General features: G+C 56.2%; 55 protein-coding genes and 2 tRNA genes (1 of these 57 running past the window's edge). 39 read left to right on the forward strand and 18 right to left on the reverse strand.

Annotated elements, in window-relative coordinates:
* Window positions 1-8 precede the first annotated feature (8 nt).
* Both PGR29_RS21840 and PGR29_RS21845 read left to right on the forward strand, forming a co-directional pair.
* Window positions 9-84, forward strand: a tRNA-Gly gene (locus PGR29_RS21840).
* Between the two features lie 71 nt (window positions 85-155).
* Window positions 156-231 (forward strand) — tRNA-Gly (locus PGR29_RS21845).
* Window positions 232-501: 270 nt separating this feature from the next.
* Here the strand turns inward: PGR29_RS21845 and queG are convergent.
* A complete protein-coding gene (gene queG / locus PGR29_RS21850) occupies window positions 502-1,641 on the reverse strand; it encodes a tRNA epoxyqueuosine(34) reductase QueG (protein ID WP_087858283.1) in 1,140 nt (379 codons plus the stop codon).
* A 13-nt stretch (window positions 1,642-1,654) separates the two neighbouring features.
* Here queG and nnr point away from each other — a divergent pair, with 13 nt between their 5' ends.
* The 14 genes from nnr to rlmB all read left to right on the forward strand — a co-directional run bounded on the left by nnr (window position 1,655) and on the right by rlmB (window position 17,619).
* Window positions 1,655-3,166 (forward strand): bifunctional ADP-dependent NAD(P)H-hydrate dehydratase/NAD(P)H-hydrate epimerase, encoded by a 1,512-nt coding sequence (gene nnr / locus PGR29_RS21855; RefSeq protein ID WP_316425299.1) that lies wholly within the window; start codon window positions 1,655-1,657, stop codon window positions 3,164-3,166.
* Entirely contained in the window at window positions 3,159-3,620 is a 462-nt protein-coding gene (gene tsaE / locus PGR29_RS21860) for a tRNA (adenosine(37)-N6)-threonylcarbamoyltransferase complex ATPase subunit type 1 TsaE (RefSeq protein ID WP_316425300.1), read from the forward strand. The genes nnr and tsaE overlap by 8 nt, the downstream gene beginning before the upstream one ends.
* 16 nt (window positions 3,621-3,636) lie before the next feature.
* Window positions 3,637-4,989 carry an N-acetylmuramoyl-L-alanine amidase AmiB gene (amiB, locus tag PGR29_RS21865; RefSeq protein ID WP_113374744.1) on the forward strand — a complete coding sequence of 451 codons (1,353 nt, stop codon included), beginning with the start codon at window positions 3,637-3,639 and terminating at the stop codon, window positions 4,987-4,989.
* Between the two features lie 10 nt (window positions 4,990-4,999).
* Window positions 5,000-6,862, forward strand: coding sequence for a DNA mismatch repair endonuclease MutL (gene mutL, locus PGR29_RS21870; protein WP_316425301.1), 1,863 nt, complete (start codon window positions 5,000-5,002; stop codon window positions 6,860-6,862).
* Window positions 6,855-7,805, forward strand: coding sequence for a tRNA (adenosine(37)-N6)-dimethylallyltransferase MiaA (miaA, locus tag PGR29_RS21875; protein WP_087858288.1), 951 nt, complete (start codon window positions 6,855-6,857; stop codon window positions 7,803-7,805). Before mutL ends, miaA begins: the two co-directional genes overlap by 8 nt.
* Window positions 7,806-7,897: 92 nt before the next feature.
* On the forward strand, window positions 7,898-8,206 hold the full coding sequence (hfq, locus tag PGR29_RS21880; RefSeq protein ID WP_045396870.1) for an RNA chaperone Hfq: 309 nt from the start codon (window positions 7,898-7,900) through the stop codon (window positions 8,204-8,206).
* A 75-nt stretch (window positions 8,207-8,281) separates the two neighbouring features.
* A complete protein-coding gene (gene hflX / locus PGR29_RS21885) occupies window positions 8,282-9,562 on the forward strand; it encodes a ribosome rescue GTPase HflX (RefSeq protein WP_032713510.1) in 1,281 nt (426 codons plus the stop codon).
* 58 nt (window positions 9,563-9,620) lie between these two features.
* Window positions 9,621-10,883 carry an FtsH protease activity modulator HflK gene (gene hflK, locus PGR29_RS21890; RefSeq protein WP_015368631.1) on the forward strand — a complete coding sequence of 421 codons (1,263 nt, stop codon included), beginning with the start codon at window positions 9,621-9,623 and terminating at the stop codon, window positions 10,881-10,883.
* A 2-nt stretch (window positions 10,884-10,885) separates the two neighbouring features.
* Window positions 10,886-11,890, forward strand: coding sequence for a protease modulator HflC (hflC, locus tag PGR29_RS21895; RefSeq protein WP_015368630.1), 1,005 nt, complete (start codon window positions 10,886-10,888; stop codon window positions 11,888-11,890).
* 198 nt (window positions 11,891-12,088) lie between these two features.
* Window positions 12,089-12,286 (forward strand): DUF2065 domain-containing protein, encoded by a 198-nt coding sequence (locus tag PGR29_RS21900; RefSeq protein WP_015368629.1) that lies wholly within the window; start codon window positions 12,089-12,091, stop codon window positions 12,284-12,286.
* Window positions 12,287-12,389: 103 nt separating this feature from the next.
* The gene (locus PGR29_RS21905) at window positions 12,390-13,688 is read left to right on the forward strand and encodes an adenylosuccinate synthase (RefSeq protein ID WP_087858289.1); all 1,299 of its coding nucleotides are present in this window, start codon (window positions 12,390-12,392) and stop codon (window positions 13,686-13,688) included.
* A 150-nt stretch (window positions 13,689-13,838) separates the two neighbouring features.
* Window positions 13,839-14,273: a nitric oxide-sensing transcriptional repressor NsrR gene (gene nsrR, locus PGR29_RS21910; RefSeq protein WP_045379682.1), complete on the forward strand. Its 435-nt coding sequence runs from the start codon at window positions 13,839-13,841 to the stop codon at window positions 14,271-14,273.
* A gap of 91 nt (window positions 14,274-14,364) precedes the next feature.
* Window positions 14,365-16,806, forward strand: a complete 2,442-nt coding sequence (gene rnr / locus PGR29_RS21915; protein ID WP_316425302.1) for a ribonuclease R — start codon at window positions 14,365-14,367, stop codon at window positions 16,804-16,806.
* Window positions 16,807-16,887: 81 nt separating this feature from the next.
* Window positions 16,888-17,619, forward strand: coding sequence for a 23S rRNA (guanosine(2251)-2'-O)-methyltransferase RlmB (gene rlmB, locus PGR29_RS21920; RefSeq protein WP_015704174.1), 732 nt, complete (start codon window positions 16,888-16,890; stop codon window positions 17,617-17,619).
* Window positions 17,620-17,639: 20 nt separating this feature from the next.
* On the opposite strand, the gene PGR29_RS21925 is transcribed toward rlmB, so the two are convergent.
* Window positions 17,640-18,935: an MFS transporter gene (locus PGR29_RS21925; RefSeq protein WP_045396880.1), complete on the reverse strand. Its 1,296-nt coding sequence runs from the start codon at window positions 18,933-18,935 to the stop codon at window positions 17,640-17,642.
* A 179-nt stretch (window positions 18,936-19,114) separates the two neighbouring features.
* Here PGR29_RS21925 and PGR29_RS21930 point away from each other — a divergent pair, with 179 nt between their 5' ends.
* Window positions 19,115-20,752 (forward strand): isovaleryl-CoA dehydrogenase, encoded by a 1,638-nt coding sequence (locus PGR29_RS21930; protein WP_316425303.1) that lies wholly within the window; start codon window positions 19,115-19,117, stop codon window positions 20,750-20,752.
* Here the strand turns inward: PGR29_RS21930 and yjfN are convergent.
* Both yjfN and bsmA read right to left on the reverse strand, forming a co-directional pair.
* Window positions 20,743-21,018 (reverse strand): DUF1471 family protease activator YjfN, encoded by a 276-nt coding sequence (gene yjfN, locus PGR29_RS21935; RefSeq protein ID WP_020079815.1) that lies wholly within the window; start codon window positions 21,016-21,018, stop codon window positions 20,743-20,745. The genes PGR29_RS21930 and yjfN overlap by 10 nt on opposite strands.
* Before the next feature lie 139 nt (window positions 21,019-21,157).
* Complete coding sequence (bsmA, locus tag PGR29_RS21940) at window positions 21,158-21,466, reverse strand: biofilm peroxide resistance protein BsmA (protein WP_045379672.1); 309 nt, start codon at window positions 21,464-21,466, stop codon at window positions 21,158-21,160.
* A 208-nt stretch (window positions 21,467-21,674) separates the two neighbouring features.
* Here bsmA and yjfP point away from each other — a divergent pair, with 208 nt between their 5' ends.
* Entirely contained in the window at window positions 21,675-22,391 is a 717-nt protein-coding gene (gene yjfP / locus PGR29_RS21945; RefSeq protein WP_316425304.1) for an esterase, read from the forward strand.
* Here the strand turns inward: yjfP and ulaR are convergent.
* Both ulaR and ulaG read right to left on the reverse strand, forming a co-directional pair.
* Entirely contained in the window at window positions 22,388-23,143 is a 756-nt protein-coding gene (ulaR, locus tag PGR29_RS21950) for an HTH-type transcriptional regulator UlaR (protein ID WP_087858296.1), read from the reverse strand. The two genes, yjfP and ulaR, sit on opposite strands and share 4 nt — an antisense overlap.
* A 103-nt stretch (window positions 23,144-23,246) precedes the next feature.
* On the reverse strand, window positions 23,247-24,311 hold the full coding sequence (gene ulaG, locus PGR29_RS21955) for an L-ascorbate 6-phosphate lactonase (RefSeq protein WP_113374750.1): 1,065 nt from the start codon (window positions 24,309-24,311) through the stop codon (window positions 23,247-23,249).
* Window positions 24,312-24,675: 364 nt separating this feature from the next.
* On the opposite strand from ulaG, the gene ulaA reads away from it, so the two are divergent.
* From ulaA to PGR29_RS21985, 6 genes are read left to right on the forward strand one after another with little or no spacing between them, the layout of a single operon-like run.
* A complete protein-coding gene (ulaA, locus tag PGR29_RS21960) occupies window positions 24,676-26,076 on the forward strand; it encodes a PTS ascorbate transporter subunit IIC (RefSeq protein WP_045379663.1) in 1,401 nt (466 codons plus the stop codon).
* A 12-nt stretch (window positions 26,077-26,088) separates the two neighbouring features.
* Entirely contained in the window at window positions 26,089-26,394 is a 306-nt protein-coding gene (gene ulaB / locus PGR29_RS21965; RefSeq protein ID WP_001577590.1) for a PTS ascorbate transporter subunit IIB, read from the forward strand.
* A gap of 9 nt (window positions 26,395-26,403) precedes the next feature.
* Complete coding sequence (gene ulaC, locus PGR29_RS21970) at window positions 26,404-26,871, forward strand: PTS ascorbate transporter subunit IIA (RefSeq protein WP_015368614.1); 468 nt, start codon at window positions 26,404-26,406, stop codon at window positions 26,869-26,871.
* A 15-nt stretch (window positions 26,872-26,886) separates the two neighbouring features.
* On the forward strand, window positions 26,887-27,540 hold the full coding sequence (gene ulaD, locus PGR29_RS21975; protein ID WP_316425305.1) for a 3-keto-L-gulonate-6-phosphate decarboxylase UlaD: 654 nt from the start codon (window positions 26,887-26,889) through the stop codon (window positions 27,538-27,540).
* 9 nt (window positions 27,541-27,549) lie between these two features.
* The gene (locus tag PGR29_RS21980) at window positions 27,550-28,404 is read left to right on the forward strand and encodes an L-ribulose-5-phosphate 3-epimerase (protein WP_113374751.1); all 855 of its coding nucleotides are present in this window, start codon (window positions 27,550-27,552) and stop codon (window positions 28,402-28,404) included.
* Window positions 28,404-29,090, forward strand: coding sequence for an L-ribulose-5-phosphate 4-epimerase (locus PGR29_RS21985; protein ID WP_087858300.1), 687 nt, complete (start codon window positions 28,404-28,406; stop codon window positions 29,088-29,090). Before PGR29_RS21980 ends, PGR29_RS21985 begins: the two co-directional genes overlap by 1 nt.
* Window positions 29,091-29,151: 61 nt before the next feature.
* Here PGR29_RS21985 and PGR29_RS21990 read toward each other — a convergent pair whose 3' ends face one another.
* Together PGR29_RS21990 and PGR29_RS21995 are read right to left on the reverse strand one after the other, a co-directional pair.
* A complete protein-coding gene (locus PGR29_RS21990) occupies window positions 29,152-30,345 on the reverse strand; it encodes an MFS transporter (protein WP_213794671.1) in 1,194 nt (397 codons plus the stop codon).
* A gap of 147 nt (window positions 30,346-30,492) precedes the next feature.
* Complete coding sequence (locus tag PGR29_RS21995; RefSeq protein WP_020079809.1) at window positions 30,493-30,768, reverse strand: DUF1471 domain-containing protein; 276 nt, start codon at window positions 30,766-30,768, stop codon at window positions 30,493-30,495.
* 339 nt (window positions 30,769-31,107) lie between these two features.
* Here PGR29_RS21995 and rpsF point away from each other — a divergent pair, with 339 nt between their 5' ends.
* The 5 genes from rpsF (at window position 31,108) to PGR29_RS22020 (ending at window position 33,627) form a co-directional block, all read left to right on the forward strand.
* Complete coding sequence (gene rpsF, locus PGR29_RS22000; protein WP_004098001.1) at window positions 31,108-31,503, forward strand: 30S ribosomal protein S6; 396 nt, start codon at window positions 31,108-31,110, stop codon at window positions 31,501-31,503.
* A gap of 5 nt (window positions 31,504-31,508) precedes the next feature.
* Window positions 31,509-31,823, forward strand: coding sequence for a primosomal replication protein N (gene priB / locus PGR29_RS22005; protein WP_015704181.1), 315 nt, complete (start codon window positions 31,509-31,511; stop codon window positions 31,821-31,823).
* A 4-nt stretch (window positions 31,824-31,827) separates the two neighbouring features.
* Complete coding sequence (gene rpsR / locus PGR29_RS22010; protein WP_000135199.1) at window positions 31,828-32,055, forward strand: 30S ribosomal protein S18; 228 nt, start codon at window positions 31,828-31,830, stop codon at window positions 32,053-32,055.
* 41 nt (window positions 32,056-32,096) lie between these two features.
* Window positions 32,097-32,546, forward strand: coding sequence for a 50S ribosomal protein L9 (rplI, locus tag PGR29_RS22015; protein WP_015368607.1), 450 nt, complete (start codon window positions 32,097-32,099; stop codon window positions 32,544-32,546).
* A gap of 145 nt (window positions 32,547-32,691) precedes the next feature.
* Window positions 32,692-33,627, forward strand: coding sequence for a DMT family transporter (locus PGR29_RS22020; protein WP_316425306.1), 936 nt, complete (start codon window positions 32,692-32,694; stop codon window positions 33,625-33,627).
* A 32-nt stretch (window positions 33,628-33,659) separates the two neighbouring features.
* Here PGR29_RS22020 and PGR29_RS22025 read toward each other — a convergent pair whose 3' ends face one another.
* Window positions 33,660-34,331 (reverse strand): LysM-like peptidoglycan-binding domain-containing protein, encoded by a 672-nt coding sequence (locus tag PGR29_RS22025; protein ID WP_316425307.1) that lies wholly within the window; start codon window positions 34,329-34,331, stop codon window positions 33,660-33,662.
* A 209-nt stretch (window positions 34,332-34,540) separates the two neighbouring features.
* On the opposite strand from PGR29_RS22025, the gene fklB reads away from it, so the two are divergent.
* A complete protein-coding gene (gene fklB, locus PGR29_RS22030) occupies window positions 34,541-35,161 on the forward strand; it encodes an FKBP-type peptidyl-prolyl cis-trans isomerase (protein ID WP_002886687.1) in 621 nt (206 codons plus the stop codon).
* Window positions 35,162-35,468: 307 nt separating this feature from the next.
* On the forward strand, window positions 35,469-36,872 hold the full coding sequence (gene cycA / locus PGR29_RS22035; protein ID WP_015368603.1) for a D-serine/D-alanine/glycine transporter: 1,404 nt from the start codon (window positions 35,469-35,471) through the stop codon (window positions 36,870-36,872).
* Between the two features lie 64 nt (window positions 36,873-36,936).
* Here cycA and ytfE read toward each other — a convergent pair whose 3' ends face one another.
* The 4 genes from ytfE to PGR29_RS22055 all read right to left on the reverse strand — a co-directional run bounded on the left by ytfE (window position 36,937) and on the right by PGR29_RS22055 (window position 40,489).
* On the reverse strand, window positions 36,937-37,602 hold the full coding sequence (gene ytfE / locus PGR29_RS22040; RefSeq protein ID WP_213317443.1) for an iron-sulfur cluster repair protein YtfE: 666 nt from the start codon (window positions 37,600-37,602) through the stop codon (window positions 36,937-36,939).
* A gap of 82 nt (window positions 37,603-37,684) precedes the next feature.
* A complete protein-coding gene (locus PGR29_RS22045) occupies window positions 37,685-38,659 on the reverse strand; it encodes a DMT family transporter (RefSeq protein ID WP_162750236.1) in 975 nt (324 codons plus the stop codon).
* Between the two features lie 76 nt (window positions 38,660-38,735).
* Window positions 38,736-39,560, reverse strand: a complete 825-nt coding sequence (locus tag PGR29_RS22050; protein WP_020079805.1) for an AraC family transcriptional regulator — start codon at window positions 39,558-39,560, stop codon at window positions 38,736-38,738.
* An 80-nt stretch (window positions 39,561-39,640) separates the two neighbouring features.
* The gene (locus PGR29_RS22055; protein ID WP_045386747.1) at window positions 39,641-40,489 is read right to left on the reverse strand and encodes an SDR family oxidoreductase; all 849 of its coding nucleotides are present in this window, start codon (window positions 40,487-40,489) and stop codon (window positions 39,641-39,643) included.
* An 89-nt stretch (window positions 40,490-40,578) separates the two neighbouring features.
* On the opposite strand from PGR29_RS22055, the gene PGR29_RS22060 reads away from it, so the two are divergent.
* Window positions 40,579-40,950: a winged helix-turn-helix transcriptional regulator gene (locus tag PGR29_RS22060; protein ID WP_087858307.1), complete on the forward strand. Its 372-nt coding sequence runs from the start codon at window positions 40,579-40,581 to the stop codon at window positions 40,948-40,950.
* A gap of 194 nt (window positions 40,951-41,144) precedes the next feature.
* Here PGR29_RS22060 and PGR29_RS22065 read toward each other — a convergent pair whose 3' ends face one another.
* Window positions 41,145-43,088, reverse strand: coding sequence for a bifunctional 2',3'-cyclic-nucleotide 2'-phosphodiesterase/3'-nucleotidase (locus tag PGR29_RS22065; RefSeq protein ID WP_316425308.1), 1,944 nt, complete (start codon window positions 43,086-43,088; stop codon window positions 41,145-41,147).
* A gap of 191 nt (window positions 43,089-43,279) precedes the next feature.
* Between PGR29_RS22065 and cysQ the strand changes: the two genes are divergently transcribed.
* The gene (cysQ, locus tag PGR29_RS22070) at window positions 43,280-44,023 is read left to right on the forward strand and encodes a 3'(2'),5'-bisphosphate nucleotidase CysQ (protein ID WP_213317447.1); all 744 of its coding nucleotides are present in this window, start codon (window positions 43,280-43,282) and stop codon (window positions 44,021-44,023) included.
* On the opposite strand, the gene PGR29_RS22075 is transcribed toward cysQ, so the two are convergent.
* Window positions 44,013-44,570 (reverse strand): YtfJ family protein, encoded by a 558-nt coding sequence (locus PGR29_RS22075; RefSeq protein ID WP_213317449.1) that lies wholly within the window; start codon window positions 44,568-44,570, stop codon window positions 44,013-44,015. The two genes, cysQ and PGR29_RS22075, sit on opposite strands and share 11 nt — an antisense overlap.
* 319 nt (window positions 44,571-44,889) lie before the next feature.
* Between PGR29_RS22075 and PGR29_RS22080 the strand changes: the two genes are divergently transcribed.
* Window positions 44,890-45,096, forward strand: a complete 207-nt coding sequence (locus PGR29_RS22080; protein WP_015368594.1) for a DUF1107 domain-containing protein — start codon at window positions 44,890-44,892, stop codon at window positions 45,094-45,096.
* Window positions 45,097-45,159: 63 nt separating this feature from the next.
* Here the strand turns inward: PGR29_RS22080 and PGR29_RS22085 are convergent, their stop codons facing one another.
* Both PGR29_RS22085 and msrA read right to left on the reverse strand, forming a co-directional pair.
* Complete coding sequence (locus tag PGR29_RS22085; RefSeq protein WP_015368593.1) at window positions 45,160-46,512, reverse strand: hemolysin family protein; 1,353 nt, start codon at window positions 46,510-46,512, stop codon at window positions 45,160-45,162.
* A gap of 180 nt (window positions 46,513-46,692) precedes the next feature.
* Window positions 46,693-47,331, reverse strand: a complete 639-nt coding sequence (msrA, locus tag PGR29_RS22090; protein ID WP_316425309.1) for a peptide-methionine (S)-S-oxide reductase MsrA — start codon at window positions 47,329-47,331, stop codon at window positions 46,693-46,695.
* Window positions 47,332-47,533: 202 nt separating this feature from the next.
* Between msrA and tamA the strand changes: the two genes are divergently transcribed.
* The 3 genes from tamA to PGR29_RS22105 are packed head-to-tail and all read left to right on the forward strand — an operon-like array spanning window position 47,534 to window position 53,384.
* The gene (tamA, locus tag PGR29_RS22095; protein WP_087858312.1) at window positions 47,534-49,267 is read left to right on the forward strand and encodes an autotransporter assembly complex protein TamA; all 1,734 of its coding nucleotides are present in this window, start codon (window positions 47,534-47,536) and stop codon (window positions 49,265-49,267) included.
* Window positions 49,264-53,040 (forward strand): autotransporter assembly complex protein TamB, encoded by a 3,777-nt coding sequence (gene tamB, locus PGR29_RS22100; RefSeq protein ID WP_113374759.1) that lies wholly within the window; start codon window positions 49,264-49,266, stop codon window positions 53,038-53,040. The genes tamA and tamB overlap by 4 nt, the downstream gene beginning before the upstream one ends.
* 2 nt (window positions 53,041-53,042) lie before the next feature.
* Window positions 53,043-53,384 carry a gamma-glutamylcyclotransferase family protein gene (locus tag PGR29_RS22105; protein ID WP_015704194.1) on the forward strand — a complete coding sequence of 114 codons (342 nt, stop codon included), beginning with the start codon at window positions 53,043-53,045 and terminating at the stop codon, window positions 53,382-53,384.
* A gap of 115 nt (window positions 53,385-53,499) precedes the next feature.
* Here the strand turns inward: PGR29_RS22105 and ppa are convergent, their stop codons facing one another.
* Window positions 53,500-54,030, reverse strand: coding sequence for an inorganic diphosphatase (gene ppa, locus PGR29_RS22110; protein WP_015368588.1), 531 nt, complete (start codon window positions 54,028-54,030; stop codon window positions 53,500-53,502).
* Between the two features lie 404 nt (window positions 54,031-54,434).
* Here ppa and ytfQ point away from each other — a divergent pair, with 404 nt between their 5' ends.
* Entirely contained in the window at window positions 54,435-55,391 is a 957-nt protein-coding gene (ytfQ, locus tag PGR29_RS22115) for a galactofuranose ABC transporter, galactofuranose-binding protein YtfQ (protein WP_020079801.1), read from the forward strand.
* Window positions 55,392-55,494: 103 nt separating this feature from the next.
* Window positions 55,495-56,261, forward strand: the 5' portion of a protein-coding gene (gene ytfR, locus PGR29_RS22120) for a galactofuranose ABC transporter, ATP-binding protein YtfR (RefSeq protein WP_308957778.1). The gene runs 736 nt beyond the window's last position; only the first 767 of its 1,503 coding nucleotides appear in the window; the start codon lies at window positions 55,495-55,497; the stop codon falls past the right edge of the window.

Here is a 56,261-nt window from a genome sequence, read left to right on the forward strand (position 1 = left end):
GCAGTAACGCGGGAATAGCTCAGTTGGTAGAGCACGACCTTGCCAAGGTCGGGGTCGCGAGTTCGAGTCTCGTTTCCCGCTCCAAAATTTGAAAGACACACCATACCAAAGCATAGTTTTCAGGCTACCAGCAGGTAAATTGAAAACCGATGTAAGCGGGAATAGCTCAGTTGGTAGAGCACGACCTTGCCAAGGTCGGGGTCGCGAGTTCGAGTCTCGTTTCCCGCTCCAAATTTCTTCCTTTATCCAATTTATCCACAGTGCGAAATCGCGCCGGGGATGATTTTCATTACCTATCCAAAAATACTGTAAACAGAGTTATCCACAGGCTGTCGTTTGGCTGACTGCGCGACAAATGCTTCACTTTGTAAATAGTATTATTGTATCTGATTGAAATTTAACATTTAAATTTCATTTCAAACTGTTAATTCGATCACTTGACGTACGTCTGCCCGTTGAAACGCAATGTTTTTTTGTTTTTATTCACAGCCTGTGAATGAATCAGGCGTCGCGCGGCAATCCTTTCTCGACCACCCGGACCAGGCGTAGTTTCTGCGGCAACTGCACTTCGACAACGTTGGCATTTCGCTTTTCTATCTGCTGCGCAACCGCCCATTCGATGTGTTCATCGAGAAGTGGGTGCTCACCTCGGCGACTTTCCAGCGCTGCCAGATTGGCTTCATTCCAGGGAGCATTACCGAGCGCGACGGCGATATTGCGTAGCCAGCGTAAGTGGCCGATACGGCGTATCGCCGACCCCTCGGTGACTTTCAGGAACCAGGCTTCGCTCCAGGCGAACAGCTCAATCAGCTGCGGCGCATGTAGCGCTTTACGCGGGCTGAAGTCCTCTTCATCGGTAAGCTGCGAAAAACGGTTCCACGGACAAATCAACTGGCAATCATCGCAGCCGTAAATACGGTTGCCGATAAGCGGACGAAATTCTTCCGGGATAGCGCCTTCCAGCTCGATGGTCAGATAGGAGATGCAGCGCCGTGCGTCAACGGTATAGGGCTCGACGATGGCGCCGGTGGGGCAGATAGTCATACAGGCGACACAACGCCCGCACTCTTCGGCAACCGGCTGGTCTATCGGCAGTGGCAGATCGATAAGCAACTCGCCGAGGAAGAAAAACGATCCGGCGTCGCGGCTTAAGATAAGTGAGTGCTTACCTGTCCAGCCAAGGCCCGCTTTTTCAGCGATGGGCCGCTCCAGGATAGGCGCGGAATCGACAAACGGTCTAAAATTGAGCGAAGCACACTGTTCCTGAATCATCTCGCCGAGTTTTTTCAGGCGGTTACGTAGCAGCTTATGATAATCACGCCCCAGGGCATAACGGCTGACGTAACCCAGCGTGGGATCTTTCAGAGTGCTGGCGAAAGCAGCATTGGCGGGCAGATAGTTCATGCGCACGCTAATCACGCGTAGCGTACCGGGCAGCAGTTCATGCGGCCGGGCGCGCATCATGCCGTGGCGAGCCATCCATTCCATTTCGCCATGGTATTGTTTATCCAGCCATGCCTGTAGTTTAGGTTCGCTGGCGCTGAGATCGGTATCGGTAATACCGACCTGCTGGAAGCCAAGCTCGGTGCCCCATTGTTTGATTTGCTGCGCTAACTGATTGAGATCGAGGGGCTGTGACATGATGGACCATACAATGACGAAAAACCCTGACAGTATACCACACATCGTGTGGCCAGCGGAGACGCTGCGCCAGGCGGAAAGAGAGGCGGCGGATAGTCTCGGGCTGACGCTTTTTGAATTGATGCGGCGTGCCGGCGAGGCGGCGTTTCAACTGGCCCGAAGCCTTTATCCCGCTAGCCAGCACTGGTTGATTCTTTGCGGCCACGGCAATAACGGCGGCGACGGCTATGTCGTCGCGCGACTGGCGCAGGCGCAGGGCATCGCGGTAACGCTACTGGCGTTGGAAAGCGATAAGCCGCTGCCGGAAGAGGCGCAGGCCGCGCGGGAAGAGTGGCTCAATGCCGGCGGCGTCATCCACGCCGCCGATAGCGCCTGGCCGGATGATATCTCATTGATTATTGACGGGCTGCTCGGCACCGGCCTGCATAGCGCGCCGCGCGCTAACGTCGCCGGGCTGATTGAACTGGCGAATGCCTATCCCGCGCCGGTTATTGCGCTTGATATCCCCACCGGGCTGAACGCGCAAACCGGCGCGACGCCTGGCGCGGTAATCCACGCCGCCCATACCCTGACGTTTATCGCGCTAAAACCCGGACTACTGACCGGCAACGCCCGCGACGTCGTCGGGCGCTTACATCATCATGCGCTCGGGCTGGAGCGCTGGCTTGCCGGGCAAAACACCGCTATTCGCCGTTTTTCCGCAGCGCAACTGGCAGGCTGGTTGCCGCCGCGTCGCCCGACGTCGCATAAAGGCTCGCATGGTCGGCTGGTGATTATCGGCGGCGATCGCGGCACCGCTGGCGCCATTCGTATGGCAGGTGAGGCCGCGCTGCGTGCCGGCGCGGGTTTAGTACGCGTGCTGACCAGGGCGGAAAATATCGCGGGCATTGTGACTGCCAGACCGGAATTGATGGTCCATGAGCTGAACGGTGACTCTCTTGCTGAGAGCCTGGAGTGGGCGGATGTCGTGGCGATTGGCCCCGGTCTTGGGCAAAGCGAATGGGGTAAAGCGGCGCTGCGGCAGGTAGAGAATTTTCGCAAACCGATGGTCTGGGATGCCGACGCGTTGAACCTGCTGGCAATCAATCCCGATAAACGTCACAATCGCGTGTTAACCCCGCATCCTGGCGAAGCCGCCCGTTTATTGAATATCAGCGTGGCAGAAGTTGAAAGCGATCGCTTACATTCTGTACAACGTCTGGTAAAACGGTATGGCGGCGTGGTGGTGCTAAAAGGCGCAGGAACCGTCGTGGCGAATAACGCGGGGGAAATCGGTATCATTGATGCCGGTAATCCCGGAATGGCCAGCGGCGGGATGGGCGATGTGCTCACCGGCATTATCGCCGCGCTGTTGGGACAGGGGCTGACCCCGTATGATGCCGCTTGCGCAGGCTGCGTGGCGCACGGCGAAGCCGCAGACCGACTGGCCGCCAGAGATGGCGCCCGTGGGATGCTGGCGACCGATCTTTTTTGCACGCTCAGGCGTGTTGTTAACCCGGATGTGATTGACCTAGACCATGATTAACCGTGTGATTCCTTTACCCGACGAGCAGGCGACATTAGACCTTGGCAACCGCGTAGCGCAGGCCTGTACCGGCGCGACGGTTATCTATCTGTATGGCGATTTAGGCGCGGGTAAAACCACCTTCAGCCGCGGTTTTCTACAGGCCCTTGGCCACCGCGGCAATGTCAAAAGCCCAACGTATACGCTGGTGGAGCCTTACACCCTCGAAGATCTGATGGTGTATCACTTCGACCTGTACCGCCTGGCGGATCCTGAGGAGCTCGAATTTATGGGGATCCGCGATTACTTCGCTAACGATGCCATCTGCCTGGTGGAATGGCCGCAGCAAGGCGCGGGTGTACTGCCTGACCCGGATGTCGAAATTCACCTGGATTACCAGGCGCAAGGGCGTGAGGCGCGCGTAACGGCGGTCTCTTCATTGGGTGAGTCTTTATTGGCGCGTTTAGCCATTTAGCCTAAAGGATGACGGGATGAAGTATCGTATAACCAGTTGGCTGGCCGCCGCTCTGATGCTGTTCGGCACTCAGGCGTCCGCGGCAAGTTTATCCGATATCCAGGTCTCAAACGGCGATCGGCAGGCCCGCATCACGCTAAGTTTTGTCGGCGATCCCGAATATTCCTTCACCCCGCAAGGTAAGCGCGTGGTGGCGTTGGATATCAAACAAACCGGCGTGCTTCAGGGGCTGCCGCTGCAGTTTAGCGGTAATAATCTGGTCAAAAGCATTCGCTCTGGCTCGCCTCAGGATACGCAATCTCTGCGTCTGTTGGTCGATCTGACGGAAGATGGTAAAACGCGGGCGGCGAAGCAGCAAAACGGCGCCAACTATACCGTCGTCTTTACCATTAACGCCGATGTGCCGCCGCCCCCTCCGCCGCCGCCAGTGGTAGCGAAACGGGTCGAAGCGCCGGTAGTGGCCCCGCGTCCGAGCGAGCCGCCGCGCAATCCGTTTAAAAACTCTGGTAGCGACAGAACCACGGTGGTCACCAGCAGTCAGCCGGCGATGACTAACAACCAGACCATCAGCCGACCGGCGGCGCGTACCGTCTCATCTGACGAAAAAATAATTATCGCTATTGATGCCGGTCACGGCGGCCAGGATCCTGGTGCTATTGGGCCGGGCGGCACCAAAGAGAAAAACGTCACGATTGCTATCGCCCATAAGCTACGGGCGTTGCTCAACAACGATCCGCAGTTTAAACCGGTGCTGACCCGCAACGGCGACTACTTCATCTCGGTCATGGGGCGTTCGGACGTGGCGCGCAAACAAAACGCCAATTTTCTGGTCTCTATCCATGCCGATGCGGCCCCGAATCGCGATGCGACTGGCGCATCGGTGTGGGTACTTTCTAACCGCCGCGCTAACAGCGAAATGGCCGGCTGGCTTGAACAGCATGAGAAACAATCCGAACTTCTGGGCGGCGCGGGCGATGTGCTGGCGAATAGCCAGTCGGATCCTTATCTGAGCCAGGCGGTGCTGGATTTACAGTTCGGCCATTCCCAGCGCGTCGGTTATGATGTGGCGACCGATGTACTCAGCCAGCTCCAGCGGGTTGGTAATCTGCATAAACGCCGCCCGGAGCATGCCAGCCTTGGCGTTCTGCGCTCGCCGGATATTCCGTCGATCCTCGTAGAAACTGGCTTTATCAGTAATAACGGCGAAGAGCGCCTGCTGGGTAGCGATGATTACCAACAGCAGATTGCAGAGGCGATTTATAAAGGGCTGCGTAACTATTATATGCAGCACCCGCTGCAATCAGCGCCGCGCGGCACGGCTGCGCAAACCGCCAGCGCCAGTTCGCCTGGCGGGTCGTTGATTAACTAAGGAGAAGGTCATGCCGATTCAGGTTCTACCGCCGCAGCTCGCCAACCAGATTGCCGCTGGCGAGGTGGTGGAACGTCCGGCGTCGGTCGTTAAAGAGCTGGTCGAAAACAGCCTTGATGCCGGCGCGACCCGTATCGACATTGATATCGAACGCGGCGGCGCGAAGCTTATCCGTATTCGCGATAACGGCTGTGGGATCAAAAAAGATGAGCTGGCGCTGGCGCTGGCCCGTCACGCCACCAGTAAAATCGCCTCGCTGGATGACCTTGAGGCGATCATCAGTCTTGGCTTTCGCGGCGAAGCGTTGGCCAGTATCAGCTCTGTCGCCCGCCTGACGTTGACTTCGCGTACTGCGGAGCAGCAAGAGGCATGGCAGGCCTATGCTGAAGGGCGCGACCAGGCGGTGACGGTGAAACCGGCGGCGCATCCGATAGGCACCACGCTGGAAGTGCTGGATCTGTTTTACAATACTCCCGCGCGACGCAAGTTCATGCGCACCGAAAAAACCGAGTTTAATCATATTGATGAAATCGTCCGCCGCATCGCGCTGGCGCGTTTCGATGTGACGATTAATCTCAGCCATAACGGCAAAATGATGCGCCAGTATCGCGCAGTGGCGGAAGGCGGCCCGCGTGAACGTCGCCTCGGCTCGATTTGCGGCGCGGCGTTTCTGGAACATGCGTTGGCCATTGAGTGGCAGCATGGCGATTTGACACTGCGCGGCTGGGTCGCCGATCCATTGCATACCAATCCGGCACTAGCGGAAATCCAGTATTGTTACGTCAACGGGCGTATGATGCGCGACCGGCTTATCAACCATGCCATTCGCCAGGCCTGCGAAGACAAGCTGGGCGCTGACCAGCAGCCGGCGTTTGTACTGTATCTGGAGATTGACCCGCATCAGGTTGATGTCAACGTGCATCCGGCGAAGCATGAAGTACGTTTCCATCAATCACGGCTGGTGCATGATTTTATCTACCAGGGCGTACTGAGCGTGCTGCAGCAGCAGCTTGATGCGCCGCTGGTGGCAGAGGACGAAGCGCCAGCGCCGCGGCAGGTGCCGGAAAACCGCGTAGCGGCGGGCGCGAACCATTTCGCTCGCCCATCGCCGGTCCGGGAACCGGCGGCGGGTTATGATACTCGCGCGCCGCGCGAACCTGCCGCCGCTGGCGGCTATAGCGCAGGCGGCGCCAGTTGGCCGCACGCCCAGCCGGGTTATCAAAAACAGCAAGGGGCGCTTTATCGTCAACTGCTGCAAACCCCGGCGGCGGAAAAGGCACCCGTTGCGCCGGCGCCTGCGGAAAGCCTGGCGGCCCATGGCCAAAGCTTTGGCCGGGTGCTGACTATTATCGGTGGCGATTGCGCGCTGCTCGAGCGGGGCGGCACATTGGCGTTGCTGGCGCTGCCGGTGGCGGAGCGCTGGCTGCGTCAGGCGCAGCTAACGCCGGGCGCGGAAGCGGTTTGCGCGCAGCCTCTGCTTATCCCGCTGCGTCTTAAAGTGAGTGAAGCAGAACGTAAGGCGCTGGAAAAGGCGCAGCCGGCGCTGGCGCAATTGGGTATCGATTTACAAGCAGATGCTCAGCACGTGACGGTCCGCGCGGTGCCTTTACCCTTAAGACAACAAAATTTACAAATCTTGATTCCTGAACTGATAGGCTACCTGGCGCAGCTAACGGCATTCGACGTCGGCGACATTGCCCAGTGGTCGGCGCGTAATCTGACGAGCGAGCACGCGCAGTGGAGTATGGCGCAGGCGATTTCGGTGCTGGCGGACGTTGAGCGTTTATGTCCGCAGCTGATTAAAGCGCCGCCGGGTGGCCTGTTACAACCTGTTGATTTACATTCGGCGATGACAGCCCTGAAAGATGAGTGATGTAACTGAGGCGAGCCTGCCTAAGGCAATTTTTTTAATGGGGCCGACGGCCTCCGGTAAAACCGCATTAGCTATCGCCTTGCGTAAAGTTTTGCCCGTAGAGTTGATTAGCGTCGATTCCGCCCTCATCTATCGAGGAATGGATATCGGTACGGCCAAACCCGATGCCGCGGAGCTTAGCGCTGCGCCGCATCGGTTGCTGGATATCCTTGATCCGGCAGAGTCTTACTCGGCGGCGGATTTTCGTCGCGATGCGTTGGCGGAAATGGCGGATATCGTCGCCGCCGGGCGCATCCCGCTGTTGGTCGGCGGAACGATGTTGTATTTCAAAGCGTTGTTGGAAGGGTTATCGCCGCTGCCTTCGGCGGATCCCGCAGTCAGGGCCAGAATTGAGCAACAAGCAGCAGAGCAGGGGTGGCACGCATTGCACCGGCAGTTACAGGAGATCGATCCCGTGGCCGCCGCGCGTATTCATCCAAATGATCCGCAAAGACTTTCCCGAGCACTGGAAGTTTTTTTCATTTCGGGTAAAACTTTAACGGAACTGACGCAAACGTCAGGAGAGGCTCTGCCGTATCAGGTGCATCAGTTCGCCATCGCCCCGGCGAGCCGTGAACTGCTACATCAACGCATTGAGCAGCGTTTTCATCAGATGTTGGCTTCAGGTTTTGAAGCAGAAGTGCGGGCGCTATTTGCCCGTGGAGATTTGCATACGGATATGCCTTCCATTCGTTGTGTTGGATACCGCCAGATGTGGTCATACCTTGAAGGCGAGGTCTCGTATGATGAAATGGTTTATCGAGGTGTTTGCGCGACGAGACAGTTAGCGAAACGTCAGGTCACCTGGCTGCGCGGTTGGGAAGATGTTCACTGGTTAGACAGTGAGCAACCTGAACAAGCGCTCAACAAAGTATTACAGGTTGTTGGTGCTAGCCAGAACTGAACGTGTACAATTGAACGGTATCGTGCGTAATTTTTTTTAAGAATCGTAAGGTTCTGAGTACAAAACAAGCATACATATAAGGAAAAGAGAGAATGGCTAAGGGGCAATCTTTACAAGATCCGTTCCTGAACGCTTTGCGTCGGGAACGTGTTCCGGTTTCTATTTATTTGGTGAATGGTATTAAGCTGCAAGGGCAAATTGAGTCTTTCGATCAGTTCGTGATCCTGTTGAAGAACACGGTCAGCCAGATGGTCTATAAGCACGCAATTTCTACTGTTGTCCCGTCCCGTCCGGTGTCTCACCACAGCAATAATGCTGGCGGCGGTGCAAGCAACTATCACCACGGTGGTAGCGCGCAAGGTTCTTCTGCGCCGCAGCAAGACAGCGACGACGCCGAATAAGGCTAATGCTGTTTTTCCACGTCGGGGAGCCAGGTTTTCTGCGTTCCCCGCTGGTATTTTATAAGGGGTTTACGCTTGTTTGACCGTTATGATGCCGGTGAGCAGGCGGTACTGGTACACATCTATTTTTCGCAAGACAAAGATATGGAGGATCTCCAGGAGTTTGAATCCCTGGTCTCTTCCGCCGGTGTCGAAGCAATGCAGGTGATTACCGGTAGCCGTAAAGCACCGCACCCGAAGTATTTTGTTGGTGAAGGTAAGGCTGTTGAAATTGCGGAAGCCGTAAAAGCGACCGGCGCCTCGGTCGTGCTGTTCGATCATGCCTTGAGTCCGGCCCAGGAACGTAACCTGGAGCAGCTATGCGAATGCCGGGTTATCGATCGCACCGGTCTGATTTTAGATATTTTTGCCCAGCGAGCGCGTACCCACGAAGGGAAACTGCAGGTTGAGCTGGCGCAGTTGCGCCATCTGGCCACGCGTCTGGTACGCGGCTGGACCCACCTTGAAAGGCAGAAAGGCGGGATTGGTTTGCGCGGACCGGGTGAAACCCAGCTCGAAACCGACCGTCGATTGCTGCGTAACCGTATTATGCAGATCCTGTCGCGACTGGAAAAAGTAGAAAAACAGCGCGAGCAAGGTCGGCGGTCACGCGCCAAGGCCGATATCCCTACCGTCTCGCTGGTGGGATATACCAACGCCGGAAAATCAACGCTGTTCAACCAGATAACCGAAGCGGAAGTCTATGCCGCGGACCAACTGTTCGCCACTCTGGACCCGACGCTGCGCCGTATTAACGTCACAGACGTCGGCGAAACGGTACTGGCAGACACCGTAGGTTTTATTCGTCATCTGCCGCACGATTTGGTGGCGGCGTTTAAAGCGACTCTGCAGGAGACGCGTCAGGCGACGCTGCTGCTGCACGTTATCGACGCGGCGGATGTCCGCGTGCAGGAAAATATTGATGCAGTAAATACGGTCCTTGCTGAAATCGAGGCCGATGAAATTCCGTCATTGCTGGTGATGAACAAAATCGATGTGCTTGACGATTTTGAACCGCGCATCGATCGGGATGAAGAGAATAAACCGATTCGGGTCTGGCTCTCCGCCCAGACCGGGATTGGCGTACCACTGCTTTTTCAGGCGTTAACAGAACGTCTTTCCGGCGAAGTGGCGCAGCATACGCTGCGTTTACCGCCGCAGGAAGGTCGTCTGAGAAGCCGGTTCTATCAGCTTCAGGCGATAGAAAAAGAGTGGATGGAGGATGACGGCAGCGTAAGCCTGCAAGTGCGCATGCCCATCGTGGACTGGCGTCGCCTCTGCAAACAAGAGCCTGCGTTGGTCGACTACGTGGTTTGACCTGGCCTGAAGATATTAACCCCTGTGGGGATATCAAAAACAAATATGGAGCATATACATGGCGTGGAATCAGCCCGGTAATAACGGACAGGACCGCGACCCGTGGGGAAGCAGCAAGAATGGCGGCAACTCTGAGGGAAATGGCAACAAAGGCGGTCGCGATCAGGGGCCGCCCGATCTGGATGATATCTTCCGCAAGTTAAGCAAAAAACTTGGCGGTCTCGGCGGCGGTAAAGGCGGCCAGGGTGGCGGTAATGTGACGCAGGGGCCGCGTGGCCCGATGGGCGGGCGCATTGTCGGCATCGTTGCTGCAGCGGCGGTGATTATCTGGGCAGCCAGCGGTTTCTATACCATCAAGGAAGCGGAACGTGGTGTGGTGACACGCTTTGGCAAGTTCAGCCATCTGGTTGAGCCAGGTCTGAACTGGAAGCCAACCTTTGTCGATAATGTGCAAGCGGTGAACGTCGAGTCGGTTCGCGAACTGGCAGCGTCCGGCGTCATGCTGACTTCCGATGAGAACGTCGTGCGCGTTGAGATGAACGTACAGTACCGGGTGACCGATCCGGAGCGCTACCTGTTTAGCGTGACCAGCGCCGACGATAGTCTGCGTCAGGCCACCGACAGCGCCCTGCGTGGCGTCATTGGTAAGTACACCATGGACCGTATCCTGACCGAAGGTCGTACCGTTATCCGTAGCGATACCCAGCGCGAGCTGGAAGAGACCATTCGTCCGTACAACATGGGTATCACCCTGCTGGACGTCAACTTCCAGACGGCGCGTCCGCCGGAAGAGGTGAAGGCCGCGTTTGATGATGCCATTGCCGCGCGTGAGAACGAGCAGCAGTACATCCGCGAAGCGGAAGCTTATACCAACGAAGTTCAGCCGCGTGCTAACGGTCAGGCGCAGCGTATCCTCGAAGAGGCGCGTGCGTATAAAACCCAGACCGTACTGGAAGCGCAGGGTGAAGTCGCTCGCTTTGCGAAGATCCTGCCGGAATATAAAGCCGCGCCGGAAATTACCCGCGAGCGTCTGTATATCGAAACCATGGAAAAAGTGCTGAGCCATACCCGCAAAGTGCTGGTTAATGACAGCAAGGGCGGCAACTTGATGGTTCTGCCGTTGGATCAGATGCTGAAAGGCGCCACTGGTGCGCCGGCAAAGAGCGATAGCAGTGGCGCAAGCGATCTGCTGCGCCTGCCGCCTGCGTCCAGCTCAAGCAGCGCCAGCACTTCATCAACCTCGAGTTCAACCGGGGGTACCATTATGGACCAACGCCGCGCCAACGCGCAGCGTAACGACTACCAGCGTCAGGGGGAATAACGATGCGTAAATCTGTTATCGCGATCATTGTCGTCGTGCTGGTAGTGCTCTACATGTCTGTCTTCGTGGTGAAAGAAGGCGAGCGTGGCATTACGCTGCGCTTCGGCAAAGTTCTGCGCGACGATGAGAACAAGCCGCTGGTGTATGCGCCGGGTCTGCACTTCAAGATCCCGTTTATTGAATCCGTGAAAATGCTGGATGCGCGTATCCAGACCATGGACAACCAGGCTGACCGCTTTGTTACCAAAGAGAAGAAAGATCTGATCGTCGACTCCTATATCAAGTGGCGCATCAGTGACTTCAGTCGTTACTATCTGGCGACCGGCGGCGGCGACGTCTCCCAGGCCGAAGTTCTGCTGAAACGTAAGTTCTCTGACCGTTTGCGCTCTGAGATTGGTCGTCTGGACGTGAAAGACATCGTGACTGATTCCCGCGGTCGTTTGACCCTGGAAGTGCGTGATGCGCTGAACTCAGGTTCTGCAGGTACAGAAGATGAAGTTTCGACGCCGGCAGCCGATGACGCTATCGCTAAAGCGGCAGAGCGTGTAGAAGCTGAAACTAACGGTAAGGTTCAGGTGATCAACCCGAACAGTATGGCGGCGCTGGGTATTGAAGTCGTTGACGTACGTATCAAGCAGATCAACCTGCCTGCTGAAGTGTCTGAAGCGATCTACAACCGTATGCGCGCTGAGCGTGAAGCGGTTGCTCGTCGCCATCGTTCACAAGGTCAGGAAGAGGCGGAAAAACTGCGCGCGACCGCGGACTATGAAGTGACCAAGACTTTGGCGGAAGCAGAGCGTCAAGGGCGTATCCTGCGCGGTGAAGGCGATGCCGAGTCGGCAAAACTGTTTGCCGATGCATTCAGTCAGGATCCGGGCTTCTATGCCTTTATCCGTAGCCTGCGTGCTTACGAGAAGAGCTTCCAGAGCAACCAGGACGTGATGGTTCTCAGCCCGGATAGCGATTTCTTCCGTTACATGAAGTCACCGGATTCCGTGCGTAAATAAGCCGGGTTGGTGTGAAATCAGAAGGCGCCTTGCAAGAGGCGCCTTTTTTCATGCCATTGATTGTGATTTTTCTCTCAGCTAGTGGTTTCATATTGCCTATGAAATGCCGGAGAATGTGAAGAAAGAAAAAGGGTTTGCGGTAATACTCACCGGCGCCAAACTGGCGGCGGTTTTGTTTTTCTATAAGGGTCATCAATAATGAATGCAACAATTTGGCTGGCACTGGCGCTGGTTTTAGTTCTCGAAGGTCTTGGCCCACTGCTTTATCCCCGCGCCTGGCGCAAGATGGTAGCGACCATGAGCCAACTGCCGGATAATTTATTGCGTCGCTTTGGCGGCGGTCTTGTGGTAGCTGGCATCGTCATCTACTACATGTTGAGGAAATCGATTGGCTGATCAAAAAATAATCGGATTACCCTCATTTTGAGTGCAAAAAGTGCTGTAACTCTGAAAAAGCGATGGTAGAATCCATTTTTAAGCAAACGGTGATTTTGAAAAAATGGGTAACAACGTCGTCGTACTGGGCACCCAATGGGGTGACGAAGGTAAAGGGAAGATCGTCGATCTCCTGACAGAACGGGCTAAATATGTTGTGCGCTACCAGGGTGGCCATAACGCAGGCCATACTCTCGTAATCAACGGTGAAAAAACCGTCCTCCATCTTATTCCATCAGGTATTCTCCGCGAGAATGTAACCAGCATCATCGGTAACGGTGTTGTGCTGTCTCCGGCTGCGCTGATGAAAGAGATGAAAGGTCTGGAAGACCGTGGTATCCCTGTTCGTGAGCGTCTGCTGCTGTCCGAAGCCTGTCCGCTTATTCTCGATTATCACGTTGCGCTGGACGTAGCGCGTGAAAAAGCACGCGGTGCGAAAGCTATCGGTACGACCGGTCGCGGTATCGGCCCGGCTTACGAAGATAAAGTCGCTCGTCGCGGCCTGCGCGTTGGCGACCTGTTTGATAAAGCCACCTTCGCTGACAAACTGAAAGAAGTGATGGAATATCACAACTTCCAGTTGGTGAACTTCTATAAAGCAGAAGCGGTTGACTACCAGAAAGTGCTGGACGATGTGATGGCGATTGCCGACATCCTCACCGGCATGGTCGTTGATGTTTCCGATCTGCTGGATCAGGCGCGTCAGCGCGGCGACTTCGTGATGTTCGAAGGCGCGCAGGGCACGCTGCTGGATATCGACCACGGTACCTATCCGTATGTAACTTCCTCCAACACCACTGCTGGTGGCGTGGCGACCGGTTCCGGCCTGGGCCCGCGTTATGTGGATTACGTTCTGGGTATCATCAAAGCTTACTCTACTCGTGTAGGCGCGGGTCCGTTCCCGACCGAGCTGTTTGATGAAACCGGCGAGTTCCTGTGCAAGCAGGGTAACGAATTCGGCGCCACTACCGGCCGTCGTCGTCGTACCGGCTGGCTGGACGCTGTTGCGGTACGCCGCGCGGTGCAGATTAACTCCCTGTCCGGCTTCTGCCTGACCAAACTGGACGTCCTGGACGGCCTGAAAGAAGTGAAAATCTGCGTCGGCTACCGTATGCCGGACGGCCGTGAAGTGACCACCACTCCGCTGGCTGCCGACAACTGGGAAGGTATTGAGCCTATCTACGAAACCATGCCGGGCTGGTCCGAAACCACCTTCGGCGTGAAAGAGCGCAGCGGTCTGCCGCAGGCAGCGCTGAACTACATCGCTCGTATTGAAGAGCTGACCGGCGTGCCGGTTGATATCATCTCTACCGGTCCTGACCGTACTGAGACTATGATTCTGCGTGACCCGTTCGACGCGTAATCATCATCCAGGGGCGCCGTTCGGGCGCCCTTGTTTTTGCAGTTCGCCCGCCCCATTTCAAATAAATTAGCGGCCTGAGCGCTGGCTGGTTTATCATCAATAGAGTTAATACCCGCGGATTCACCGCTTTCCCCTTACCCTGAGGTTGATGTGCAGTTAACGAGTTTCACCGATTATGGATTACGCGCGCTGATTTATATGGCGTCGTTGCCGGATGACCGAATGACCAGTATTTCCGAGGTGACGGATGTCTATGGCGTTTCCCGTAATCATATGGTCAAAATAATCAATCAGTTAAGCCGTGTTGGCTACGTGACGGCCGTGCGGGGAAAGAATGGGGGGATTCGCCTTGGCAAGCCGGCTAAAATGATTCGCGTGGGTGATGTTGTACGCGATCTGGAGCCGCTATCGCTGGTGAATTGCAGCAGCGAATTTTGCCACATTACTCCCGCTTGCCGCCTGAAACAGGCACTTGCCGAAGCCGCGCAAAGTTTCCTGAAGGAACTGGATAACTACACGCTGGCCGATTTGGTTGAAAAGAATCAACCGCTATATAAATTATTACTGGTGGAAGAAAAGCGCTGAATGATTTGCGCCGCAGCGTAAAGAGAACCCACAAAGCGGCGGCGTAAAACGCAGTCAGACTTTCATCGGAGATGACAACGGAGGAACCGATATGTCACAAGACCCATTCCAGGAACGCGAAGCTGAGAAGTACGCGAATCCAATCCCGAGCCGGGAATTTATCCTCGAACATTTAACCAAACGTGAAAAACCGGCCAGCCGTGATGAGCTGGCGATTGAGTTAAATATTGAGGGCGAAGAACAAACTGAAGCGCTGCGTCGCCGCCTGCGTGCGATGGAACGTGACGGCCAGTTGGTCTTCACTCGTCGTCAGTGCTATGCGCTGCCGGAGCGTCTCGATTTAGTCAAAGGCGTCGTTATTGGCCACCGCGACGGCTACGGCTTTTTACGCGTCGAAGGGCGCAAAGACGACCTGTATCTTTCATCTGAGCAGATGAAAATGTGTATTCATGGCGACCAGGTACTGGCCCAGCCGCTGGGCGCGGACCGCAAGGGCCGTCGAGAAGCGCGCATCGTTCGCGTTCTGGTGCCGAAAACCAGCCAGATCGTCGGCCGTTACTTCACCGATGCCGGTGTAGGCTTCGTGGTGCCGGACGACAGCCGTCTTAGCTTCGATATCCTGATCCCGCCTGAAGAGATTATGGGCGCGCGTATGGGCTACGTGGTGGTGGTCGAGCTGACCCAGCGTCCAACCCGTCGTACCAAGGCGGTCGGCAAAATAGTTGAAGTGCTGGGCGACAATATGGGCACTGGCATGGCCGTTGATATGGCGCTGCGTACCCATGAGATCCCTTACATCTGGCCGCCGGCGGTGGAAAAACAGGTCTCCGGCCTCAAAGAGCAGGTGCCGGAAGAGGCGAAAGCGGGGCGCGTTGATTTGCGCTCTCTGCCGCTGGTTACTATTGACGGCGAAGATGCCCGCGACTTTGATGACGCGGTGTACTGCGAGAAAAAACGCGGCGGCGGCTGGCGTCTATGGGTGGCTATCGCCGACGTGAGCTACTATGTGCGCCCTGGTACGCCGCTGGACGGCGAAGCGCGCAGCCGCGGGACGTCAGTCTACTTCCCTTCGCAGGTCGTACCGATGCTGCCGGAAGTGCTGTCCAACGGCCTGTGCTCGCTGAATCCGCAGGTCGATCGCCTGTGTATGGTCTGCGAAATGACGATCTCGTCAAAAGGTCGCCTGACCGGCTTTAAATTCTATGAAGCGGTGATGAGCTCTCACGCCCGTCTGACCTACACCAAGGTTTGGCATATGCTGCAGGGCGATCAAGAGCTGCGCGAACACTACGCGCCGCTGGTGAAGCATATTGAAGAGCTGCATAACCTCTATAAGGTGCTGGATGGCGCCCGTGAAGAGCGCGGCGGTATCTCATTTGAAAGTGAAGAAGCTAAATTCATCTTCAACGCCGAGCGTCGTATCGAGCGTATCGAACAGACTCAGCGTAACGATGCGCACAAGCTGATCGAAGAGTGCATGATTCTGGCGAACATCTCCGCGGCGCGTTTCGTTGAGAAAGCGCAGGAGCCAGCGCTGTTCCGTATTCACGATAAGCCAAGCACCGAAGCGATTACCGCCTTCCGCACCGTGCTGGCGGAGCTGGGGCTGGAGCTGCCGGGCGGCAACAAACCGGAGCCGCGCGATTACGCCGAGCTGCTGACTTCCATCGCCGATCGCCCGGATGCGGAAATGCTGCAGACGATGCTGCTGCGTTCCATGAAGCAGGCGGTCTACGATCCGGAAAACCGCGGCCACTTCGGCCTGGCGCTGCAGTCATACGCCCACTTCACCTCGCCGATCCGTCGTTATCCTGACCTGTCGCTGCATCGCGCTATTAAGTATTTACTGGCGAAAGAGCAGGGACATAAAGGCAATAGCACCGAGACCGGCGGTTGGCACTACAGCATGGAAGAGATGCTGCAGCTGGGCGAGCACTGCTCGATGACCGAGCGCCGCGCCGATGAAGCGACGCGCGAAGTGTCAGACTGGCTGAAGTGCGACTTCATGCAGGATCAGGTGGGCAACACCTTCTCCGGCGTGATCGCAAGCGTCACCGGCTTTGGCTTCTTCGTCCGCCTGAACGATCTGTTTATCGATGGTCTGGTACATGTCTCCTCGCTGGATAATGACTACTATCGCTTCGACCAGGTCGGGCAGCGGCTGATCGGCGAGTCCGGCGGCCAGACATACCGCCTGGGCGACCGCGTGGAAGTGCGCGTCGAAGCGGTCAATATGGATGAGCGTAAGATTGATTTCAGCCTGATTTCCAGCGAACGCGGTCCGCGTAATGTTGGCAAAACCGCACGCGAAAAAGCGAAGAAGGGCGCGCCGGGTAAAAACGGCGGCGGCCGTCGTCGTCAGGTTGGCAAGCAGGTAAACTTCGAGCCGGATAGCGCCTTCCGTAAGGAAAAAGAGAAAGCTAAAGCCAAACCGAAAGGCGAAAAGAAAGCGAAAAAACCGTCGGCGAAAACGCAGAAAATCGCCGCGGCAACCAAAGCCAAGCGCGCGGCGAAAAAGAAGATCGCCGAGTGATTGACGTCCCTTCGCCCTGAAGTCTGCTGGCGCAGAACGGGGTGAAGGGAACGGATAACAGAACCTAAAACGAGTACATCAATGAGTGAAATGATTTACGGCATCCATGCGGTGCAGGCACTGCTGGAACGCGCCCCTGAGCGTTTTCAGGAAGTTTTTATTCTGAAAGGCCGTGAGGATAAGCGTCTGCTGCCGCTGATCCATGCCCTTGAAGCGCAGGGCGTGGTGATTCAGGTTGCCAGCCGCCAGTTCCTCGATGAGAAAAGCGAAGGCGCGGTGCATCAGGGCATCATTGCCCGCGTGAAGCCGGGACGTCAGTATCAGGAAAACGATCTGCCGGATCTGCTGGCGCAGTTCGATCAACCGTTCCTGCTGATCCTCGACGGCGTCACCGATCCGCACAACCTCGGCGCCTGCCTGCGTAGCGCCGACGCCGCAGGCGTGCATGCGGTGATCGTGCCGCGCGATCGTTCCGCTCAGCTCAATGCTACGGCGAAAAAAGTCGCCTGCGGCGCGGCGGAAAGCGTGCCGCTGATCCGCGTCACCAATCTGGCGCGTACTATGCGTCTGCTGCAGGAAGAAAACGTGTGGATTGTCGGTACCGCCGGCGAAGCCGACCATACGCTGTTCCAGAGCAAAATGACCGGCCCGATGGCGCTGGTGATGGGCGCGGAAGGTGAAGGTATGCGTCGTTTGACCCGCGAGCATTGTGATGAACTGATCAGCATCCCGATGGCGGGTAGCGTCTCTTCGCTGAACGTCTCCGTCGCCACCGGTATCTGCCTGTTTGAAGCGGTGCGCCAGCGCAGCTAAGCCGCCGCTGGCGCGGTGGGTTAGTCATCCAGCGCGCGCAGATGATCGTTCTTATTGAGCGTCATTAGCGCGGCAATACTGACGACGGCTGTCGCCATCACGTAGTACGCCGGAATGTCCAGATTACCGGTCTGTTTAATCAGGCCGGTAATAATCAATCCGGCACAGCCGGAAAACACGGCATTTGATAGCGAATAGGCTAACCCCAGCCCGGTATAACGCACCCTGGTAGGGAACATCTCCGCCAGCATCGCCGGCCCAGGCCCGGCCAGAATCCCCACCAGTCCACCCGCAATCAGCACCACGATACCTTTCACCAGCAGCGTGCTGCTTTCCGCCTGCAATATTTTCAGCAGCGGTAGCGCCAGTACCAGCAGCAATACCGCAGCCGCGACCATCACCCGCCGACGTCCCAACTTATCGCTGAGCATCCCGGCAGGCAAGATGGTGATGGCGAAGCCAATGTTGGAGATCACCGCAATTAGCAGCGCCTGATTAAAACCGGTGTGTAGCGCGGACTGGAGGTACGAGGGCATGATCACCAGGTAGGTATAACCCGCCGCCGACCATACCATCAGCCGGCCAATGCCGGTGAAAATCGCTTTGAGCGTCTGGCGCCAACTGGCGCGGGTTTCCGCAGGCGGCGTAGTCTGCTGCTGGCGTAAAAAGCCCGGCGTCTCTTCCATTTTAACGCGTAGCCATAGCGCAACGATGCCCATCGGTATGGCGAGGAAGAAGGGAATTCGCCAGCCCCAGTCATGCAGCGCTTCGGGGCTCAGTACGGCGGAAATCAGCGCGACCACGCCTGCGCCTGCCAGCAACCCTAATGCCACGGTAAAAGATTGCCATGCGCCATACAGACCGCGTTTACCTTTAGGGGCGAACTCGGTCATCAGCGATACCGCTCCTCCATACTCGCCGCCGGCAAACAACCCCTGCAGAATACGTAATCCGGTCAGCAGGAGTGGCGCCGCAATACCGATGCTGGCGTAAACCGGTACCAGCCCGATTGCCGTGGTGGCGAGCGTCATCAGTACCAACACGATAATCAGCGTCGGCTTGCGGCCAATACGATCGCCGAGACGGCCAAAAACGATGGCGCCCAGCGGGCGAAAGAAGAACGCAATCGCGAAAGAGGCGTAAGTCAGAATCAGCCCGGTCAGCGGCGCTTCCCCGTTCAACTGGAAGAAGTTTTTTGCAATTACGGTCGCCAGAAAGCCATAGACCGCAAACTCGTACCATTCAATAAAGTTACCGATAGAACCGGCGATCAGCGCGCGTTTTTGCGCCGCTGATGTTGTGCTGGCGGTGTGCATAGGAAGCCCCGACTGATACAAAACAGTAACGAATGAATAAATTATTCCATACATTTTTCCTGAGGAAATTTTAAATTCTTATGCCTGTGATGGGCTTCACGAAGGCGTAGCGGTTTTTTTGTGACCGTCTATGCGGGCGACCATACTTACTATCAGAGCCATTGACGGAGGGAGACATCATGCACTGGCAAACGCATACCGTATTCAATCAACCGACGCCGCTGTGTAACAGCAATCTGTTTTTGTCCGATACCGCGCTTTGTGAGGCGGTAGTGCGTGAAGGCGCCGGTTGGGATGGCGATCTGCTCGCCAGCATCGGCCAACAGTTGGGCACGGCGGAATCGCTGGAGCTGGGGCGACTGGCGAATAGCAACCCGCCAGAACTATTACGCTATGACGCCACCGGCGCCCGGCTGGATGACGTGCGGTTTCATCCCGCCTGGCATTTGCTGATGCAGGGACTGTGCGCCAACCGGGTGCATAACCTCTCCTGGCAGGAAGACGCCCGCGCGGGTTCATTTGTTGCCCGTACCGCCCGCTTTATGCTGCATGCTCAGGTGGAGGCGGGAACGTTATGCCCGATAACCATGACCTTCGCCGCAACGCCGCTGCTGCAGCGCGCGTTACCTGCTGTGTTCAGCGATTGGTTGCCGCCATTACTCAGCGATCGCTATGACCCGCATCTCGCACCGGGCGATCAGAAACGTGGATTGCTGATTGGCATGGGAATGACCGAAAAACAGGGTGGTTCGGATGTGCTCAGCAATACCACCCGAGCGGAAAAAACGGCGGAAGGATTCTATCGGCTGGTGGGCCATAAATGGTTCTTCTCGGTGCCGCAGAGCGATGCGCATCTGGTATTAGGCCAGACGCCGGGCGGGCTCTCATGCTTCTTTGTGCCGCGCTTTTTACCCGATGGCCAACGCAATGGCGTGCGCCTGGAGAGGCTGAAAGATAAATTAGGCAACCGCTCTAACGCCAGTAGCGAAGCCGAATTCTTTGACGCCTGCGGGTGGCTGATAGGCGAAGAGGGCGACGGCGTGCGGCAAATTCTCAAGATGGGCGCGCTGACCCGCTTCGACTGCGCGGCCGGCAGCCATGCCCTGATGCGCCGCGCATACTCGGTGGCGCTGTACCATGCGCTGCAGCGTCAGGCGTTCGGCAAGAATCTGGCCGATCAGCCGATGATGCGCCAGGTGCTGGGCCAGATGGCGCTGCGTCTTGAAGGACAAACCGCTTTTCTGTTCCGTCTGGCTCGCGCCTGGGATCGGCGCGACGATGCGCATGAAGTGCTATGGGCTCGTTTATTTACCCCGGTCGCCAAGTTTGCTATCTGTCGCGCCGGTATACCGTTTGTCGCTGAGGCGATGGAAGTGCTGGGCGGTATCGGTTATTGCGAAGAGAGCGAACTCCCGCGCTTATACCGTGAGATGCCGGTGAATAGTATCTGGGAAGGCTCCGGCAATATTATGTGTCTCGACGTGATGCGGGTGCTTGGCAAGCAGCCGGCGGCGTTAGAAATGCTGGCAGCGGAGTGTGCTGAGGTTAAGGGGCAGAACCGGCATTATGACCGCGCGTGGCGACAGCTTCAGCAACTCTTACGGCGACCTGTTGAGGCGCAGGGACGAGAAATAGCGCGTCTGGTGTATTGCCTGGGGGCGGGCGCGCAGATGCTGCGCTTTGCGTCTCCACCGCTGGCCCAGGCATGGTGCCGGATGATGCTGGATCCGCGAGGAGGTATCCGCCTGGACGCGCAGCTGCTGGACGATGCGCTGCTGCGGGCGATGGGGCGCGGACGACAGCCTTCTCAGGCGTAGAGAATAGCCTGCACTCGCCAGCTATCCGGCTGCGGCTCTTCATACATCTGAACGATACGATACCAGGAAGCGCCCTGCTCATCGGCTTTTACGGCAATGGCGTGCTCGACATCCTGCTGACTGCCGGAAATATTATTGACGGAAATCAGACCAATTTCGTTCAGGCCGGTGACGCAATCCGCACTGGCGAATTCGGCTGACTGAGCGGAAGTATTGGCCGTCGCGGTGGTCAGCAACAGGCTGGGTAAGGTCAGTGATCGTTTCATCGTCAGCTCCATTTCACGTAATCCCGAGGGCAGTCCGTTTGCTAACGTTCTGCCAAAAGGCTGGCTGAACGTTATTATGCGCAGGAGAACGTGAATGGACGCAAAGCAGTGTAAAGCTGGTTAAAAACGCATCACACCGCTATTTATGATACAGAATCGCTTGCGAATACCACTGGCCGGGAACCATGGTGTCATCGATCATGACGATGACGTAGTAATCCGCTTTTGCGGCTTCTGCTTTGGCTTTCAACGCGGTCTCGACATCCATCGGCGAACCGTACATCAGAACGCTGACGGTACCTATCTTTTGCAGGCCCTCAGTCTGATTGCGACGAATCTCCTGCGGATGATCGCTTGCCGGCGGCGGCGCCTCCGGCGTACCCTGCAGGATGCTACATCCGCTTAAGGCGAGAGCCAGTAACCACGGTGTAAACCTACGCATGACCATATCTCGTTTCCTGATAGTGATAGTGTAGTGGTAGCCTGAACATCATTTCTGGGGAATGTTCCCGAATTGTTATCTATCGCGCGATTTTCGAATGAAAATGTTATGAAAGCGTAACCGAGCTCTCAACATTATAAATCGTGCTCAACGTAAAGCTTTGGCGAATGTTTTGGTGCGCAACGTCGTGCCACTATAAAGAAGGAGACGATAGTTGATTACACTCGAAATGCGCAATCTAGCAGGCGGTGAAGCGATCCACGCCTGTCCGGCTGGGATGGCGGATAAACCTCTGCCGGTTATCGTCTTTTATCACGGTTTTACCTCTTCCAAGCTGGTCTACAGCTACTTTGCCGTCGCGCTGGCCGAAGCCGGTTTCCGGGTGGTTATGCCTGATGCCGCCGAACACGGCGCGCGTTTTCACGGCGATGATGCCGGGCGAATGCAGCGCTTTTGGCCGATCCTGCGACAAAATTTTTTTGAGTTTCCCGCACTGCGAGAAGCAATTATCGCTGAAGGTTGGCTGGAGGACGGGCGGCTGGCGGTGGCCGGCGCGTCAATGGGCGGCATGACCGCGCTCGGCATCATGACTCATCATTCTGAGCTTAAATGCGTGGCCTGTCTGATGGGCTCGGGCTATTTCAGTACCCTCGCACAGACGTTGTTTCCGTCACCCGGATTCGATACGGCAAGCCTGGCGGAGTGGGACGTCACTCATCAACTGTCGGCGCTGGCGAATAAGCCGCTGTTGCTGTGGCACGGCGATGCCGATGACGTGGTTCCGCCAGGCGAAACTTTCCGCCTGCAGCAGGCGTTAACGCAGAGCGGCCTGGCAACTAACCTGACCTGCCACTGGCAAAAGGGCGTGCGTCACCGCATTACCCCGGAAGCGCTGGACGCGACCACCGCCTTTTTTTTACAGCACCTTTAAACGCGGATAACCTGCACGCCCTGATCCTCAAGCTGCTTGAGGATCGCTTCATCGGCCTGCTTGCCGGTAATGACCAGGTCGATTTGGCTGGCCTGGCTGAATAGCATCCCGGCGCGTTCGCCGACTTTACTGCTATCGACCAGTACCGCCAGCTTGCCGACGACATTCAGCATTTTCTGTTCGGCCATCGCGGTCAACATATCGGTTTTGTACAATCCCTCGGCGGTCAACCCTTTGCCGCTGGTGAACATCCAGTGCCCGGCATACAGGCTGTTTTCGCTACCTTGCGGGCTGAGGGTGATGAAGTGGCTGTGGTTATATTGCCCCCCCATAATGATCACGCTGTCATGCTCCTGGTCAATCAGATAGTTAGCCAGCGGCAGGTAGTTGGTGATGATCTGCACCGGTTTGCCGCATAATTCACGGCCAAGCAGGAAGGCGGTGGAGCCGCAGTTGATAACGATGCTTTCGCCCGGAGAAACCAGCTGCGAGGCGGCGCGGGCAATCCGCACTTTCTCATCGTGGTTTTGCGCCTGATGAATGTTCATTGGCGACCAACGCGGACGCTGTTCGCTGATGGCTTCCGCGCCATTACGGACTTTTTTCAGCTTGCCGTTTTCATCAAGCTTATTGATATCGCGTCTTGCCGTCGCCGGAGAGATGCCGAGGCGGGAGATTACCTGTTCAACGGTGACGAATCCCGTTTGCGCCAGCAAATCCAGTAAAATTTGATGTCTTTGCGCTTCAGTCATGAGCGAATCCGATTAAAAGTGACAAGCAAAGATGATATTTGAAATTAACGCTAAATACTAATGCGGAAAGGGAATTCCGGCGGGCGTGCCCGCCGGGATACGCTTACAAGAAGGATTTGAACGGCAGGTCCGGCTCAATGGTAAAGCAGTCGTCGAACCCGCGTGGGTAGTGGTACTCGAAATTGTCTTTATCCAGCGGCCAGGTAAATTTACCGCCGACCTGCCAGATAAACGGCTTGAAGCCGTATTTCAGACGATCTTTTTTCATTTCCCACAGCACGCGGATCTCTTGCGGGTCCGCCTGGAAGTTGGACCAGATATCGTGATGGAACGGGATAACCACTTTGGCATTTAGCGATTCCGCCATGCGCAGGATATCGGCGCTGGTCATTTTGTCGGTGATGCCGCGCGGGTTTTCCCCGTAGGAACCGAGGGCGACGTCAATCTGATGGTCGTTACCGTGCTTCGCATAGTAGTTGGAGTAGTGGGAGTCGCCGCTGTGGTACAGGTTGCCGCCCGGCGTTTTGAACAGATAGTTGACCGCGCGCTGGTCCATGCCGTCCGGCAGCACGCCGGCGGCTTTTTGATCGGCAGGCAGGGTAATGAGGGCCGTACGATCGAATGCGTCGAGCGCGTGGATCTCAATGTCTTTGATCTTCACCACATCGCCCGGCTTCATGACGATGCAGCGTTCTGCCGGCACGCCCCAGCCAATCCACAGGTCAACGCAGGTTTTTGGTCCAATAAACGGCACATCGGCGGCGCAGTTTTGCATCACTGCGGCGGCGACGTTAACGTCGATATGATCGTTGTGATCGTGCGTCGCCAGCACGGCGTCAATTTGACGGATGGCGAAAGGATCGAGCACGAATGGCGTAGTGCGCAGGTTCGGCTGCAGTTTTTTCACTCCGGCCATGCGCTGCATCTGGTGGCCGGTTTTCATCAGCGGATTAGCGTGGCTCTGCTTACCGGTGCCGCACCAGAAATCGACGCAAATATTAGCGCCGCCTTCCGATTTTAGCCAAATACCGGTGCATCCCAGCCACCACATGGCAAAGGTGCCCGGCGCAACCTGCTCTTGTTCGATCTCTTCATTCAGCCAGCTGCCCCATTCCGGGAAAGTGCTCAAAATCCAGGATTCACGGGTGATGGTTTGCACTTTACTCATCGATCTCTTCCTCTTTTATTTCAAAAGTAATCAATTGGTGATTTGTTTTGATTGATACTGGCACTGTTTTTTCAGGAATGCAATCGGCTATTTTCGATGAAATGCGGTGATATCGTAGCACTAACGCGCTGAAAACCCCTGAATTTAATATCGGGCATGTATGTATATTGTTGATATTAGTGGTTTGTTTGGTTATCGCGTGACGTGGGAGAGAATACACCCATAAAAAATATGATTATTTGCGTGATGCGTCACATTTAATCAAATTCAATCTTGTTGTGATTGTTTTTGATTATTAGAGTGAGGGCGACGACAACTGCTGAGCGTCATGCGCGTTCTAAGCCTTCCTCTTCTGGAGTGTGTTATGGAGATCCTCTACAACATCTTTACCGTCTTCTTTAATCAGGTAATGACTAATGCCCCGCTGCTGCTGGGTATCGTGACCTGCCTTGGCTATATCTTGTTGCGTAAAAGCGTCAGCGTGATTATCAAAGGCACGATCAAAACCATCATTGGTTTCATGCTGTTACAAGCCGGCTCCGGCATTCTTACCAGCACCTTTAAGCCGGTGGTGGCGAAAATGTCAGAGGTTTATGGCATCAATGGCGCGATTTCCGATACCTACGCCTCAATGATGGCGACCATCGACCGGATGGGCGAGGCCTACAGCTGGGTGGGGTATGCGGTGCTGTTGGCGCTGGCGCTAAACATCTGTTACGTCCTGCTGCGCCGCATTACCGGCATCCGCACTATCATGCTGACTGGCCATATCATGTTTCAGCAGGCGGGGCTGATTGCGGTCTCTTTCTTCATCTTCGGCTACTCCATGTGGACGACCATTATCTGCACCGCGGTGCTGGTCTCCCTGTACTGGGGTATCACCTCCAACATGATGTTCAAGCCGACTCAACTGGTTACCGACGGCTGCGGCTTCTCTATCGGCCACCAACAGCAGTTTGCCTCGTGGATTGCCTATAAAGTGGCGCCGTATCTGGGGAAAAAAGAGGAGAGCGTCGAAGACCTCAAGCTGCCGGGCTGGCTCAATATCTTCCACGACAACATCGTCTCTACCGCGATTGTGATGACCATTTTCTTTGGCGCCATTCTGCTCTCGTTTGGTATCGATGTTGTACAGGCGATGGCGGGCAAAACCCACTGGACGGTCTATATCCTGCAGACTGGTTTCTCCTTCGCCGTGGCCATTTTCATCATTACCCAGGGCGTGCGCATGTTCGTCGCCGAGCTGTCCGAAGCCTTCAACGGCATCTCTCAGCGCCTGATTCCCGGCGCCGTGCTGGCGATTGACTGCGCCGCTATCTATAGCTTCGCGCCGAATGCCGTGGTCTGGGGCTTTATGTGGGGCACCATCGGTCAACTGATTGCCGTTGGTATTCTCGTCGGCATTGGCTCCTCCATTCTGATCATCCCGGGCTTTATCCCAATGTTCTTCTCTAACGCGACGATTGGCGTTTTTGCTAATCACTTCGGCGGCTGGCGCGCGGCGCTCAAGATCTGTCTGGTGATGGGCATGATTGAAATCTTCGGCTGCGTATGGGCGGTGAAGCTGACCGGGATGAGCGCCTGGATGGGCATGGCGGATTGGTCAATCCTGGCGCCGCCGATGATGCAGGGCTTCGCCTCGATAGGGCTGGCGTTTATGGCCGTCATTATTCTGATTTCACTGGCTTATATGTTCTTCGCCGGCCGCGCGCTGCGCGCCGAGGAAGATGCGGAAAAACAACTGGCAGAAGCCTCTGCTCAATAAGGAGTTCTGATTATGACCGTACGTATTCTGGCTGTGTGTGGCAACGGGCAAGGTAGTTCCATGATCATGAAAATGAAGGTGGACCAGTTCCTGACGCAATCAAACATCGACCACACGGTGAACAGCTGCGCGGTAGGTGAGTATAAAAGCGAGCTAAACGGCGCGGATATCATTATTGCCTCGACCCACATCGCAGGCGAAATCACCGTTACTGGCAATAAATACGTGGTTGGCGTGCGCAACATGCTGTCGCCTGCGGATTTCGGCCCAAAACTGCTTGAAGTGATCAAAGCCCACTTCCCGCAGGACGTGAAATAAGGAGCCGCCATGAAACTTCATGATTCTCTGGCGCAGAACCACTCCATACGCCTGCAGGCGGAGGCGGAAAGCTGGCAGGAGGCGGTGAAAATCGGTGTCGATCTGCTGGTGGCCGCCGACGTAGTGGAACCGCGTTACTACCAGGCGATCCTCGATGGCGTCGCGCAGCATGGTCCCTATTTTGTTATCGCGCCGGGGCTGGCGATGCCGCACGGCCGTCCGGAAGAGGGCGTTAAGAAAACCGGCTTTGCGCTGGTGACGCTCAAAAAACCGCTGATTTTCAATCACGAAGATAACGACCCGGTCGACATTCTGATCACCATGGCGGCAGTTGACGCTACCACCCACCAGGAGGTGGGCATCATGCAGATCGTTAACCTGTTTGATGACGAAGCCAATTTCGACCGTTTACGCGCCTGCCGCACCGAGCAGGAAGTGTTGGATTTAATTGAAAACGCCACTGCGGCGGCTGTTTAAGAGGGAGTTGATACGATGTCTCAGTTACCAATGTTGCAGGTTGCGCTGGATAACCAAACCCTGTCTCACGCCTATGAGACCACCCGCCTGATCGCCGAAGAGGTGGATATCATTGAAGTGGGCACGATTCTCTGCGTCGGCGAAGGGGTGCGCGCGGTGCGCGATCTGAAAGCGCTGTACCCGCATAAAATCGTACTGGCGGATGCCAAAATCGCCGATGCCGGAAAAATCCTGTCGCGGATGTGCTTTGAAGCCAACGCCGACTGGGTGACCGTGATCTGCTGCGCCGATATCAACACCGCCAAAGGGGCGCTGGATGTCGCCAAAGAGTTCAACGGCGACGTGCAAATTGAACTGACCGGTTTCTGGACCTGGGAGCAGGCGCAGGCGTGGCGCGACGCGGGCATTCAGCAGGTGGTCTATCACCGCAGCCGCGACGCGCAGGCCGCGGGCGTGGTGTGGAGCGAGGCGGATATCAGCGCGATTAAGCGCCTTTCCGATATGGGCTTCAAAGTCACCGTGACCGGTGGGCTGGCGCTGGAAGACCTGCCGCTGTTCGCCGGTATTCCTATTCACGTCTTTATTGCCGGGCGCAGTATCCGCGATGCCGCCTCGCCGGTGGAAGCGGCTCGCCAGTTTAAACGCTCTATCGCCCAGCTGTGGGGTTAAGGAGCGGCTATGTTGTCGAAACACATTCCGCTCGGTATCTATGAAAAAGCGCTCCCCGGCGGGGAGTGCTGGCTGGAGCGGTTACAGCTCGCGAAAACCCTCGGTTTTGACTTTGTCGAAATGTCGCTTGATGAAACCGATGCTCGTCTCGCCCGGCTGGACTGGAGCCAGGAGCAGCGCCTGGCGCTGGTCAAGGCGGTAGCCGAAACCGGCGTCCGGGTACCATCGATGTGCCTTAGCGCCCATCGTCGTTTTCCGCTCGGCAGCGAAGATGACGCGGTGCGTAATCAGGGACTGGACATCATGCGTAAAGCCATCCAGCTGGCGCAGGATGTGGGGATTCGGGTGATCCAACTGGCGGGCTACGATGTTTATTATCAGCAGGCGAATGATGAAACGCGACGCCGTTTTCGCGAAGGCCTGAAAGAGAGCGTCGGGATGGCCAGCCGGGCCCAGGTGACGCTGGCGATGGAAATCATGGACTATCCGCTGATGAACTCGATCAGTAAGGCGTTGGGCTATGCTCACTACCTGAATAATCCGTGGTTCCAGCTTTATCCGGATATTGGCAATCTGTCGGCGTGGGATAACGACGTACAGATGGAATTGCAGGCCGGCATGGGGCATATCGTGGCGGTACACGTCAAAGATACGAAGCCCGGCGTCTTCAAAAACGTGCCGTTTGGTGAAGGGGTCGTCGATTTTGAACGTTGCTTCGAAACGCTCAAGCAGACAGGCTACTGCGGTCCGTATCTGATTGAAATGTGGAGCGAAACCACCGATGACCCGGCGGCGGAAGTCGCAAAGGCTCGTGACTGGGTGAAGGCGCGGATGGCCCGCGCAGGCCTGACGGAGGCGGCATAATGCAGCAGCTTAAACAGCAGGTATTTGCAGCTAATATGGATCTGCCGCGCTACGGGCTGGTGACCTTTACCTGGGGCAACGTCAGTGCAATCGACCGGCAGCGTGGGCTGGTGGTGATTAAGCCCAGCGGCGTAGCCTACGAGTCTATGACCGTCGATGATATGGTGGTGGTCGATTTGCAGGGCAACGTGGTGGAGGGGCGCTGGCGTCCCTCTTCTGATACCGCTACCCACCTTGCGTTATACCGCCGTTATTCCGGCCTTGGCGGGGTGGTGCATACCCACTCGACGCACGCTACCGCCTGGGCGCAGGCGGGGCTGGCAATCCCGGCGCTCGGTACCACCCACGCGGACTACTTCTTCGGTGATATCCCCTGCACCCGGGCGCTCAGCGCACAGGAGGTGGAAGAGGCCTATGAGCTGAACACCGGGAAGGTGATTATCGAAACGCTGGGCGAGGCTAACCCGTTACATACGCCAGGGATTGTGGTCTATCAGCACGGACCCTTTTCCTGGGGGAAAGATGCCCACGAGGCGGTGCACAATGCGGTGGTGATGGAAGAAGTGGCGCGAATGGCGTGGATCGCCCGCGGGATTAATCCGCAGCTACAGCCCATCGACGGCTGGCTAATGGAGAAACATTTTCTGCGTAAACACGGGCCTGACGCCTACTACGGGCAGAAGTAAGCTACGCGCTCCGGGGCTTTCACCTCAGGGTGAAGCAACTGGTCTGGCCCCGGAGCCGTTTTTAACCCTGACGATAGGCCGATGGCATACAGCGCATGCCGATGAGCGTGACCACGCAAATCATCGCGCCGGCGTAAAACGTCGAGGCTGCGCCGAAGGTTTCCCACAGTACCCCTGCGCCGGTACTGGCCAGCAGCAGCGCCAGGCCGCTCATCAGGTTAAACATGCCGAATGCCGTACCGCGTAGTTCCGGCGGCGCGGTATGCGCAACCATGGCCGCCAGTAGGCCTTGAGTCATCCCCATGTGAATCCCCCACAGCGCGACGCCGATCAGCAGCGTGCTCCAGTGGCCGCTGAGCGCCAGCACGATATCGGCGAGGATCAGCACCAGCAGCCCCCATTGCAGCAGTTTACTGTGACTCATGCTGTCAGAGAGCTTACCGAACGGGTAAGCCGTGAGGCTGTAGACCAGGTTCATCGCGACCATGACCAGCGGAATAGTAAACAGCGGGATCTCCATCTGCTGGGCGCGCAGCACCAAAAAAGCTTCGCTGAAGCGGGCGAGGGTGAAGATACTGCCGATCGCCACCACCCACCAGTAGGCGGCGGAGAGCTTTTTCAGGTTTTCGCGCTTCAGCGGATTGCTACGTTTGTGCGCGATGGCGGATTTCGGCTCCTGCAGGCCAAAGCCCAGTAGAGCAATGGATAGTACGGCGGGAATGACCGCCACCCAGAAGATAGCGTGAAAATCGTTGGCCCAGATGAACATCAGCAGCACCGCCAGCAGCGGGCCGAGAAAGGCGCCGACGGTATCCAGTGCCTGACGTAGCCCGTAGGCCGCGCCACGGATCTCCGGCGGCGTTACGTCGGCGACCAGCGCATCGCGCGGCGCTCCGCGGATACCTTTTCCGACGCGGTCGATCATGCGGGCGCTAAATACCACCCCGGCGCTCGGCGCGAGGGCAAACAGCGGCTTGCTGATCGCCCCCAGCCCGTAGCCAAGCAGCGCCAGCCCTTTGCGTTTGCCAACGTAGTCGCTAATAACGCCGGAGAAGACTTTGAGAATTAAGGCGGTGGCTTCGGCCAGCCCTTCGATAAGACCGATGATAATGACGCTGGCGCCGAGCGTGGTGGCCATAAACAACGGTAGCAGGCTGTGGATCATCTCTGACGAGACATCCATTAACAGGCTGACGCCGCCGAGTACCCAAACTCCTTTAGGGATGCGACCTAACGTCGCGAAACGCGGGACCATCAATCACTCCTGATTAACAAACGGTGAATTGATGATTAAATCAGGTTGCGATGACGCTGGTAAGTCAGTTTGGAAAATAATTCTCAATTGCGTTTACGTAGGCTTTCGCTTCGCCCCTCATGGGGAGAGGCGAAGCATCGACCTGGGTTAGCGGTAAATAGCGGCGCTGGCATGAATAAGGCCATTGCTCTGCGGTTCGTGAATCAGGATTGGCTGGAAGTACTTCGCTCCCAGGGCATCGCTTTCCTGGTTCAGGGCCTGGTCGGCCTCTTGTTCGCTAGCCATATTATGGTTGATATAGATTACGCCCAGACTCTGCACATCATCCATGTTGCGAGCCTGACGCCCATCGATTTTGATGGCTGCCAGCGCGTTGGCGCTAAGGAGTAGCGCAGCCATTACGGCGATGATAATGCTTTTCATAGAACGCTCCTTACTGACAGTACGGGTAAAACGCTGGACTCCTCTTGCTGGTGTCTGGCTATTGATTAAATTGTAATCGCTGGCGCGTCGCCTGATAGCGACCTTTTCTGATGCAGTTGTTCAAAAAAATGCCGCGTTCGTTATTGGTTAATTTTAAATCACCCACTTAGCCCAGCTTGGCGCTTAGTGCGAATTATTTGTGCAAATGCGCTTGTGTTCCTGGGGGGGCGCAATTAGAATGACGCGTCAATTTTTCAGCCGCCCTTTAACACGTTCCTTGCCTCCATGGGCCGCGGCTGACCCAGACAGGAGGCTGAATAATCCGTAAGGAGCAATTCGATGCGTCATTACGAAATCGTTTTTATGGTCCATCCTGACCAGAGCGAACAGGTTCCGGGCATGATCGAACGTTACACTGGTGCAATCACTGCAGCAGAAGGTACGATCCACCGTCTGGAAGACTGGGGCCGCCGTCAGCTGGCTTATCCGATCAACAAACTGCACAAAGCTCACTACGTTCTGCTGAACGTTGAAGCGCCGCAGGAAGCGATCGATGAGCTGGAAACTAACTTCCGCTTCAACGACGCCGTTATCCGCAGCATGGTAATGCGTACTAAGCACGCTGTTACCGAAGCATCTCCGATGGTTAAAGCGAAAGACGAGCGCCGTGAGCGTCGTGAAGATTTCGCTAACGAAACCGCAGATGATTCTGAAGCTGGGGATTCTGAAGAGTAATCCTGATGACCAACCGTCTGGTGTTGTCCGGCACCGTGTGCAGGATGCCCCTTCGAAAGGTCAGCCCGTCAGGAATTCCTCATTGCCAGTTCGTGCTTGAGCATCGTTCTGTGCAGGAGGAAGCCGGTTTTCACCGGCAGGCGTGGTGCCAAATGCCCGTTATTATTAGCGGACACGAGAACCAGGCCATTACTCACAGTATAACGGTCGGTAGCGCAGTCACCGTTCAAGGGTTCATTAGTTGCCATAAGGCAAAGAACGGCTTGAGTAAAATGGTTCTGCATGCCGAGCAGATTGAATTGATAGATTCTGGAGACTAGCCATATGGCACGTTATTTCCGTCGTCGCAAGTTCTGCCGTTTCACCGCGGAAGGCGTTCAAGAGATCGACTATAAAGATATCGCTACGCTGAAAAACTACATCACCGAAAGCGGTAAGATTGTCCCAAGCCGTATCACCGGTACCCGTGCAAAATATCAGCGTCAGCTGGCTCGCGCTATCAAACGCGCACGCTACCTGTCCCTGCTGCCGTACACTGATCGTCATCAGTAATCGGTCACGGTCCATTAATACGACTTTGAGAGGATAAGGTAATGCAAGTTATTCTGCTTGATAAAGTAGCAAACCTGGGTAGCCTGGGTGATCAGGTAAACGTTAAAGCGGGCTATGCTCGTAACTTCCTGGTACCACAGGGTAAAGCTGTTCCAGCTACCAAGAAAAACGTTGAGTTCTTCGAAGCGCGCCGCGCTGAACTGGAAGCCAAACTGGCTGACGTTCTGGCCGCTGCTAACGCACGTGCTGAAGCAATCAACGCACTGGGCACCGTTACCATCGCGTCCAAATCTGGCGACGAAGGTAAACTGTTCGGTTCCATCGGTACTCGCGACATCGCTGACGCTGTTTCTGCAGCTGGCGTTGCCGTTGCGAAGAGCGAAGTTCGCCTGCCGAACGGCGTTCTGCGCACCACCGGTGAGCACGAAGTAGACTTCCAGGTTCACAGCGAAGTCTTCGCTAAACTGGTTGTTAACGTTGTAGCTGAGTAATTTTTTACTCAACTCACGTCGATGCGCCGGCCTTGTGCCGGCGTTTTGCTTTTTAGCGCCAGCCTGATTTTTATCTGGTATGGTAGCTATTCTCGCCACTTTCTGGATGATAAAATAAAACACGATTTTATTTCCGGTAAAGTTAATGGACGCTTCCTCTCCGACCCCCTCGATTTTTGCTAATAAAAAAGTAGCTTATGTCTGCGCGACGCTATGCTGTCTGCTGTGGGGCAGTTCTTATCCCGCGATAAAAAGCGGTTATGAACTTCTGCACATCGCCACCGATGATGTCCCCTCAAAAATTGTTTTTGCCGGCTATCGCTTCCTCTTTGCGGGCTTATTGTTGCTGCTGTTTGCGCTGGCGCAGCGCAAACCCATCGCCCGACTCAATGGCCGCCAGTGCGGGCAACTGGCGATGCTGGGGCTAACGCAGACCGCTATCCAGTACGCCTTCTTCTACGTCGGCCTGGCATTTACCACCGGGGTAAAGGGATCGATCATGAATGCCACCGGAACGTTCTTCAGCGTTCTGCTGGCGCATTTTATCTACCAGAATGACCGGCTCAGCTATAACAAGACGATCGGCTGCGTGCTTGGCTTTATTGGCGTGATGTTGGTGAACTTCAACACCTCATTGGGCGATTTTAATTTTGTCTGGCAGGGGGATGGATTTGTTGTGCTGGCGGCGTTCATCCTCTCGGCGGCGACGCTCTACGGCAAACGCATCTCGCAAACCGTCGACCCAACGGTGATGACCGGCTGGCAATTGGCCTTCGGCGGTCTGGTGCTGGTAGCGGGCGGGTATTTGACCGGCGGGGAGCTACGGATGCACAGCCTGACCGCAGCGATGATCCTTGGCTATTTAACTCTGCTGTCGTCGATAGCTTTTGCGCTATGGAGCGTGCTGCTCAAGCACAACCGCGTCAGTATGATTGCACCGTTTAATTTTGTTATCCCGGTGGCCGGAACGGTGCTGTCAGCGATCTTTCTTGGCGAGAATATCTTTGAGTGGAAGTACGCGATCGCGCTGGTGCTGGTGTGTGTAGGGATCCGCTGGGTGAACAAAAGCCAGGCGCGTTAGGCCGGGAGTACAACCCGGCCTAAGCGAAGCGTTTATCGCGCGCGCACGAAGCTGCCGTTCGACTGGCGGGTGAACAGCACCTGCTGGCCGTTGCCGGTATCAATAGTGAGGCCGGTGACCACGCCGTTGGCGTTCTGGCGAATTTGCACCGTCTGTCCACTCTGCAAGGTGCTTAATGGTTTGCCGGCGCCTTCGACCTGCGCCATGGCGTAGACGTCAGTGGCTGGCAGACCGTGGTCGCGGAACAGCTGCGCCAGCGTTTTACCGGATTCAATCCGGTAGGTGCGCCATTGCTGTTCAATGCCCGGAGCAGACTGCTGCTGCGCCGGTTGTTGATACGGCTGAGAAGAGGAAGCGGTTTGCGTCTGGTCCGGCTGTTCATCCTGAATAGCTTCAGGCGCCACAGGCGCAACCTGATCGGCATCGCTGACCGTCGGCGTATTGGTGATTGGCGGAAGCGGCACGGCCTGATTGCCTGAACCTTGCGGCTGAGACTGGGACTGTAGATCGAGACTGGCTTCGCGGCTGGCCTGAGTCGGCGTGCTGTTATCGCCGGAAGGGAGCAGGAAACCAATAATGACCAGCAGGAAGCCGGCAATGATGCCGCGGCGATGCATGGGCGGTAGCGGATCCATAAGACGAAGTTGATCCGGGGCGTGCCAGATCTTCGCCAGGGTAGATGTCAGTTCAAAGCGCCCGGGCATGGCTTTCCTCCTGCTCCGCATATTTTTATCCTGCTTATGAGTATAGACGGCTAACGTCCTGAAGGTAGAGGTTAACCTGATATCGCCTATTGTTTCTGTTTCGCTGAGATTTGTCATCATCCGCCGACAAAGTTTTACCCATTCCTCTATGGCTGTTATGCTTTCGAACGCTTTTCTCCAGATGTTTATCACCCAAAAAAGGAACAAAGATGGCAACCCCGACTTTTGACACTATCGAAGCGCAGGCAAGTTACGGTATCGGCTTGCAGGTTGGACAACAACTGAGCGAATCCGGCCTGCAGGGGCTGCTGCCGGAAGCGCTGGTTGCCGGCATTGCCGATGCGCTGGAAGGTAATCAGCCACAGGTGCCGGTTGAAGCGGTACACCGTGCGCTGCGTGAAATCCATGAACGCGCTGACGCTGTGCGTCGCGAGCGCTTCCAGGCGATGGCCGCTGATGGCCAGAAATACCTCGATGAAAACCGTGAAAAAGAAGGCGTGAACAGCACTGAATCCGGCCTGCAGTTCCGCGTCTTGACGCAGGGCGAAGGCCCGATCCCGGCGCGCACCGACCGTGTACGCGTTCACTACACCGGCAAACTTATCGACGGTACCGTATTTGATAGTTCCGTGGCCCGCGGCGAACCGGCTGAATTCCCGGTGACCGGCGTGATCGGCGGCTGGATCGAAGCGCTGACCCTGATGCCGGTGGGTTCCAAATGGGAGCTGACCATTCCGCACAACCTGGCTTACGGCGAGCGCGGCGCGGGTGCTTCTATCCCGCCATTCAGCACCCTCATCTTCGAAGTTGAGCTGCTGGACATTATTTAAGCACCAGGGGCTTCCTCTCCTGTCAGGGGGAGGGAGCCAACAAAAACAGTGCAAAATCCTTAAGTTATAAATTTATTGGAATTTTATATTGCATATAAGTTCGTTGAGTGTATTTTTGTGAGCTGTTTCGCGTTACATTGGTGATATAACACTCACTTTAAACATAAAATTAACATTATATCTAAATCATAGTATTCATCCCTCCGATTCTTACCTAATATCGATAAACCCTCTTGCCAGGGTTGCGACAAATGACAGGCCAACAGAGCCTGAACAACACAGACAGGTACAACAGGAAGAAAATCACATGGTAGATCAGGTCAAAGTCGTTGCCGACGAGCAGGAGACGACTGAACAATCGCTACGGCGAAATCTCACTAACCGGCATATTCAGCTTATTGCTATCGGCGGGGCGATCGGCACCGGGCTGTTTATGGGTTCCGGCAAGACCATCAGTCTCGCCGGGCCATCCATTATTTTTGTTTATATGATCATCGGTTTTATGCTGTTCTTCGTCATGCGCGCGATGGGCGAATTGCTGCTGTCAAACCTCGAATATAAATCATTCAGTGATTTCGCCTCCGACCTGTTAGGGCCGTGGGCGGGGTATTTTACCGGCTGGACCTACTGGTTCTGCTGGGTGGTCACCGGGATGGCGGACGTTGTCGCCATCACCGCCTACGCGCAGTTCTGGTTCCCCGGACTTTCTGACTGGGTCGCTTCGCTGGCGGTTATCCTGCTGCTGCTGGGCCTGAACCTCGCTACCGTGAAGATGTTTGGCGAAATGGAGTTCTGGTTCGCGATGATCAAAATCGTCGCCATCGTGGCGCTGATCGTGGTCGGCCTGGTGATGGTGATGATGCACTTTAAATCGCCGACCGGCGTTGAAGCCTCATTCGCGCATCTGTGGAATGACGGCGGCTGGTTCCCGAAAGGCCTCAGCGGCTTCTTTGCCGGTTTCCAGATAGCGGTATTCGCCTTCGTGGGTATTGAGCTGGTCGGTACCACCGCGGCGGAAACCAAGGACCCGGAAAAATCGCTGCCGCGGGCTATCAACTCCATTCCGCTACGTATCATTATGTTCTACGTCTTCGCGCTGATTGTGATTATGTCGGTGACACCGTGGAGCTCCGTCGTGCCGAGCAAGAGCCCCTTCGTTGAACTGTTTGTTCTGGTCGGCCTGCCGGCTGCCGCCAGCCTGATCAACTTCGTGGTACTGACTTCCGCCGCCTCTTCCGCTAACAGTGGAGTGTTCTCCACCAGCCGTATGCTGTTCGGTCTGGCGCAGGAAGGTCAGGCGCCGAAAATGTTCGCCAAGTTGTCTAAACGTGCGGTGCCGGCGAAGGGCTTAACCTTCTCCTGCATGTGCCTGCTGGGCGGCGTGGTGATGTTGATGGTCAACCCGAGCGTGATTGCCGCGTTCACCATGATCACCACGGTGTCGGCAATTCTGTTCATGTTCGTCTGGACCATTATCCTCTGCTCTTACCTGGTCTATCGTAAAAAGCGTCCGCAGCTGCACGAGAAGTCCATCTATAAGATGCCGCTGGGTAAAGTGATGTGCTGGGTGTGCATGGCCTTCTTCGTCTTCGTACTGGTGCTGTTGACGCTGGAAGATGATACCCGCGAGGCGCTGATGGTCACCCCGCTGTGGTTTGTTCTGCTGGGCGCAGGCTGGCTGTTTGCCGGTAAAAAACGTCTGGCGAAATAAAAAAGGCCACCCGGAGTGGCCAATAAACTGACAATGTCGAGAGGGCGCCTGCGGGCGCCTTTTTTTATGATTTTCCGGCGAGGGCACGCGGGAACAGCACGTTATTTTCCAGACTGATGTGCTCCATCAGGTCGTCAATCATCTCGTTAATGCCGTTGTACATCGCTTTCCAGGTGGTGCAGGCTTCCGGCGGCGGTGTCACGTTATGGGTGATGTGCTTGATGACTTCCAACAGTTCGCCCGCCTCGTCGTGCTCGCTTTCCATCACGCTGATAGGACCACCGGCCTGGGTTCCCATCCCCTGTTTGATCATCGGGAACAGAATCTGCTCTTCTTTCATCATGTGGCTGGAGAGCTCCTGGTGCAGCATGGTCAGGTATTTAGTTAGCCCTTTTGGCACGTTCGGTTTATCGGCGTGGACGCGTTCAACCTTGGTTGCCTGCAGGATCAGTTCCGGCAGCTGTTCACGGTGACGATCATGATAGCGAACGATGATGTGGTCGATGATGTCGGTGAACGGCGCGGCGCGCCAGTCGCGCTCGATCGGCTGCTCGGCCAGTTTTGCCAGTTCGGCTTCAATCGCCGCGACGTCCAGCGCTTTGCGCGCCGCCGCGCGATCCAGGGTTTGTTTGCCGCCGCAGCAGTAATCCATATCGTATTTACGGAACAGCGCGGAGGCGCGCGGGATGCTCAGCGCCAGCTCGCCTAAAGGTTGGTCACGGAAAGCCATAGCAGTTACCTCGTCATCAAGAATATAAGATGTATATTAAATGCATCTTTAATCCATGGGAATACCCCTTTAGGATACCAGGTTATTTTTTTGGCTCGACGCGCAGTTCCTGCAGAACCGGTTTTTCCGGGCGGGCGCGAACCGCCGACACCACACCGAGCACCAGCAGCAGGATCCCGCTCAGCGTCAGCAGCGGAGGCAGACTCTGGCGTAGCAGGAAGGTGTACAGCAGACCGGCCAGCGTCTCGAAGACGATCAGCGGCCCGAGGATCACCGTCGGCAGGCGCTGGCTGGCAATGTTCCAGCACAGTGCGCCGACCCACGAGCAGAGCACGGCGATCGCCAGCATCAGGACGATGAACACCGCCGGGCGCGGGCCGAAGGGGAGCGGGAAGTCGCTATGCTGGCCCTGCAGCCATCCGCAGGCGGCAATATAACCGACCAGCGATACCGGCAGGGTGACCAACGCCTGCGCGGTGGCCCACATCATCGGCGGCTTATCCGGGTTTTCACGCAGCCAGCGGGCGTTGCGCAGGGCGTACCACGCCCAGCAGACGACGGCGATCAGCGCGAGAACAATGCCCGAACCATAGCGCCACGGGCTGAAATCAGGAAGCCCGTGCTGCAGCTCCGCCACGTTGACGCACACCAGCCCCAGGGCGATACAGATTAGCGCCGGAAATAGCCGCCGCCACGGTAGCTTGCCATCGCGCTGGCTATACAGTAGGTTGGCGCACACCGGCAATACTACCGGCAGGGTGCCGATAATCATTGTCGAGACCGGCGCGCCGGTGCGCTGAATGGCGCTGGCAAGACAGAAGTAATAGATCAGGTTCCCCATCATGGTCAGCGCCAGCGCGGTCCACCAATCCTTGCCGTTCAGCTGCCGCAGACGCGCGCGGCCGAGCCACGCCAGCGGCAAGGCGATAAGTCCCAGCGCCAGATAGCGCCCCATCGACTGCAGCACCGCGGGATATTCCGGCACCAGCAACGGGCCGACGAAAATCAGCCCCCACATTAACCCCGCCAGCAGGGCATACAACACGCCGCTAATCATGATGACATCCATCTTCAGTTTGCTTGCGCCAAGTGTAGGAGGGCGCGAGGGTAAGAATATTGTATGAGATTGCGCTTTAGCGCCCGGCGACCTGTTTTTGATAACGCACCGGCGTGATGCCGTAGCGACGGGTGAAGGCGCGGGTTAAATGTGACTGGTCGGTTAATCCGGCGGCGATGGCCACTTCGGCGGCGGGCATGCCGTGGGTCAGAAACGCCTTGGCGCGCCACAGGCGAATCGCCATCAGCATCTGGTGCGGGGTAACGTGAAAGTGGGCTTTAAACTGGCGCTGGAAGTGATAGGGGCTGAGCGCTGCCACCTGCGCCAGTTCATCAAGGCTGACGGCGCGCATATAGTTATCGTGCAGGTAGTCGCGTACCCGATCGAAGCGGTGCGCCGCTTCCGGCGCCATTGGCGCATGGTGAGCCAGCGGGCGAAAGGTATCAACCAGGTCGAGCAGCATCCCTTGCTGCGCCAGCGGATCGTCAGCGTGCCACAGGCCGTAAATCAGTTGGCCGATTTGCCGGGCGCGCTGCGGCTCCTGGCGCACGACCTCACTGAACCACCAGTGGCGAACGCCGGTGAAGGCTTCCAGCCGATCCGGCTCCAGATAAATCATCCGGTAGCGCCAGCCTTCGGCGGTTTCCGCCTCGCCGGTATGGAGCTCATCCGGATTCATGGTGACGATGGAATTGGCTGAAGCGACGTGCTGACTACCGCGATAGCGAAAGCGTTCGGCGCCTTGTTCAATCACGCCGATGCCGAAGGCTTCGTGGGTATGCGGTTCAAAGGCATAACGAGAAATATGGGCGTGATAGAGCTCTACGCCGGGAAGTTGTTCGAGATGGCGAAAGCGCGCGCGGTCTTTTTCATCGCTAAATTGTGGTGGTACGCCCTGCATGCCGTGTCTCCCGACGATTCATCCCTTCAATATTAGAGATGAAGCGCCGGGACGCAACCGCAAAAACTGACAGGGATTGGTTAGATGATGCCTTTTACGCTATCGGCAAGCGACGTGGTCGGGCGGCCAATCAGTTTGCTCAGGGTGCGGCTGTCGTCAAACAGTCCGCCTTTCGACGCGCCGGTATCGGAATCCGCCAGCATATCGGCAAGCCCGGCCGGCAGGCCGACGTTCTTCAACGCGGCGGCGAAATCGGCTTCGCTGAGGTTCTGATAAACCACATTTTTCCCGCTTTGCTTGCTCAGCTCGGCAGCCAGTTCGCTCAGAGTCCAGGCGTTGTCTCCCGCCAGTTCGTAAACTTTCCCGGCATGGCCCTCGCCGGCGATAACGTGGGCGGCGGCGGCGGCATAATCGGCACGGGTGGCGGAGGCGATTTTACCCTCCCCGGCGGCGCCAATAAACACGCCGTGTTCCAGCGCCGGCGGCGCGCTGGCCAGATAGTTTTCGGTATACCAGCCGTTGCGCAGCAGCGCGTAAGGAATACCGGAATCAGCCAGCATTTGTTCGGTTTCGATATGTTCACCGGCCAGGCCCAGCGGTGAGGTATCGGCGTGCAGCAGGCTGGTATAGGCGATAAATTTCACCCCAGCGGCTTTGGCGGCGTTGATGACGTTACGGTGCTGGACGGCACGCTGGCCGACTTCGCTTGAGGAGATTAATAGCAGTTTATCAACCCCCTGCAGCGCGGCAGTAAGCGCGGCTTCATCGCCGTATTCGGCCTGCCGCACAATCACGCCCTGCTGGCTGAGCGCTTGCGCTTTCGCCGGGTTGCGGACAATCGCCACAATCTGGCTGGCGGGGACGGTTTTTAACAGATCATGCAGTACGTGCTGGCCAAGCTGGCCGGTGGCGCCGGTAATCGCGATCATAGTTCTTCTCCTTCGTGTTCATTGGCAGTTGTGGTAAGCTAACACCTTAACTAACTTTTAGTAAGTACGTACAAAAAGGTAAGTATAAAATGGCCGAACCGACGCTGAGCGACAAACTGCGCAACGGGGATCTGTTTGCTGAACAGTGCCCGTCGCGTGATGTGCTAAAACACGTGACCAGCCGCTGGGGCGTGTTGATTCTGGTGGCGCTTCGCGAGGGGACTCACCGCTTTAGCGATCTGCGGCGCAAAATGGGTGGCGTCAGCGAAAAAATGCTGGCGCAATCCTTACAGGCGCTGGAACTGGATGGCTTTATCGACCGCGTCTCGTATCCGGTGGTGCCGCCGCATGTTGAATATAGCCTGACGCCGCTCGGTCTGCAGGTGAGCGAGAAGGTGGCGGCGCTGGCGGACTGGATCGAGCTGAATCTCCCCGCGGTGCTGGCTAACCACGGGGAGTGAAAAAGTATCACTCTCTGTAACCCCGGATAGCGGCTGGCGCCTTATCCGGGCTACCAGCCACCTCCGCTTTGTAGCCCCGGTAAGCGCAGCGCCACCGGGGAGCTGTACCCGGATAGCGGCTGGCGCCTAATCCGGGCTACCAGCCAGCTCCGCTTTGTAGCCCCGGTAAGCGCAGCGCCACCGGGGAACAGGCATTATTGACTCAAATCCAGCTGATAAATAGCGAAGCCGATATCATCGGTCGCTACCTGTCGCATCGGATACTGCGCTTTCTCTTTGATAAACGCCGCGGCTTTGTCGCCTGGCGAGGTCTCAAAGCGAATATCCAGCGGCGTTTTGCTGTGGATCGGCGCCAGACGCCAGTTGTTATCCGCCGCCGGATGGATCGCACCATCCTTCTTCGACTGCGCGCCAATCCACGCCGCCAGCACCGAACGGTTTTCGTCCGGGGAGGCAAAAGCGATATGGTCGTCGCCGGTACCGGCGAATTTGCCGCCGTAGGCGCGATAGTTATTGGTGGCGACGAGGAAGGTGGCCTGCGGATCGATAGGCTTACCGTTAAAGGTCAGGTCTTTAATGCGTTCTGACTGCGGGTGAATCATCTGGCACTCGCCGTCGTAGCGCGCCGGTTGACTCACGTCGATCTGGTAATTTACGCCGTCAATCACGTCGAAGTTATAGGTGCGGAACCCGTCCCAGTTAATCAGCGACTGCGGTTTGCTGCTGGCGGTGTCAATCTGGTTAAACTGCCCGGCTGAGCATTCGAGCCACTCCTTGACCTCTTTACCGCTTACCTTCATCACCACCAGCGTGTTCGGGTAGAGATAGAGGTCGGCGGCGTTACGGAAGGTGAGCTGGCCTTTTTCCACTTCGACAAAGCTTGCCGGATCGTTTTTACGCCCGCCTACTTTAAACGGCGCGGCGGCGGAGAGTACCGGCAGTTTAGCCAGATCTGGATCGCCCTGGATGTAGTGCTCGACATAGGCCTTTTGCGCCATGTTGACCACCTGCACCGTCGGGTCGTCCTGCACCAGCGCCAGGTAGCTGTACATGTTGTCGGCGGACTTGCCGATAGGCTTGCTGACGAATTCGCGTGTGGCGTCGTGATCGGCTTTCAGCACCGCCACCATTTTACTATCTTCCGCCGCCAGCGACTTTTTCGCTACCGCGTCGTAAATAGGTCGCGCTTCGGCTTTGGCCTGCGCCACTTGCCATTTACCGCTATCGTTATTCAGCACTAAATCGACCACCCCGAGATGATCGCCCCACATTCCCGGCATCACCGCCGGGATCCCGTTCAGCGTACCTTTGGCGATATCCGCGCCTTTAATGGTGGCGAAGTCTTTACCGGGGAACAGCGCGTGGGCGTGGCCGAACATGATGGCGTCAACGCCGGGTACCTGGCTTAAGTAGTAGACCGAGTTTTCCGCCATTGCCTGATACGGATCGGCGGAGAGCCCCGAATGCGCGACCACCACGACCACATCAGCGCCTTTCGCGCGCATCTCCGGCACGTACTTGCGCGCGGTTTCGGTGATGTCGTTGACCTTCACCTTGCCGCTGAGGTTGGCTTTATCCCAGGTCATGATCTGCGGCGGCACAAAACCGATGTAGCCGATGCGCAGGGTATGGGGCTGACCATCGCTATCCTGAACCTGGGTATCCTGAATCAGGTATGGCGTAAACATCGGTTTCCCGGTTTTTACATCAATAATATTGGCATTAACGTAAGGGAACTTCGCCCCGGCTAGCGCTTTATGCAGGAAGTCGAGGCCATAGTTAAATTCATGGTTGCCCAGGTTGCCGACGGCGTAATTCAGGGTGTTCATCGCCTTGTAAACCGGATGCACATCCCCCTCTTTGAGCCCTTTTGCCGCCATATAGTCGCCCAGTGGACTACCCTGAATAACATCACCGTTATCCACCAGCACGCTGTTTTTCGCTTCCGCACGGGCTTGTTCAATCAGGCTGGCGGTTCTGACCAGACCGAATTTTTCCGTGGCGGTATCTTTGTAGTAATCGAAATCCATCATATTGCTGTGCAGATCGGTGGTTTCCATGATCCGCAGGTCGACCGTCGCCGCGTTGACGCTGGCCGCCACCAGCGTGGCCAGCAGCGTTGCGCTAAACTTAATCATCAGAGGCGTCCTTTTTTATGAGCAATGGCACAAAAGAAAATGTATTTACATTCTGTTGCTTACAGAATTGTGAATTCTGCCAGAAAAGCGTGAATGGAAACCGCTAGTGTTATCACAGATAGCGGAACTGGTGATGATGCGATATAAATAAAACAACGAGTTAACGCCACTGTAACCAGAAGAGGTGGAGAATGTTAGAACAAGTATGTCAGCTTGCACGGACCGCGGGCGATGCCATCATGGATGTCTACGATGGGAACCAGCCGATGGATGTGAGCAGCAAAAAGGATGATTCTCCCGTTACCGCGGCGGATATCGCCGCGCATAAAGTCATTGTCAGCGGCCTGCAGGCGCTGGATGCCACAATCCCCATCCTGTCGGAAGAAGATCCGCCGGCGTGGGAAGTGCGTCAGCACTGGCAGCGCTACTGGCTGGTCGACCCGCTGGACGGCACCAAAGAATTTATCAAGCGCAATGGCGAATTCACCGTTAATATCGCGCTGATTGAAAACGGTAAACCGACGCTGGGCGTGGTGTACGCGCCGGTGATGAAAGTGATGTACAGCGCGCAAAATGGCAAGGCGTGGAAAGAAGAGTGTGGCGTGCGCAAGCAGATTCAGGTTCGCGATGCTCGCCCGCCGCTGGTGGTGATTAGCCGCTCCCATAGTAATGACCCGGAGCTGCAGGAGTATCTGGAGCAACTGGGCGAGCACCAGACCACCTCAATCGGTTCGTCGCTGAAATTCTGCCTGGTGGCGGAAGGCCAGGCGCAGCTCTATCCGCGCTTCGGGCCGACCAGCACCTGGGACACCGCTGCCGGTCATGCGGTCGCGGTAGCCGCCGGGGCGCATGTTCACGACTGGCAAGGCAAAACTCTTGACTACACGCCGCGTGAATCCTTCCTCAACCCCGGCTTCCGGGTCTCTATTTATTAAGCAGCTTATGCAGCAGGTCGACGACCTGCTGCACCTCTTGCTGGGTCAGCGCGCCGTCTTTTGCCCACTGAACACGGCCGTTTTTATCTAACACCACAATCGCCGAACTTCCTTCATCGAGCTGCCAGGCTTTGCGCGCGAGACCGTTGCTGTCGACGATAAACTGCGACCACGGATAGAGCTGCTTGTTGCTCTCGATGCTGCTGCGCACGAACATCCCGGAGCCGGGGATCGCGTCGTCGGTATTGACGATGGTGGTGGTCTGGTAGCGGTCGTGCGGCAGGCCAGCCGCCTTAATCGCCTCAATCAGATTGGCATTTTTCTCTTTTGCCGAGGTGCGCCCGGCAATATGCTGGATGACGCGCACTTTTCCCGCCAGCTGCGAGCTATTCCAGTTTTTGTAGCTAAACTTATCGTTATTCAGTATCAGTTCTCCGCGATCGGCGATGCCTACCGGCGCGACGCGCTGACCATCGACAAAATTATGCGCCGAAGCCATTAACGGAAACAGGAGGGCGGAAACCGCCAGCAACTTACGTAGGGTCATGAGATATCCTTTTTTATATGCAGGTGATCCGACCACTTGGTCTTGTTTAATGATAAGTGCGAATTGTCGCCATTACCCGCAAGCGTGATGCCAGTTTGCGTGCCAACGCACACATTCAATAAAAAACGGAAACTTATACTAACAACTACGTATGCCTGAAACGAAAATTCTGAATTATTGTCATCAAAGGGTAAAAAAACTTCTACAGACTGGGTGACTTCGGAAATCTGGACTATAGTTTTAGGGCATTAAAATTTGCGCTCCCGATACGCGGGCTAACTGTGGCACCGCAGGAGCGTAACCCTGGCAGGAGACAACAATGAAAATTTTCCAACGCTACAATCCGCTGCAAGTGGCGAAGTACGTGAAGATCCTGTTTCGTGGACGGTTGTACATCAAGGACGTTGGCGCTTTTGAATTTGATAAGGGCAAAATCCTTATCCCGAAGGTTAAGGACAAGCTGCATTTCTCAGTGATGTCCGAAGTCAATCGTCAGGTTATGCGTCTGCAAACTGAGACCGCATAACGTGGTATGACGGCACGAAAAAAAACGGCTCCCGATGGGAGCCGTTGATGTTTTCAGGGCCGCTTACGCCGCGCCTTTTTCTTTCTTCGCCGCTTCTTCGATATCAGGCAGTTTCGGTACCAGCACCGTTGGTTTGTTGTCGATACGGGTAACCAGTAGCTGGTCGATACGGTAGTTATCGATATCCACCACTTCAAACTTGTAGCCAGAGAACTTCACCGCATCGGTGCGTTTCGGGATCTTACGCAGCATGAACATCATAAAGCCGCCGATGGTCTCGTAATTATCGGACTGCGGGAATTCATCGATATCCAGCACGCGCATTACGTCGTCGATCGGCGTCCCGCCGTCAATTAACCATGAGTTCTCATCGCGGGCGACGATTTGCTCTTCCAGCCCCTGGCCGACCAGGTCGCCCATCAGGGTGGTCATGACGTCGTTGAGAGTGATAATCCCCACCACCAGCGCGTATTCGTTCATGATCACCGCGAAGTCTTCGCCGGCGGTTTTAAAGCTTTCCAGCGCTTCAGAGAGCGTCAGGGTATCCGGCACGATCAGCGTATTGCGGATCTGCACGCCGCCGGTTAACACCAGGCTCTGATTTGCCAGCACGCGGTTCAGCAGGTCTTTTGAATCGACGTAGCCGATGATGTGATCGATATCCTCGTTACATACCAGGAACTTGGAGTGCGGATGTTCCGCCACTTTATTCTTCAGGCTCTGCTCGTCTTCGTGTAAATCGAACCAGATCACGTTTTCGCGCGGCGTCATCGAAGAGGGGACGGTACGGGATTCCAGCTCAAAGACGTTTTCAATTAATTCGTGTTCCTGTTTACGCAGCACCCCGGCCAGCGCGCCGGCTTCCACCACCGCGTAGATATCATCGGAGGTGATGTCGTCTTTACGCACCATCGGGATTTTAAACAGGCGGAAGATGTTGTTCGCCATGCCGTTAAACAGCCACACCAGCGGGCGGAAGACCAGTAAACAGAAGCGCATCGGGTTGATGATGCGCAAAGCCACGGCTTCTGGCGCAATCATACCGATGCGTTTCGGCGTCAGGTCAGCAAACAGGATGAACAAGCTGGTGACCAGGGTGAAAGAGAAAATAAAGCTCAGCTGCTCGGAAAGCTCCGGCGACATGTAGCGGCTCAATACGCTGTGAAACGCGGGTGAAAATGCGGCATCGCCGACGATACCACCCAGAATGGCCACGGCGTTGAGGCCGATCTGCACGACGGTGAAGAAGGTGCCAGGGTTTTCCTGCATTTTGAGAACGCGCTGCGCATTCACATTGCCTTCATCAGCCAGCAATTTGAGTTTGATTTTACGTGATGCGGCCAGTGAGATTTCAGAGATCGAAAAAAATGCACTGACGGCAATAAGGAAAAGTATTACTAAAATACTGTTTAACATATCTTTTCTGACCGTTGAGGCCAGATCCTCGGAAGGGAAGTGGATAACTCTTTTAATGTGGAATACATAAAAAACCGGTCCGAAGGCGCTGGACCGGCTATGACACAGCGTAGTATAGCGTAAATGTCTGTAAAGCCACCAGAGCGATAATTATTCTCGCCAGCGGCCTCTTCTACAGGATTACGCCTGCGGAGGGAGGCAAACGCCAATCCCGCCGATACCGCAGTAGCCGTACGGATTTTTGTGCAGGTACTGCTGATGATCGTCCTCGGCATAGTAGAACGGTTTTGCCGTGGCGATTTCAGTGGTGATCTCGCGGGTATCGTTGGCGTCGCGCATCGCTGCCTGGTAACGCAGCATGCTGGCCTGCGCCGCTTCAAGCTGCTCCGGCGTCAGCGGGTAGATAGCCGAACGGTACTGCGTGCCGTGGTCGTTACCCTGCTGCATCCCTTGCGCTGGATCGTGGTTCTCCCAGAAAACCTGCAGCAGTTGTTCATAGCTGATGACCTGCGGGTCATATACCACGCGCACCGCTTCCGAATGCCCGGTATCGCCGCTGCACACTTCACGATAGGTCGGGTTTGGCGTGTAGCCGCCGGTATAGCCCGCCGCGGTGCTGTAGACCCCCGGCAATTGCCAGAACAGACGCTCGACGCCCCAGAAGCAGCCCATCGCGAACAGCGCTACCTCCATTCCTTCAGGAACGTTGGTCATTGAGTGGCCGTTAACGGCGTGGAGCGTTGCTACCGGCATCGGCGTGTTGCGCCCCGGCAGCGCATCCGCCTGGGCGACAAGATGCGTTTTATCAAATAGACTCACGGTTGGCCTCGCAATTTGTGGTTAAGGTTGTAACGTCGCGTATCTTTTTAGACAATAAACACGCTCAATACGTCTAAATTTAAACATAAGAATTATTTGGGTTACCGTCACTTTTTCAACCCTTAGTTGTTAGGGTTTTGTTAAGCCGTGGAGCGGCACTTGCGTTTCCTTCGGGGGGAAACAAGGATATTCAGGAGAACACGTGCAACAAATCCGCCAGATATGCGTTACCAGCCTTTTGCTGGTCAGCGGGGTCGCCAGCGCAGCGAATGTGCGTTTGCAGGTTGAGGGGTTATCCGGGGAACTGGAAAAAAACGTCCGCGCCCAACTATCCACGATCCAGAGCGATGAGGTCACGCCGGACCGTCGTTTTCGCGCGCGCGTCGATGACGCCATCCGCGAGGGCCTGAAAGCGCTGGGTTACTATGAACCCACCATCGATTTCGATCTGCGTCCGCCGCCCAAAAAAGGGCGTCAGGTGCTGATTGCCAAAGTGACTCCCGGCGAGCCGGTGCGCATTGGCGGCACCGAGGTGATCCTGCGCGGCGGCGCGCGCACCGACCGCGATTACCTGGATCTGCTGAAAACGCGTCCGGCAATTGGCACGGTGCTCAATCACAGTGATTATGACGGCTTCAAAAGCTCGCTCACCAAGGTGGCGCTGCGTAAAGGCTATTTCGATAGCGAGTTCAATAAAAGCCAGCTCGGCGTGTCGCTCGATCGCCATCAGGCTTTCTGGGACATTGACTACAACAGCGGCGAGCGCTACCGCTTTGGCCCGGTAAGCTTTACCGGTTCGCAGATCCGCGAAGAGTACCTGCAAAACCTGGTGCCCTTTAAACAGGGTGATTATTACACCTCGCAGGATTTGGCGGAGCTGAACCGCCGCCTGGCGGCGACCGGCTGGTTTAACTCGGTGGTCGTCGCGCCGCAGTTTGATAAATCACGTAAAACCAAGGTGCTGCCTCTGCAGGGCGTCGTTTCGCCACGCAAAGAGAACACCGTGGAAACCGGGGTCGGCTATTCGACAGACGTCGGGCCGCGCGTGAAAGCAACGTGGAAAAAGCCGTGGATGAACTCCTACGGCCACAGCCTGACCTCCAGCGTTAGCCTCTCCGCGCCGGAACAGCAGCTCGATTTCAGCTATAAAGTCCCGCTATTAAAAAGCCCGCTTGAGCAGTATTACCTGATGCAGGGCGGTTTTAAGCGTACCGACCTTAACGATACCAAGGCCGATTCCACCACCCTGGCGCTGTCGCGCTATTGGGAGATGTCGAGCGGCTGGCAGCGCGCGATTAACCTGCGCTGGAGTCTGGACCACTTTACCCAGGCTAACGTCACCAATACCACTATGCTGCTTTATCCCGGCGTCTCGGTAAACCGCACCCGCTCCCGTGGCGGCCTGATGCCGACCTGGGGCGATTCCCAGCGCTATTCGGTGGACTACTCCAACACCATGTGGGGCTCGGACATTAACTTTATCGTCATGCAGGCGCAGGACGTGTGGATCCGCACCCTCTATGACCGCCACCGCTTCGTGGTGCGCGGCAACCTCGGCTGGATTGAAGCCGATGACTTCAGTAAAGTCCCGCCGGATCTGCGTTTCTTCGCCGGTGGTGACCGCAGCATTCGTGGTTATAAATACAAATCGATCTCGCCGAAAGATGACGACGGCAAGCTGATCGGTGCCTCAAAGCTGGCGACGGGCTCGCTGGAGTATCAATACAACGTCACCGGGAAATGGTGGGGGGCGGCGTTTATCGACAGCGGCGAAGCGGTGAGCGATATCCGTAAAAGCGATTTTAAAACCGGCGCGGGCGTCGGCGTGCGCTGGCAATCGCCGGTTGGGCCGATCAAGCTGGATATCGCCAGACCTATCGGCGACAAAGAAGAACACGGTTTACAGTTTTACATCGGTCTGGGGCCTGAATTATGAGTTTATGGAAGAAGATAAGCCTCGGCGTATTACTCTTTTTAGTGCTGCTGATTGGCGTGGTCGGCTTTTTAGTCGGCACCACTACCGGTTTGCATCTGGTACTGAAAGCGGCGGACCGCTGGGTGCCGGGGCTGGAGATTGGCAAGGTCACCGGCGGCTGGCGCGACCTGACCTTACAGAACGTACGCTTCGAACAGCCGGGCGTGGCGGTGACGGCCGGCCAGTTCCATCTCGGCGTCAAGCTGCGCTGTCTGTGGGATAGCAGCCTGTGCGTTAACGATATCTCGCTGCGCGATATCTACGTCGCTATCGATACCAAAAAGATGCCGCCTTCGACGCCGGTAGAGGAAGAAGATTCCGGCCCGCTGAACCTCTCGACGCCCTATCCCATTACCCTCAGCCGCGTGGCGCTGCATAACGTCAATGTCAAAATCGACGACACCGCCGTTTCGCTGCGCGATTTCTCCACCGGCCTGAACTGGCAGGAGAAAAACCTGACCCTGACGCCGACCTCGCTGCAGGGGTTACTCATCGCCCTGCCGAAGGTGGCGAAAGTGGCGCAGGAGCAGGTTGTGGAGCCGAAAATTGACCATCCGAAACCGGAAGAGAAGCCTCTCGGCGAGACGATGAAAGATCTGTTCTCGCAGCCGGTGCTGCCGGAAATGGTCGATGTGCATCTGCCGCTGAATCTTAATATTCAGGAGTTCCGCGGCGAACAGCTGCGCCTGACCGGCGATACCGATATGACCGTCTACAACCTGCTGCTGAAGGTCAGCAGCATCGACGGGCAGATGAAACTTGATGCGCTGGACGTCGATTCCGACCAGGGCAAGGTTACCGCTTCCGGCACCGCGCAACTGCAGGATAACTGGCCGGTCGATATTACTCTCGACAGCACGCTGAACATCGACCCGCTGAAAGGCGAGAAGGTGAAGCTGAAAGTAGGCGGCGAGCTGCGTAAAAAACTGCAGGTCGGCGTTGATTTAGCCGGCTCGGTGGCCATGACCCTGCGCGCCGAAGCGCAGCTGGCGGAAGCCGGTCTGCCGCTGAATATGGAAGTGAAGAGTAAGCAGCTGTACTGGCCGTTTACCGGCGAGAAACAGTTCCAGGCGGATGATCTGCATCTGAAATTCAGCGGCAAAATGACCGACTACACCATGGCCTTTAGTACCGCGGTGAAAGGACAGTCGCTGCCGCCGGCTAAAATTACCCTTAATGCTAAAGGCAACGAACAGCAGGTAAATCTCGATAAGCTGACCGTGGCGGCGCTGGAGGGGAAAACCGAACTGAAAGCGTTGCTCGACTGGCAGCAGGCGATCAGCTGGCGCGGCGAATTGACCCTCGATGGCATTAATACCGCCAAAGAGGTGCCGGACTGGCCGTCGAAGCTGAACGGGATTATCAAAACCCAGGGGAGCCTGTACGGCAGCAGCTGGCAGATGGCGGTTCCCGAGCTGAAAATTACCGGCAACGTGAAACAGAATAAAGTCGATGTTCACGGTTCGCTGCAGGGTAACAGCTATATGCAGTGGAAAGTGCCGGGACTGCATCTGGCGCTTGGCCCAAACAGCGCCGATGTGAAAGGCGAGCTGGGGGTGAAAGACCTTAATCTCGACGCCACCATCGATGCGCCGCATCTCGACAATGCGCTGCCGGGGCTCGGCGGTACGGCGAAGGGACTATTGAAGGTGCGTGGCACCATCGACGCGCCGCAGCTGCTGGCGGATATCACCGCCCGCGCTTTACGCTGGCAGGAGCTGACGGTAGCCCAGGTCAACGTCAAAGGCGACGTGAAGTCCAGCGATCAGATTGGCGGTAATCTTGATGTACGCGTCGATCGCATCAGCCAGCCGGGCGTCAACATCAGCCTGGTGCAGCTGAATGCCAAAGGTACCGAGAAGCAGCATGATTTACAGCTGCGCGTACAGGGCGAGCCGGTGTCGGGCCAGCTGACGCTGGCGGGCAGCTTCGATCGTAAAGAGGAGCGCTGGAAGGGCACCCTGAGTAATACCCGTTTCCAGACACCGGTCGGGCCGGTAGCGCTGACGCGCAACATCGCGCTGGATTATCGTAATCAGGAGCAGAAAATCAGCATCGGGCCGCACTGCTGGAGCAACCCGAACGCCGAGCTGTGCGTACCGCAAACCATTGATGCCGGCGCCAGCGGGCGCGCGGTGGTCAATCTCAACCGTTTCGATCTGGCGATGCTGAAGCCGTTTATGCCGGACGCGACCCAGGCAAGCGGCGTGTTTAGCGGTAACGCCGATGTCAGTTGGGACACCACCAAAGAGGGACTGCCTCAGGGCAAAGTCACCCTCAGCGGGCGCAACGTCAAAGTTACCCAGACGGTCAACGACGCGCCGCTGCCGGTGGCCTTCGATACGCTTAACCTCAGCGCCGACCTGCATAACAACCGGGCGCAGTTGGGCTGGCTGATACGCCTGACCAATAACGGCCAGCTTGATGGCCAGGTGGAAGTGACCGACCCGCAGGGGCGGCGTAACCTTGGCGGCAACGTCAACATCAGCAACTTCTCGCTGGCGATGATTAACCCGATCTTCGCTCGCGGCGAGAAAGCGGAAGGCAAGCTTAATGCCCGTCTGCGTCTGGGCGGCAACTTGCAGAGCCCGCAGCTGTTTGGTCAAATGCAGCTCAGCGGCGTCGATATCGACGGCAACTTTATGCCGTTTGATATGCAGCCGAGTCAGCTGGCGATGAACTTCAACGGAACGCGTTCGACTCTGCAGGGGACGGTGAATACCAAACAGGGGCAGATTGCGCTGAGCGGCAACGCCGACTGGACGCAAATCGACAACTGGCGCGCGCAGATTGCGGCGAAGGGCAGCCGGGTGCGCATTACCGTGCCGCCGATGGTCCGCCTGGATGTTTCTCCGGATGTGGTGTTTACCGCCACGCCAAGCCTGTTTAACCTCGATGGCCGCGTTGACGTACCGTGGGCGCGCATCGTGGTGAACGAGGTGCCGGAGAGCGCGGTGGGCGTCTCTTCCGATGAGGTGATGCTGGATAAAGATCTGAAGCCGATTAAGCCGCAGAGCGCCGGTATTCCGATCAACAGCAACCTGACGATTCACGTCGGCAACAACGTGCGTCTGGACGCTTTCGGCCTGAAAGCGCGTCTGACCGGCGATCTGAAAGTGGCGCAGGATAAGCAGGGGCTGGGGCTCAATGGCCAGATCAATATTCCGGAAGGTCGCTTCCACGCTTATGGTCAGGATCTGATCGTGCGTAAAGGCGAGCTGCTGTTCTCCGGGCCGCCGGATCAGCCGCTGCTCAATATCGAAGCGATTCGTAACCCGGAAGCCACCGAAGACGACGTGATCGCCGGCGTTCGCGTCACCGGTTCTGCCGATCAGCCGAAGGCCGAGATCTTCTCCGACCCGGCAATGTCGCAGCAGGAAGCGCTTTCTTATCTGTTACGCGGTCAGGGATTAGGCAGCGAACAGAGCGATAGTGCGGCGATGACCTCAATGCTTATTGGAATGGGGGTTGCACAAAGTGGTCAGGTTGTGGGTAAAATCGGCGAGACGTTTGGCGTAAGCAATTTGGCGCTGGATACCCAGGGGGTAGGCGACTCCTCCCAGGTGGTGGTCAGCGGCTATGTGCTGCCGGGTCTTCAGGTAAAATACGGCGTCGGCATCTTCGACTCTTTGGCGACGCTTACCCTGCGTTATCGCCTGATGCCTAAGCTATATATGGAAGCGGTGTCTGGCGTAGACCAGGCTCTCGATTTGCTCTATCAGTTTGAGTTTTAGCAATGCGAATATTTGTTTACGGCAGTTTACGACGCAAACAAGGCAACAGCCACTGGATGACCAACGCCCAGTTGCTGGGCGCTCATAGTGTCGACGATTATCAGCTGTACAGCCTGGGCCACTATCCAGGCGCGGTGCCGGGCGAGGGCACAGTACATGGTGAAGTGTATCGTATCGACGCATCGACGCTGGCCGAGCTGGATGCGCTGCGCACCAAGGGCGGTGAATACGCGCGCCATCTGATCCAAACGCCTTACGGCAGCGCGTGGATGTATGTCTACCAGCGCTCCGTCGAGGGGTTTGCGCAGATTGAGAGCGGAAACTGGTTGGACAGAGACCAGTAATTGAAAACGACAACGCCACCTTCGGGTGGCGTTGTTTTTTGGCCGTCTGAAACCAGAACAGGCCCATACAAAAACACCGCCCGGAGGCGGTGTTTTTTATGCTGGAAAAACAGAATTACTTCTGTTTAGCGCGCTCGAAGGAAGCAACGATTTCAGCTTTAGCCGCTTCAGCGTTGTCCCAACCGTCGACTTTAACCCACTTGCCTTTTTCCAGATCTTTGTAGTGCTCGAAGAAGTGAGTGATCTGGGCTTTCAGCAGTTCCGGCAGGTCGTTCACATCTTTGATGTGATCGTATTCTTTGCTCAGCTTGGTGTGCGGTACCGCAACCAGCTTGGCATCTTCTCCGGATTCGTCGGTCATTTTCAGTACGCCAACCGGACGGCAGCGGATAACTGAGCCTGGTTGCAGCGGGTACGGAGTCGGGACCAGCACGTCAACCGGGTCGCCGTCCAGGGACAGGGTGTGGTTGATGTAGCCGTAGTTGCACGGATAGAACATCGCAGTGGACATGAAACGGTCAACGAACAGTGCGCCGCTCTCTTTGTCAACTTCGTATTTGATTGGGTCTGCGTTAGCTGGGATTTCGATAACGACGTAGATGTCTTCCGGCAGCTCTTTGCCCGCAGGTACGTTGAGTAAGCTCATGTCTGTTTCCTTTAAAAATGTTTGGCAAACAAGTGCCCGGTATTATAGCCAACTCACATCGAATGTCTTCGCTTCTTTTTGCCTGGCTATGGGGGGAAGCGTCTGAATTTCTCCTCATCAGATAACCCTAAAATCCATAAAGATAGCTACATTCTGAATAATTTTGTGTAACCGTTTTCAATGTTGCGAGCGGCGGTTATCCAGAAGGCAAATTTTCGTCATTAGCGCAGGGCATGCCGTTGGGCGGGAAGCCTTATCGCCGCTCAGCTCAGACAAATCGCACTAATTAACATTTTATTTACTTTTTCGAAGTGTGATGTAACGCATTCAGTTACATAACGGATTGTCTATAGTTTGTTCGCAGGTGAGCATTTAACCAACAATAACCCTACGAGGAACATCTTATGTGGAAGCGCTTACTTCTCGTCACCGCGGTTTCGGCAGCTATGTCGTCTATGGCGATGGCCGCCAACCTGACCGTAGGATTTTCGCAGGTCGGCTCTGAATCGGGCTGGCGCGCGGCCGAAACGAATGTTGCTAAGGAAGAAGCGGCGAAGCGTGGCATCACCCTGAAGATTGCCGATGGTCAGCAAAAACAGGAAAACCAGATTAAAGCCGTGCGCTCGTTCATTGCCCAGGGCGTGGACGCGATCTTTATCGCGCCGGTGGTGGCGACCGGCTGGGAGCCGGTGCTAAAAGAAGCGAAAGAGGCCAATATCCCGGTGTTCCTCCTCGACCGTTCGATCGACGTTAAAGATAAGTCGCTGTATATGACCACCGTCACCGCCAACAACGTGCTGGAAGGCCAACTGATTGGCGACTGGTTGGTGAAAACCGTCGATGGCAAGCCGTGTAACGTCGTGGAGCTCCAGGGCACCGTGGGCGCCAGCGTCGCTATCGATCGTAAGAAAGGCTTCGCCGAGGCGATTGCCAAAGCGTCCAACATCAAGATTATCCGCTCGCAGTCCGGCGACTTCACCCGCAGTAAGGGGAAAGAGGTGATGGAGAGCTTTATCAAAGCGGAGAATAACGGCAAGAACATCTGCATGGTCTACGCCCATAACGATGACATGGTCATCGGCGCGATTCAGGCCATCAAAGAGGCCGGGCTGAAGCCGGGCAAAGATATCCTCACCGGGTCTATCGACGGCGTGCCGGATATCTATAAAGCCATGATCGCCGGCGAGGCGAATGCCAGCGTTGAGCTGACGCCGAATATGGCCGGTCCGGCGTTTGATGCGCTGGAAAAATACAAAAAAGACGGCACCCTGCCTGAGAAGCTGACCATTACCAAATCGACCCTTTATCTGCCGGATACGGCAAAAGAAGAGTTAGAGAAGAAGAAAAATATGGGTTACTGAGCCTTCATGAAAATGCCGGGGGCGCTACGCTTGCCCGGCCTACATTTCGCTCTTTTGTAGGCCGGATAAGCGCAGCGCCATCCGGCGTGATGCAGGGGGAACCATGACCACCGACCAATACCAGGAGATCCTTCGTACCGAAGGACTCAGCAAATTCTTCCCCGGCGTGAAGGCGCTGGATAACGTTAATTTCAGCCTGCGGCGCGGCGAAATCATGGCTCTGTTGGGCGAAAACGGCGCCGGAAAATCGACGCTGATTAAAGCGCTCACCGGCGTGTATCATGCCGACCGCGGGGCGATTTGGCTGGAAGGGCAGCAAATATCGCCGAAAAACACCGCTCACGCTCAGCAGTTGGGTATCGGTACCGTTTACCAGGAAGTTAACCTGCTGCCGAATATGTCGGTGGCGGATAATTTGTTTATTGGCCGCGAGCCGAAGCGCTTTGGTCTGCTGCGGCGCAAAGAGATGGAAAAACGCGCTACCGCGCTGATGGCCTCTTACGGCTTCTCGCTCGACGTGCGCGAACCGCTGAATCGTTTTTCGGTGGCGATGCAGCAAATCGTCGCTATCTGCCGGGCCATCGACCTGTCGGCGAAAGTGTTGATCCTCGATGAACCAACCGCCAGTCTCGACACTCAGGAAGTGGAAATGCTATTCACCCTGATGCGTCAGCTGCGCGATAACGGCGTCAGCCTGATTTTTGTGACCCATTTTCTCGACCAGGTCTATGCCGTCAGCGACCGTATTACCGTGCTGCGCAACGGCAGTTTTGTCGGCTGTCGGGAGACCCGCGAGCTGCCGCAAATCGAACTGGTCAAAATGATGCTCGGCCGCGAGCTGGACCATCAGGCGCTGCAGCGCGCCGGGCG

Source organism: Klebsiella sp. 141203, assembly GCF_032601985.1.
In the GTDB taxonomy this organism is placed as follows: domain Bacteria; phylum Pseudomonadota; class Gammaproteobacteria; order Enterobacterales; family Enterobacteriaceae; genus Klebsiella; species Klebsiella aerogenes.

Excerpts from the sequence above, each read along its gene's own strand:
- queG (WP_087858283.1), bottom strand. The coding sequence starts at position 1,641 with ATGTCACAGCCCCTCGATCTCAATCAGTTAGCGCAGCAAATCAAACAA.
- nnr (WP_316425299.1), top strand. The coding sequence starts at position 1,655 with ATGACGAAAAACCCTGACAGTATACCACACATCGTGTGGCCAGCGGAG.
- tsaE (WP_316425300.1), top strand. The coding sequence starts at position 3,159 with ATGATTAACCGTGTGATTCCTTTACCCGACGAGCAGGCGACATTAGAC.
- amiB (WP_113374744.1), top strand. The coding sequence starts at position 3,637 with ATGAAGTATCGTATAACCAGTTGGCTGGCCGCCGCTCTGATGCTGTTC.
- mutL (WP_316425301.1), top strand. The coding sequence starts at position 5,000 with ATGCCGATTCAGGTTCTACCGCCGCAGCTCGCCAACCAGATTGCCGCT.
- miaA (WP_087858288.1), top strand. The coding sequence starts at position 6,855 with ATGAGTGATGTAACTGAGGCGAGCCTGCCTAAGGCAATTTTTTTAATG.
- hfq (WP_045396870.1), top strand. The coding sequence starts at position 7,898 with ATGGCTAAGGGGCAATCTTTACAAGATCCGTTCCTGAACGCTTTGCGT.
- hflK (WP_015368631.1), top strand. The coding sequence starts at position 9,621 with ATGGCGTGGAATCAGCCCGGTAATAACGGACAGGACCGCGACCCGTGG.
- hflC (WP_015368630.1), top strand. The coding sequence starts at position 10,886 with ATGCGTAAATCTGTTATCGCGATCATTGTCGTCGTGCTGGTAGTGCTC.
- PGR29_RS21900 (WP_015368629.1), top strand. The coding sequence starts at position 12,089 with ATGAATGCAACAATTTGGCTGGCACTGGCGCTGGTTTTAGTTCTCGAA.
- PGR29_RS21905 (WP_087858289.1), top strand. The coding sequence starts at position 12,390 with ATGGGTAACAACGTCGTCGTACTGGGCACCCAATGGGGTGACGAAGGT.
- rnr (WP_316425302.1), top strand. The coding sequence starts at position 14,365 with ATGTCACAAGACCCATTCCAGGAACGCGAAGCTGAGAAGTACGCGAAT.
- rlmB (WP_015704174.1), top strand. The coding sequence starts at position 16,888 with ATGAGTGAAATGATTTACGGCATCCATGCGGTGCAGGCACTGCTGGAA.
- PGR29_RS21925 (WP_045396880.1), bottom strand. The coding sequence starts at position 18,935 with ATGCACACCGCCAGCACAACATCAGCGGCGCAAAAACGCGCGCTGATC.
- PGR29_RS21930 (WP_316425303.1), top strand. The coding sequence starts at position 19,115 with ATGCACTGGCAAACGCATACCGTATTCAATCAACCGACGCCGCTGTGT.
- yjfN (WP_020079815.1), bottom strand. The coding sequence starts at position 21,018 with ATGAAACGATCACTGACCTTACCCAGCCTGTTGCTGACCACCGCGACG.
- bsmA (WP_045379672.1), bottom strand. The coding sequence starts at position 21,466 with ATGGTCATGCGTAGGTTTACACCGTGGTTACTGGCTCTCGCCTTAAGC.
- ulaR (WP_087858296.1), bottom strand. The coding sequence starts at position 23,143 with ATGACTGAAGCGCAAAGACATCAAATTTTACTGGATTTGCTGGCGCAA.
- ulaG (WP_113374750.1), bottom strand. The coding sequence starts at position 24,311 with ATGAGTAAAGTGCAAACCATCACCCGTGAATCCTGGATTTTGAGCACT.
- ulaA (WP_045379663.1), top strand. The coding sequence starts at position 24,676 with ATGGAGATCCTCTACAACATCTTTACCGTCTTCTTTAATCAGGTAATG.
- ulaB (WP_001577590.1), top strand. The coding sequence starts at position 26,089 with ATGACCGTACGTATTCTGGCTGTGTGTGGCAACGGGCAAGGTAGTTCC.
- ulaC (WP_015368614.1), top strand. The coding sequence starts at position 26,404 with ATGAAACTTCATGATTCTCTGGCGCAGAACCACTCCATACGCCTGCAG.
- ulaD (WP_316425305.1), top strand. The coding sequence starts at position 26,887 with ATGTCTCAGTTACCAATGTTGCAGGTTGCGCTGGATAACCAAACCCTG.
- PGR29_RS21980 (WP_113374751.1), top strand. The coding sequence starts at position 27,550 with ATGTTGTCGAAACACATTCCGCTCGGTATCTATGAAAAAGCGCTCCCC.
- PGR29_RS21985 (WP_087858300.1), top strand. The coding sequence starts at position 28,404 with ATGCAGCAGCTTAAACAGCAGGTATTTGCAGCTAATATGGATCTGCCG.
- PGR29_RS21990 (WP_213794671.1), bottom strand. The coding sequence starts at position 30,345 with ATGGTCCCGCGTTTCGCGACGTTAGGTCGCATCCCTAAAGGAGTTTGG.
- PGR29_RS21995 (WP_020079809.1), bottom strand. The coding sequence starts at position 30,768 with ATGAAAAGCATTATCATCGCCGTAATGGCTGCGCTACTCCTTAGCGCC.
- rpsF (WP_004098001.1), top strand. The coding sequence starts at position 31,108 with ATGCGTCATTACGAAATCGTTTTTATGGTCCATCCTGACCAGAGCGAA.
- priB (WP_015704181.1), top strand. The coding sequence starts at position 31,509 with ATGACCAACCGTCTGGTGTTGTCCGGCACCGTGTGCAGGATGCCCCTT.
- rpsR (WP_000135199.1), top strand. The coding sequence starts at position 31,828 with ATGGCACGTTATTTCCGTCGTCGCAAGTTCTGCCGTTTCACCGCGGAA.
- rplI (WP_015368607.1), top strand. The coding sequence starts at position 32,097 with ATGCAAGTTATTCTGCTTGATAAAGTAGCAAACCTGGGTAGCCTGGGT.
- PGR29_RS22020 (WP_316425306.1), top strand. The coding sequence starts at position 32,692 with ATGGACGCTTCCTCTCCGACCCCCTCGATTTTTGCTAATAAAAAAGTA.
- PGR29_RS22025 (WP_316425307.1), bottom strand. The coding sequence starts at position 34,331 with ATGCCCGGGCGCTTTGAACTGACATCTACCCTGGCGAAGATCTGGCAC.
- fklB (WP_002886687.1), top strand. The coding sequence starts at position 34,541 with ATGGCAACCCCGACTTTTGACACTATCGAAGCGCAGGCAAGTTACGGT.
- cycA (WP_015368603.1), top strand. The coding sequence starts at position 35,469 with ATGGTAGATCAGGTCAAAGTCGTTGCCGACGAGCAGGAGACGACTGAA.
- ytfE (WP_213317443.1), bottom strand. The coding sequence starts at position 37,602 with ATGGCTTTCCGTGACCAACCTTTAGGCGAGCTGGCGCTGAGCATCCCG.
- PGR29_RS22045 (WP_162750236.1), bottom strand. The coding sequence starts at position 38,659 with ATGATTAGCGGCGTGTTGTATGCCCTGCTGGCGGGGTTAATGTGGGGG.
- PGR29_RS22050 (WP_020079805.1), bottom strand. The coding sequence starts at position 39,560 with ATGCAGGGCGTACCACCACAATTTAGCGATGAAAAAGACCGCGCGCGC.
- PGR29_RS22055 (WP_045386747.1), bottom strand. The coding sequence starts at position 40,489 with ATGATCGCGATTACCGGCGCCACCGGCCAGCTTGGCCAGCACGTACTG.
- PGR29_RS22060 (WP_087858307.1), top strand. The coding sequence starts at position 40,579 with ATGGCCGAACCGACGCTGAGCGACAAACTGCGCAACGGGGATCTGTTT.
- PGR29_RS22065 (WP_316425308.1), bottom strand. The coding sequence starts at position 43,088 with ATGATTAAGTTTAGCGCAACGCTGCTGGCCACGCTGGTGGCGGCCAGC.
- cysQ (WP_213317447.1), top strand. The coding sequence starts at position 43,280 with ATGTTAGAACAAGTATGTCAGCTTGCACGGACCGCGGGCGATGCCATC.
- PGR29_RS22075 (WP_213317449.1), bottom strand. The coding sequence starts at position 44,570 with ATGACCCTACGTAAGTTGCTGGCGGTTTCCGCCCTCCTGTTTCCGTTA.
- PGR29_RS22080 (WP_015368594.1), top strand. The coding sequence starts at position 44,890 with ATGAAAATTTTCCAACGCTACAATCCGCTGCAAGTGGCGAAGTACGTG.
- PGR29_RS22085 (WP_015368593.1), bottom strand. The coding sequence starts at position 46,512 with ATGTTAAACAGTATTTTAGTAATACTTTTCCTTATTGCCGTCAGTGCA.
- tamB (WP_113374759.1), top strand. The coding sequence starts at position 49,264 with ATGAGTTTATGGAAGAAGATAAGCCTCGGCGTATTACTCTTTTTAGTG.
- PGR29_RS22105 (WP_015704194.1), top strand. The coding sequence starts at position 53,043 with ATGCGAATATTTGTTTACGGCAGTTTACGACGCAAACAAGGCAACAGC.
- ppa (WP_015368588.1), bottom strand. The coding sequence starts at position 54,030 with ATGAGCTTACTCAACGTACCTGCGGGCAAAGAGCTGCCGGAAGACATC.
- ytfQ (WP_020079801.1), top strand. The coding sequence starts at position 54,435 with ATGTGGAAGCGCTTACTTCTCGTCACCGCGGTTTCGGCAGCTATGTCG.